General features: G+C 58.5%; 43 protein-coding genes and 1 pseudogene (2 of these 44 only partly in view). 17 read left to right on the top strand and 27 right to left on the bottom strand.

Annotated elements, in window-relative coordinates; all coding sequences use genetic code 11:
* From tssM to tssA, 18 genes and pseudogenes are all read right to left on the bottom strand, one after another.
* Positions 1-2174, bottom strand: the 5' portion of a protein-coding gene (gene tssM, locus FGE21_RS11730) for a type VI secretion system membrane subunit TssM (RefSeq protein ID WP_139663478.1). 1402 nt of this gene lie to the left of the window's left edge; the window shows 2174 of its 3576 coding nt (coding positions 1-2174); its start codon is at positions 2172-2174; its stop codon lies beyond the left edge, outside the window.
* On the bottom strand, positions 2171-3568 hold the full coding sequence (gene tssL / locus FGE21_RS11725; protein ID WP_139663477.1) for a type VI secretion system protein TssL, long form: 1398 nt from the start codon (positions 3566-3568) through the stop codon (positions 2171-2173). The genes tssM and tssL overlap by 4 nt, the downstream gene beginning before the upstream one ends.
* Positions 3569-3590: 22 nt before the next feature.
* Complete coding sequence (gene tssK, locus FGE21_RS11720) at positions 3591-4931, bottom strand: type VI secretion system baseplate subunit TssK (protein ID WP_139663476.1); 1341 nt, start codon at positions 4929-4931, stop codon at positions 3591-3593.
* 28 nt (positions 4932-4959) lie between these two features.
* The gene (gene tagH, locus FGE21_RS11715; protein ID WP_370285657.1) at positions 4960-6498 is read right to left on the bottom strand and encodes a type VI secretion system-associated FHA domain protein TagH; all 1539 of its coding nucleotides are present in this window, start codon (positions 6496-6498) and stop codon (positions 4960-4962) included.
* 135 nt (positions 6499-6633) lie between these two features.
* On the bottom strand, positions 6634-7266 hold the full coding sequence (locus FGE21_RS11710; RefSeq protein ID WP_139663474.1) for a hypothetical protein: 633 nt from the start codon (positions 7264-7266) through the stop codon (positions 6634-6636).
* A gap of 11 nt (positions 7267-7277) precedes the next feature.
* Entirely contained in the window at positions 7278-9443 is a 2166-nt protein-coding gene (locus FGE21_RS11705) for a type VI secretion system Vgr family protein (RefSeq protein ID WP_139663473.1), read from the bottom strand.
* 72 nt (positions 9444-9515) lie between these two features.
* Positions 9516-12437 (bottom strand): type VI secretion system contractile sheath domain-containing protein, encoded by a 2922-nt coding sequence (locus FGE21_RS11700; RefSeq protein ID WP_255731536.1) that lies wholly within the window; start codon positions 12435-12437, stop codon positions 9516-9518.
* A gap of 459 nt (positions 12438-12896) precedes the next feature.
* Positions 12897-13382 (bottom strand): annotated as a pseudogene (tssB, locus tag FGE21_RS20415) (type VI secretion system contractile sheath small subunit); the annotation flags it as partial.
* Positions 13375-14235 (bottom strand): ion transporter, encoded by an 861-nt coding sequence (locus FGE21_RS11695; protein ID WP_255731532.1) that lies wholly within the window; start codon positions 14233-14235, stop codon positions 13375-13377. The gene FGE21_RS11695 and the pseudogene tssB (FGE21_RS20415), both read right to left, overlap by 8 nt.
* A 180-nt stretch (positions 14236-14415) precedes the next feature.
* Positions 14416-17121, bottom strand: a complete 2706-nt coding sequence (gene tssH / locus FGE21_RS11690; protein WP_139663470.1) for a type VI secretion system ATPase TssH — start codon at positions 17119-17121, stop codon at positions 14416-14418.
* A 1-nt stretch (position 17122) separates the two neighbouring features.
* A complete protein-coding gene (gene tssG, locus FGE21_RS11685; protein WP_139663469.1) occupies positions 17123-18196 on the bottom strand; it encodes a type VI secretion system baseplate subunit TssG in 1074 nt (357 codons plus the stop codon).
* Positions 18160-20037 carry a type VI secretion system baseplate subunit TssF gene (gene tssF, locus FGE21_RS11680; RefSeq protein WP_139663468.1) on the bottom strand — a complete coding sequence of 626 codons (1878 nt, stop codon included), beginning with the start codon at positions 20035-20037 and terminating at the stop codon, positions 18160-18162. Before tssF ends, tssG begins: the two co-directional genes overlap by 37 nt.
* Position 20038: 1 nt before the next feature.
* Positions 20039-20536: a type VI secretion system baseplate subunit TssE gene (gene tssE, locus FGE21_RS11675; protein ID WP_139663467.1), complete on the bottom strand. Its 498-nt coding sequence runs from the start codon at positions 20534-20536 to the stop codon at positions 20039-20041.
* Complete coding sequence (locus tag FGE21_RS11670; protein WP_139663466.1) at positions 20529-21332, bottom strand: type VI secretion system accessory protein TagJ; 804 nt, start codon at positions 21330-21332, stop codon at positions 20529-20531. The genes tssE and FGE21_RS11670 overlap by 8 nt, the downstream gene beginning before the upstream one ends.
* Before the next feature lie 98 nt (positions 21333-21430).
* Positions 21431-21931 carry a type VI secretion system tube protein Hcp gene (locus FGE21_RS11665; RefSeq protein ID WP_139663465.1) on the bottom strand — a complete coding sequence of 167 codons (501 nt, stop codon included), beginning with the start codon at positions 21929-21931 and terminating at the stop codon, positions 21431-21433.
* Positions 21932-22006: 75 nt separating this feature from the next.
* Positions 22007-23503: a type VI secretion system contractile sheath large subunit gene (tssC, locus tag FGE21_RS11660; protein WP_139663464.1), complete on the bottom strand. Its 1497-nt coding sequence runs from the start codon at positions 23501-23503 to the stop codon at positions 22007-22009.
* Between the two features lie 19 nt (positions 23504-23522).
* The gene (tssB, locus tag FGE21_RS11655) at positions 23523-24038 is read right to left on the bottom strand and encodes a type VI secretion system contractile sheath small subunit (protein ID WP_139663463.1); all 516 of its coding nucleotides are present in this window, start codon (positions 24036-24038) and stop codon (positions 23523-23525) included.
* Positions 24039-24116: 78 nt separating this feature from the next.
* Entirely contained in the window at positions 24117-25175 is a 1059-nt protein-coding gene (tssA, locus tag FGE21_RS11650; RefSeq protein WP_139663462.1) for a type VI secretion system protein TssA, read from the bottom strand.
* Between the two features lie 171 nt (positions 25176-25346).
* Here tssA and FGE21_RS11645 point away from each other — a divergent pair, with 171 nt between their 5' ends.
* The 6 genes from FGE21_RS11645 (at position 25347) to FGE21_RS11620 (ending at position 29719) form a co-directional block, all read left to right on the top strand.
* Entirely contained in the window at positions 25347-26192 is an 846-nt protein-coding gene (locus FGE21_RS11645; RefSeq protein WP_139663461.1) for a hypothetical protein, read from the top strand.
* A 62-nt stretch (positions 26193-26254) separates the two neighbouring features.
* Complete coding sequence (locus FGE21_RS11640) at positions 26255-26677, top strand: hypothetical protein (RefSeq protein WP_255731531.1); 423 nt, start codon at positions 26255-26257, stop codon at positions 26675-26677.
* 3 nt (positions 26678-26680) lie between these two features.
* Positions 26681-27331 carry a MotA/TolQ/ExbB proton channel family protein gene (locus FGE21_RS11635; protein ID WP_139663460.1) on the top strand — a complete coding sequence of 217 codons (651 nt, stop codon included), beginning with the start codon at positions 26681-26683 and terminating at the stop codon, positions 27329-27331.
* Positions 27328-27744 (top strand): biopolymer transporter ExbD, encoded by a 417-nt coding sequence (locus FGE21_RS11630; RefSeq protein ID WP_139663459.1) that lies wholly within the window; start codon positions 27328-27330, stop codon positions 27742-27744. Before FGE21_RS11635 ends, FGE21_RS11630 begins: the two co-directional genes overlap by 4 nt.
* Positions 27741-28154, top strand: a complete 414-nt coding sequence (locus tag FGE21_RS11625) for a biopolymer transporter ExbD (protein WP_139663458.1) — start codon at positions 27741-27743, stop codon at positions 28152-28154. Before FGE21_RS11630 ends, FGE21_RS11625 begins: the two co-directional genes overlap by 4 nt.
* On the top strand, positions 28151-29719 hold the full coding sequence (locus FGE21_RS11620; protein WP_139663457.1) for a DUF4384 domain-containing protein: 1569 nt from the start codon (positions 28151-28153) through the stop codon (positions 29717-29719). Before FGE21_RS11625 ends, FGE21_RS11620 begins: the two co-directional genes overlap by 4 nt.
* Before the next feature lie 19 nt (positions 29720-29738).
* On the opposite strand, the gene FGE21_RS11615 is transcribed toward FGE21_RS11620, so the two are convergent.
* On the bottom strand, positions 29739-31238 hold the full coding sequence (locus FGE21_RS11615) for a caspase family protein (protein ID WP_139663456.1): 1500 nt from the start codon (positions 31236-31238) through the stop codon (positions 29739-29741).
* A gap of 261 nt (positions 31239-31499) precedes the next feature.
* Between FGE21_RS11615 and FGE21_RS11610 the strand changes: the two genes are divergently transcribed.
* Positions 31500-32540 (top strand): OmpA family protein, encoded by a 1041-nt coding sequence (locus FGE21_RS11610; protein ID WP_139663455.1) that lies wholly within the window; start codon positions 31500-31502, stop codon positions 32538-32540.
* Between the two features lie 249 nt (positions 32541-32789).
* Positions 32790-33986: a pyridoxal phosphate-dependent aminotransferase gene (locus FGE21_RS11605; RefSeq protein WP_139663454.1), complete on the top strand. Its 1197-nt coding sequence runs from the start codon at positions 32790-32792 to the stop codon at positions 33984-33986.
* A gap of 76 nt (positions 33987-34062) precedes the next feature.
* On the opposite strand, the gene FGE21_RS11600 is transcribed toward FGE21_RS11605, so the two are convergent.
* Together FGE21_RS11600 and FGE21_RS11595 are read right to left on the bottom strand one after the other, a co-directional pair.
* Positions 34063-34278 (bottom strand): hypothetical protein, encoded by a 216-nt coding sequence (locus FGE21_RS11600; RefSeq protein WP_139663453.1) that lies wholly within the window; start codon positions 34276-34278, stop codon positions 34063-34065.
* Positions 34279-34570: 292 nt separating this feature from the next.
* Entirely contained in the window at positions 34571-35911 is a 1341-nt protein-coding gene (locus FGE21_RS11595) for an aspartate aminotransferase family protein (RefSeq protein WP_218062780.1), read from the bottom strand.
* Between the two features lie 316 nt (positions 35912-36227).
* Here FGE21_RS11595 and FGE21_RS11590 point away from each other — a divergent pair, with 316 nt between their 5' ends.
* Genes FGE21_RS11590 through FGE21_RS11580 form a run of 3 tightly spaced genes read left to right on the top strand, consistent with a single transcriptional unit; the run spans position 36228 to position 40303 of the window.
* Positions 36228-37328: an acyl-protein synthetase gene (locus FGE21_RS11590; protein WP_139663452.1), complete on the top strand. Its 1101-nt coding sequence runs from the start codon at positions 36228-36230 to the stop codon at positions 37326-37328.
* Positions 37300-38499 carry an acyl-CoA reductase gene (locus FGE21_RS11585; RefSeq protein WP_176695428.1) on the top strand — a complete coding sequence of 400 codons (1200 nt, stop codon included), beginning with the start codon at positions 37300-37302 and terminating at the stop codon, positions 38497-38499. The genes FGE21_RS11590 and FGE21_RS11585 overlap by 29 nt, the downstream gene beginning before the upstream one ends.
* Positions 38500-38521: 22 nt before the next feature.
* Positions 38522-40303 carry an amino acid adenylation domain-containing protein gene (locus tag FGE21_RS11580; protein WP_176695427.1) on the top strand — a complete coding sequence of 594 codons (1782 nt, stop codon included), beginning with the start codon at positions 38522-38524 and terminating at the stop codon, positions 40301-40303.
* 292 nt (positions 40304-40595) lie between these two features.
* Here FGE21_RS11580 and FGE21_RS11575 read toward each other — a convergent pair whose 3' ends face one another.
* The 6 genes from FGE21_RS11575 to FGE21_RS11550 all read right to left on the bottom strand — a co-directional run bounded on the left by FGE21_RS11575 (position 40596) and on the right by FGE21_RS11550 (position 45909).
* Positions 40596-41804, bottom strand: coding sequence for an LLM class flavin-dependent oxidoreductase (locus FGE21_RS11575; RefSeq protein WP_139663449.1), 1209 nt, complete (start codon positions 41802-41804; stop codon positions 40596-40598).
* Entirely contained in the window at positions 41761-42516 is a 756-nt protein-coding gene (locus FGE21_RS11570) for a spermidine synthase (RefSeq protein WP_139663448.1), read from the bottom strand. The genes FGE21_RS11575 and FGE21_RS11570 overlap by 44 nt, the downstream gene beginning before the upstream one ends.
* Positions 42513-42776, bottom strand: coding sequence for an acyl carrier protein (locus tag FGE21_RS11565; RefSeq protein WP_139663447.1), 264 nt, complete (start codon positions 42774-42776; stop codon positions 42513-42515). Before FGE21_RS11565 ends, FGE21_RS11570 begins: the two co-directional genes overlap by 4 nt.
* A 49-nt stretch (positions 42777-42825) precedes the next feature.
* On the bottom strand, positions 42826-43596 hold the full coding sequence (locus tag FGE21_RS11560; protein ID WP_139663446.1) for a class I SAM-dependent methyltransferase: 771 nt from the start codon (positions 43594-43596) through the stop codon (positions 42826-42828).
* A gap of 19 nt (positions 43597-43615) precedes the next feature.
* Entirely contained in the window at positions 43616-45067 is a 1452-nt protein-coding gene (locus FGE21_RS11555; RefSeq protein ID WP_139663445.1) for an MATE family efflux transporter, read from the bottom strand.
* Positions 45068-45201: 134 nt separating this feature from the next.
* The gene (locus tag FGE21_RS11550) at positions 45202-45909 is read right to left on the bottom strand and encodes a 4'-phosphopantetheinyl transferase superfamily protein (RefSeq protein WP_139663444.1); all 708 of its coding nucleotides are present in this window, start codon (positions 45907-45909) and stop codon (positions 45202-45204) included.
* A 162-nt stretch (positions 45910-46071) separates the two neighbouring features.
* On the opposite strand from FGE21_RS11550, the gene FGE21_RS11545 reads away from it, so the two are divergent.
* From FGE21_RS11545 to FGE21_RS11520, 6 genes are all read left to right on the top strand, one after another.
* Positions 46072-47340, top strand: coding sequence for a coproporphyrinogen-III oxidase family protein (locus tag FGE21_RS11545; protein ID WP_139663443.1), 1269 nt, complete (start codon positions 46072-46074; stop codon positions 47338-47340).
* Positions 47337-48137 (top strand): cupin domain-containing protein, encoded by an 801-nt coding sequence (locus tag FGE21_RS11540; protein WP_139663442.1) that lies wholly within the window; start codon positions 47337-47339, stop codon positions 48135-48137. Before FGE21_RS11545 ends, FGE21_RS11540 begins: the two co-directional genes overlap by 4 nt.
* A gap of 61 nt (positions 48138-48198) precedes the next feature.
* Entirely contained in the window at positions 48199-49452 is a 1254-nt protein-coding gene (locus tag FGE21_RS11535; protein WP_176695426.1) for an aminotransferase class I/II-fold pyridoxal phosphate-dependent enzyme, read from the top strand.
* Entirely contained in the window at positions 49442-50836 is a 1395-nt protein-coding gene (locus FGE21_RS11530; RefSeq protein WP_139663440.1) for a condensation domain-containing protein, read from the top strand. The genes FGE21_RS11535 and FGE21_RS11530 overlap by 11 nt, the downstream gene beginning before the upstream one ends.
* A 13-nt stretch (positions 50837-50849) precedes the next feature.
* Positions 50850-52466, top strand: coding sequence for a radical SAM protein (locus FGE21_RS11525; RefSeq protein ID WP_139663439.1), 1617 nt, complete (start codon positions 50850-50852; stop codon positions 52464-52466).
* Positions 52467-52511: 45 nt separating this feature from the next.
* Positions 52512-57671, top strand: partial view of a non-ribosomal peptide synthetase gene (locus FGE21_RS11520; protein WP_139663438.1) — the 5' portion only. It continues 1923 nt past the right edge of the window; only the first 5160 of its 7083 coding nucleotides appear in the window; it begins with the start codon at positions 52512-52514; its stop codon lies beyond the right edge, outside the window.

The raw sequence follows: 57671 nt of genomic DNA, 5'->3' as shown, positions 1-57671 counted from the left end.
GACACGCTCACCGCTTCGGACAAGAAGACATCATTAAACCCGTTGTAGGTGAAGATGCCTTCGATGCCTTCGGCCATGGGCTTGCCGGAACTGCGCACCATCACGCGGGTAATTTCCGGCCCGCCAATATCTGTGAGACGCCATTGCGGCAGCTCGGTGGCCGTGCGCGAATTGATGATCCCGGAATACACCCGCTGTGACATCGGCATTTCCGCGAGAACACCCCGCGCCTGAGCGATCAGATCGCCATTCAGCGCGACTTCTTCCATCGGCTGCGACAGAAGCGCCGTCAGGTGATCATTCATATCGGCACGCAGCTGTTGGCGCACGACTCCCGAATAGGTGACATTCGCCCAGTCGCGGTTGAGAAACTCGCGCACGAGGTCCGGGTTCATCGGCCCTTGCAAACCAAGCATGAGATAGATTTTCAGAGTTTCATACAACGCATCCACGTTGTTCATGTTCTCCGAAATCTGCTCTTCGAGACGCACCAAAAGGCGCGGCAGGAACCGACGGTTCAGCGCCGATCGGTATGTCTGCGCGCCCTGGGTGCCGATGACTTCGCCCTGATACAGGCCATATGTCTGGGACAGCTCCGGATCTGGCGTCGCCAAGACCGGGTTGCCGGGCAGATCGCGCAGTAAATTCAATGCCTCCACGACCGGAACGAGATCAGTATCCCCGACAGGGCTCGCAGGCAGGGCAGCCGCCGCAGCCTGATACTGATCCACCTTCTCGCTTGCTTCGGCGATCATCTGCTTGTTCCCGAGGAAGGAATTCACCCAGATACCGCCCATGGCAAGGGTCAGGATCACGGTCGCCGCCACCGCAATGCGCCGCGCCCAGCGATACCGGCGCTCGACCTTGTCGTCTGATGAAACCAGCCCTGCCTCAAGGAACATGACCCCCTCAAACAAGCGCGTCAGAAAATACGAGCGACCCGTTCCCTTGCCCGAGCCGATGGCCTGTCGCCCGATGCCAAAGGTTTGCGCCATCCCCAACATGAGCCGGTCAATCGGCGTGCCTTCCTGGGTTCCGGACGCAAGATAGACCCCTCTCAGCATCTGCCGTTTCTGAAAAGCGTTGTCCTGAAACACTTCCTTCAGGAACTCGCGCGCAACCCCGCGCACTGAGGCCACCTGCGACGGGAAGCCTGCCACCAATGCGCGCCGCTGGGGATCAGTTTCCGTCTGCATTTTTTCAAGCAGCTGCGCATTCAGTTGCCCCAACAGCCCGGCAAATTCCTCGTCAAACCGGGTGATCGGATCCGCATCGGTTTTCGACTTCACCAGAGGCAGCGTAAAGCCCCAGACCTGCTCCCGCTCTTCCTTTCCCAGCGCGTCATAAAATTCCTGGAACCCGGCAATCAGATCCGCCTTGGTAAAGACAACATAGACCGGGAACCGCACGCCCAACCGTTCGCGAAGTTCCGCCAGACGGTTCCGAATGGCGGTGGCGTGCGCCTTCTGGGTCATCTCGTCCTGCAGGGACAGATCCGACAGCGATATTGCGATGATCGCCCCATTGATGGGCTGCCGTTTGCGGTAGCGTTTCAGCAACCCGAGAAAGCCGAGCCAGGCGGCATTGTCGGATTCCGCATCACTCTCCTGCGTGGTGTACCGCCCGGCAGTATCGATCAGGACCGCCTGATTGGTAAACCACCAATCGCAGTTGCGCGTCCCCCCCACGCCACCGATGGCTGCTTTTCCCAGCTTGTCCGCAAGCGGAAACTGCAGGCCGGAGTTGACGATAGCCGTGGTTTTGCCCGCCCCAGGCGGGCCGATCATGATGTACCAAGGCATCTGATTGAGATGCTTGCGGCCGTTCTTTGACTTTCGCAGTTCGCTCAGCGCGGTTTTGAACTTGCCCTTCAGCTCCAGCAGTTCTTCGCCAATGACATCGTCTTCGACCATATCGACGGCTTCTGCCATTTCATCGGTCATCTTGCGGTCGCGGCGCGCGCGCAACAAGGCGATCAACAAGAGCGTCAGCAGCGTCAGCACCCAGAGGATGGCAATGAAGACGATCCGGGACAGGATACTGTCAAAGGGCCGCCAGCTATCGGACCCTATGAAGGGCGCAAAGAACCAGATGCACGCCGAAAGGGCCAGCGACAGCAAAATAAGAGCTGTGTAAATAGAGCGGAACAACGGCAAGATGTAACGACGGATCATTCTTGTACCTCCTGCACAAGCAGGACTTCGATTCTGCGGTTTTTCGCGCGGCCTTCGCGCGTCGCGTTGTCTGCAATGGGTTCCTTGTCTGCCCGCCCTTCGGCAGCCAGTCGGCTTGGGTCGCTCATTGCGTCGGCCATGCGCGCCATCACTGATTTTGCCCGCGCCAGCGAGAGTGCCATGTTCGACGGGAAGCGGGATGAACGGATCGGGACATTGTCCGAATGGCCCACCACGATCACCTTGCCGGCCTCGTCGTCCAGCGCCTGTGACAGCCGGTCAATCGGGTCATCAAAGCTGGCCTGCAGCTGATCGGACCCTGACCCGAACATGCCGGAGCCGGCAAGCCGAATTGTCAATGTGTTGCCCTGCGGAAAGACCTCTACGATGCCGTCCTTGATTTCTTGCTCCAGAAAGCCCGAAACCTTTGCGATCTGCTGTTCAATGGTCGGAACCGGCGGCGGCGGCGGCGGCGGCGGAGCACGACGTTCCAGCGTGGCAACCGGCCCGGCTTCGACCGATTGCATCTTGCCGATCACCCGCTCGGTATCGCTGGAAAGCGCCCAGCTCAGGCCAACAAACTGGATTGCGAGCAGAACACTCGCGACGGCGATTGAGATCCACACGAGACGCCAGGCCGACCGCACCAGGAAGGGGCGCACAACGCCCTTCCACCGGGGAGACAGCTCCCACTCGACCTGACCGCGTTGGCCCCGGATTATCCGCGCCAGAGCAGCCCGGATCTGCATGTGTTTTTCCGGCCCGCCCTGCTCCACCCGCAAGCGACCTTCGAAGCCCAGCGACATGCACATATAGAGGAATTCGAGCATATCGATATTGGCTGCGGGCTCCTTTTCAAGCCGCGCGAGAAGGTCATAAAACCGATCGCCGCCCACGGTCTCGCGGTGGAACGTGCCAACCATCGACTGCAGGCCCCATGCGGACTGCCCGCCCCAGGGAGTGTTCAGAACCACATCATCCAGTGTCGCACAGAGCGCATAGCGCGCGATTTTGACCGTCTGCGCCGAGATCCCCGCCTGCAGCGCCCGGTTTTCAAAGGCGCGCACCTCGCCGACCACACTTTGGCGCAGCTTGTCCGGATCCATATGCTGGGCCCGGTTCCGAATGCGGCTGATCAGGGCAAAAAGTGCTGTGGCACAGGCCGTGAGCTGGTTCATCCCGGTCAGCGCGACCGCGGGGGCCTTGGCGCTGCCTGACGCAGTGGCCGGGGAGGCCGAGGACGGGACGCCAAATGCCGCACCGGCGGGCGCCGCCTGCGGCGATGGTGCGCCCGGGGCCGGGGCCTGACCGGACCGCCGCCCGCCCGGATTGGGACGGATCACGGTTTTATCGGTATCGCCCGGCTCGGCGAAAGGATCGTCAAAATCGCCCATTGGCATACTCCTTCAGCCGCGTTCAAGCATTTCGAATGGCCCACAGCTCCATGTTGAGCCCGGGATATTGGCCGGATACGTGAACGGCAATTCCGCCAGATGTTGTCATCTTGCCCCAATAGGGGCTGTCGGCGTCCATCTCAAAATAAACCACACCGGAATGATACGGGATCTGCCGGGGTGCAACGGGCAGCGGCCGCAGCGTGATGCCCGGAAGCGCCGAGTTCACAAGCTGGCGAATTTCCTCGACCGGACCGATCTTGGCCTGTCCGGCAAAGTGGCGTCGCACGTCTTCGGCGGGAATATCGGCCTTTACCGCCAGCACAAATCCCGAGTTTCCTATCAGCTTGCGATCGGCGATCACCCCGACCGAGATCCCGTATTTGCGGGGTTCCAGCTTGATCGGGATCGCGGTCTGTTCCAGCACAGAGCTGAGATACTGGCGCAAGACCCGGATCACTGGCCCGAAACACGCGCTCAGGTTATCATGCGTATATGCGGGAAACTCTGGCACGACCTTGTCCATGCTCATGAAAGCGGACAGCTCTCCGGCGAGGCTCGAGAGCATGCCAAAGAGCCGCTCTGGATGCAGGTTTTCGATTTCGCGCAAGTGCCGCACCAGTGGCAGGCTTCGGTTTACGACGGCCAACAACATGAAATCTGAAACATCCGCGACACCGCGCGCGCCGCCTGCTTCGGACAACCGTCCCGACAGCGCCTCCATGCGATGGGCCAGCAAACCCTCCAGTTCCCGCAGAAAGTCACGCAAAGCAGGAGCAGCCCGGATATCCAGCGCCGACGGCATGAAGGCCTGATCCAGCACGATTTCCTTGTCCGCGCGCACCTCGATAATGCGGGCGACCGGAATGGCCAGCAAATCCGCCATATCATCGACGGCCAGCGCAAATTGCAGCCGCAACGTACCGACATCCAACTGTACCGGTTTGCGGTCCACCGACGTCACATCGGTCACTTCCTGTTTTGCCGGGCGTAGACGGCTTGCAGATCTCTCGGCACCGGTCAGATCGACCTCTGTTCCCCCCTGCCGACGCTGCGGCACGGTGAGGTAGACGATACAGTCCTTCACCGTCTGCGGCACTTCGAGCGCCGGAGGATGGCTGTCGGCCATTGGCACACGGTACACCGCCCCATCCTGCGTCAGACCCTCGCAGGACTTCAGCGCGAACTGCCCTATTTTCAGGGCCTCGAAATCAATCTCGACACGAGTGAAACCCCAGGCATAGGGCACCAGGCGCCGCGCAAGGCCCGCAATCTGCGCCTCCATATAGCGGTCGGACTGCTGAAAATGATGCGGCTGCAAAAACAGCCCCTCGGTCCAAAGCACCTTGCTGTCCCAGGACACCTGGCTCTCCTCTCTATTCGGCCCACACCTACGTGTCAGCGTCTTCTTTCAATCGGTCCATCTGCGCCTTGTATGCGCGTGCGAATTCCCGGCTGAACAGATCATGAAATTCGTTTTCCGCCTGATCGGAGATCTCAGCGTAGTGGTTTTCGTATACGTCCCAATACTGGGCCTTCTTGTTCCGCAAAATGCCACCAAGTCCACCACGTTTTTCAATCTGCGCTTCCAGCAGTTTTGGATCCAGCTTGGCAAGCACCCCTTTCAGAGCGGCCTCCATCCCGGTGACCATGGCTATTTCATGGGCTTTTATGTCTCTCAATGCCTCTTCGGCGGCGGTTTCGGCGTCCAGATAGCCACGGGCCCGGGGCTTTATCATGGACTCGATGGCCTGCTCCGGGGAAATGGAAAACTTCAGCGGGTTATTTCCCCCGGCAGAGATCATCGTCTGCTCGATCCGGAACTCCGATTTGATCGAGGTGCGCGTCATCAGGATTTCACGCAATCCAATGATGAAGATACGCATCACGCGGCCCATGCGTTCCATCACCGGCGTCTGATCTTCTGCGGATATTTCCAGATCCTCAACAGCCAGAGCATCCACGAATGCCCGCACATCGCTGCCATCCGATGGCAAGGTTGCGGGCTTTGGCGACGGCTCGGCGGGGGCTGTCACCGCAGGCTCAGGATCAACCGCAACAGGGGGCGCCGCTTGCGGTTCAGGCGCGGCTGTTCTGTCCTCGACGCCGGCAATCGGCGCGGCAAAGGGATCATCTGACGCGACCGGAACAGTGGGTGCAACCGGCGGAGAGGCCTCGAACGGAGCGGGCGTCGGTACAGGACGCTCAACCTCAGCCGGCCGGGCAAAGGGTTGGATCTCTGGCCTGGGCGCGTCTTCGGCGGAGCCGATCCCCGACAGGAACTCGTCATCCCAATCGTCGGGGATCACAGATGACTGCGGTGCAAGCTGAGGGCTGAACCCGTCCTGAACTGCGGGATTATGGGACGGCAAACTGGCACCCTGTCCCTGGCGCCCGTCGTCCGGCGTCTGAAAGAAGGGATCCTCTTCCTCTCCGAGAGGCGGCAACAGATCGTCGATGGGATCCACCGGGTTCATCTGAGACGGCCCTTTGGGGGTGGTGTTTTCCCCCAACAGATCATCGAGGAAATCTCCGCCCGGGCCTGCATCATCCAGCAAGGCAAACGGATCAGGGGCGTTTTCCGCATGCCCCGGCGACAACGGATCCGCCGCCAGCGGATCGACCGCAAGCGGGTCCGGCACACCGCTGTCCTGGCTGATGTCCACTGCCAGTTCATAGGCGCCGACGGTCAGAACATCGCCATCATGAAGCGGCGTCGGCGTCGGCCCGAGCGGCATTTTGCTATAGTTCAAAAACGTGCCGTTGGAACTCAGATCCACGACAGAGACATGGCTGCCGTGATCTTCAATGACGCAATGATTGCGAGAGAGCAACTGATCCGGATCTGGCAGAACCACGTCATTTGTGGCCCCTCGCCCAATGGTCAGACTTGGCCCGCGCAATTCCAGCGGGGTCGCATCCGAAGGCATTGTGCCAGACGACTGGAATCGCAACCTCACTCCCATAGCATCACCTCTCCCCTACCTGCGCAGCAAGAGAGACGGCCAGGACATTGATCACCCGCAAGAGCGCGTCTGCGCATGTTGTCGCCTCTCCTGACAGCCTTAATTTGCTTCCGAAACGATTTTCGGCATACCCGCCGCATCTGCAGCCGCAGTCCCAATATGGCCATTTCCGCCACGGGCAATATCCAGCGCCCTCTCGATCAGTATATAGCCATGTTCTTCAAACTTATCAGATAATTGCCCCAAGGCCACCATATTCATGGCGAATGCCGCAGCTTCTGCGGCACCGGCCGGCGCCGGGTATTGGCGCAAATCTCCCGGCCCGAGGGTTCCGTCATGGTAGGTCACCGCCCATGCGCAGTTCACGGTATCATCATCCACATAGGCATGGTCAATCGTGATCCGAGCGGCCTGTCTGTTGTCTTCTGTCGGATCGACGACCCAGGCTTCTGACGTGGAAAGGGACGGGGGGTCCTTCGGGCTGCGCGGGCCGATATAATCACGGGCCGCAAGACAGGCCCACCAGACCCTTTCGCGCGGCGGCAACAGGATCCCCATGAGCCGCAGCAGATCGATCATCGCCTTTTTCTCGTAAAGTTCGGAAATCACCTGAGGCGCGGTCGCACTGACCTCACTCTCCAGACGCGTTTTCAACAACACCTGTTGTCGCGACAAGATTTTCGCCACCGGCTCCTTCGGCAGTTTCACCAAATTTTCAAACATCTCAGCCATGTCATATACGCCTAGTTGATCATGGTGACGCCGCCCTTGAGGGTCAGCATTCCATCGCCCTTGACAGTCGTCAGCGGAGATTTCGCTTCCAGCATCCCATCAGCCTGAACCTTTATGATCGGTCCACTGATAGTAACACCTGAGTTATCGATTTTAATCGATGACCCACCCACGGTCAGTGTAATTTCCATGCCCGCCTTGATCGCGATCTTGCCAGCGGATGCTTCTGTCGTGATGTTGCCGAGGCTGATCTTCTCGGTCAGGTTCCCCGTGGCAATGGTGAGATCCATATCGCCAGTATCGATATTTTCGGTGAGGCTCCCCTTTTCGATCGTCATCGTCTTGTCGCCGGTTTCGATCGTTTCTGTGAAGTTTCCTTTCTTCACGGTCTCGATCTTATCGCCGGTCTCGACGATTTCGGTGCGGTTGCCGGTGACAACCGTCTCATTCATATGCTGCTTGATGGTCAGATCATATGATTTCTCATCCACCGAAGCGACAGCTTTATCGATCGCATCCAGACCCACGGTCATCGACATTCGGTCCTTGACCAGCGTCTGCTGATATTTCTGCGCCTGAATGCGCATCAACTCAGCGTCCTTCTTGTCATCAAACATCAATTCGTTGTAGCCGCCCCCGCCCTTGGACGAATTCGTCTTGATGCCAAGCTGCGTCTGATCGTCGGGGTATGTGTAGGGCGGTTTGGTCTCCGAGTTATAGAGCATCCCGGTCACAATCGGACGGTCCGGATTTCCATCTTCGAACTGCACCACGACTTCCTGTCCGATCCGTGGCACGGCGACCATGCCCCAATCCTTGCCGGACCAGGGCGTCATCACCCGGACAAAGCAGGATGAGGTCTCGTTCTTCTTGCCTTCGCGATCCCAATGGAACTGGATTTTCACCCGACCATGTTCGTCCGTCAGGATTTCCTCGCCCGAGTTGCCGACCACGGTCGCGGTCTGGATACCCGGAACCTCTGGCCAGGGCGTGACCCTCGGAGCGCGGAACTGGACCGATTTCTCGATCACCCGGAATGTGTTGGCGTAGCTGTCCTTTTCCATCTCCTTGGGAAAGTCGAGGTTCTGCGCCACCAGATCCCGGCGCATACCCTCCTGTTTCTGCGCAGTCCGCACGCCCCGTTCCCGTTCCCCGAATTCGCTGTCGACCTTCAGGTAATGCGTAGCCTCGATCACCAGAAAATCGTTGTTGGAGTCCGTGTCAGCGTGTTTGGTGAGCTTGAACGTATAGCCCGCGCCCAGAGTTCGTAACGACGATGCGCCACGCCATTGCTGATAGGTCAGAGCCTCCGCATCCATACGCGCGCGCGCCAGTCCGGTGCCCCGCGCACTGTCTTTTCGATAGTGCGCCTGATAGTCGTAAACTTCGAAATTCTTGTATTTATGCTTGCCCTTGGCCTGCGCGTCGCTGACTTTCAGATCCGCCTGCGGGGTGGTGAAGTCGAAATCGTTCAGCGTGACCTTGCCGCGGGTGACCTGCTCGATCTTGCTCAGCTCTGCAACATGTTCACCGCGCCTGCGATCCGCATCATCGCGGATGTGGAATTCCGCAGAGGGGTTTTCACTGATCGGTTTGTGCGCGCTCAGCCCGTCCGCAAAGACGAGCTTTTCCGCAGTTGATTGGCTGCTGTTGCTGTCGAAGAAGAAATAGATCCCCTCCTCCTCCATCAGGCGACAGAGGAAGGCATAATCGCTTTCGCGGTACTGAAGGCAATAGTCCCTCTGGGCGTAGGATCCGGACATGCTGTCCTTGTAATCTGAAAACCCGTGATCGCTCAGCACCTGCTTGATGATGTCCGGTGCCGTCATATTCTGAAAGACCCGGCAATCCTCGGTGCGCGTCAGAAGCCAGAACCACGGCCGGACTTCTGCAACGAACTGAGTGTATCCGTCGCGAAATCCAAAATTCTCAACTGAAATGCATAGACCTGAGTATTTTTGCTCCTTCCCGTTTTCCGTTATCACATGCAGATTCATGGTCTGGCCGACCAGATCATCTAGTGACACAGCGGAGTTTCTGGACTGGAATTCGATTGTCGTTTCGGTGAGCTTGCTCAATCCTTCGCGTACGATGGCGCGGCGCATCATAAGCCCTTTTACCGAATAAGACCCGGACATCCAAACGACGTCATTTTCATGGGCTTTGCTTTCGGTCATGGCTTCTCCTTTCTGTCCCGGGCACCGGCGAGGCACGCCTCAGCCCTGGGTAAAGAGTTTCGGAATACAAAATCATAGGTCATTCAAAAGTGCCTCAAGGTCGGCATCCAAATCGCCGTCCAAATCAGTATCGTCGTCTCCAAATCCAGAAAGCAGCGCGTCCAAATCGTCGTCGTCACCACTGGCATCGTCCAAATCAAAATCGAAGTCTAAATCGTCGCTGTCGCCGGTATCGCCACCTTCCGCCGCCGCAGGTTTCGACGGTCGCGGGTCCGGTGGTGACGGTTCAGGCGCTGGTTCTCCTGTCCAGGGTCCCAGCAAGGTGTCGCCACGCAAAGAGTTGAAGGAGGTCAGGCGGATCTCATCCCTGCCGCGGACAGACGCAATCGGCATGAAACCACGTTCTTTGGCAATTGCAATCTTTTCCAGGTCCACATTGCGTTCCGTACAAGGCAGAGCAACCTGATCCCCGAAGCGGTCGTTCACATAGTGAAACGGCATATCCCCCAAAGACATGATAGATCCCAGTTGCAGGGACGGGCCGTTCTCCCTGAAGGACTTCGCCATCAGAATAGCGGCGAGAACCACCGGGTTCCCCCACAGCATGCCACGCAGCCCTTCCGCCTGGGTGAACTCCTCAAAGTCGAAGGGATCAATCGGCTCCGACCGGGCGCCATAGGGTCGCCGCAACAGAAACCGGGGCGTCAAAAGCCCGAGATGGCCCGCTTCTGCCATGCCGCTCAGCGTATCCCATGCCTCCGCCACGACCTTTGGCCGCTCTGCCTTCTCCGTGCCCCAGAAACCGGGCGTAATGGCAGCCAGGAAAGGCGCATCGACATGCGCTGCAACGCGTGCAAATCGCGCCAGCAATTCGGCATGCGGGGGCGTTTCCTCAAAGGTATAGAGACCAACAAGCGCAGAATAGGCGCCACGGCCAGTTTCCTCGTCCATCGGGTCTTCGGTCAGCAGGCGCACAAATCCGGTTTGGGACAGGTCCTCCTGCGCCGCGAGATCTGCCGCCAGCTCCTCGGCCGAGACATCATAGACCATCACGTCCAGAGTATCGTCGACTTCGACTGATCGCGCGATCAGATCCAACGAGCGCCACTGCGCCTCTACCGATTGGAACTCCGGGTGATGCAGGACCAACCGCATCGCATCTGAGAGCGCAAGGTCGACCGCCTCCTGCATTGCGCCGAGATTGGGATCCGGCAAGGCACGGATATGGGGCCCCACGATCCGCGCCATCATATCTTCGACCGGGGAAACCGTGCGCAGACTGTTGGTTGTGTCGCCAATCAGGCTTTGGAAGTCGCTCAGCCTTTTGTCGGCGGGCACCGCATTGCCGCCAGACCGCGATTTCGGCGCACGCGCCGGGGTGCCATGTGCCTCGGCCCAGCCAGACAGGGTCTTCATGGCATGATCTTTGGTGACCCCGCTCTGAAGCTGCTTGCGCAGACTGACCAGTTCGGAGAACAGCGCAACGTTGTCATAAAGCTCATCCGGGTGCAGATCGTCGATCTCGCCCAGCTTTACGGAAATGCCCGCACCCTCTTTTCCAATCGGAAGCACAAGCTCGGTCGCAAAGCTCTCGATGACGTCGTCAATCGTGTCCGGATCCAGCACGATCGGTTTGCGCTCCGCCAGGGCCTCCCCGGTGTCGAGCTGCCCCTTTGCCGCGCGGCCGGTGAAATCGCCGAAAATAGCGATGCGGAAGCGCTTGCGTGTCAGCTTTTGCGGCTCCGGCCTGTCTGCTGAAATCGTGCCATATGCAAGCTCGGGTTTGCGTTGGCTGCTCTCGTCGTCTGTCGGCGCATCGCCATCGTCCAAATCGCCCAGCAACGCATCAAGTCCTGCATCATCCGAACCGTCATCATCGCCGAGATCGGCAAGAAGCGCATCCAGATCATCGAGATCATCAGCCTCTTCCGTATCGACCTCCGCATCAAGGTCCCCAAACAGCGCATCCAGATCATCGAGGTCATCCGTGTCAGCTTCCCCCAGATCAAGGCCACCCAACAGGTCATCAAGATCATCGTCGCCCGTGTCATTTGCCACTGTGTTTGCGGTATCTTCGGCAAGGCTTGCTTCCTGTTCGTCGGCCTCAGGCTCGCCGCCAAGCAGCGCATCAGGATCGAGGGCGCTTTCCGCATCCTGCTGTTCTGTTTCGGCCAGCAGGCTGTCGAGATCGAAATCTCCGTCGTCAGGCTGCGCATCGAAACCGCTCTCTCCTCCGTCCGCGTCAACGTCACCAAGCAAAGCGTCCAAATCGAGATCATCCTCCGGCGCAGACGCGGCGCCTTCCGTCACATCAGCGGCTGCATCAGCGATAGCCGGTTCTGAAACATCTTCCGGCGCATCCAAGCTGCCAAGCAGAGCATCCAGGTCGAGCTCTTCCTCATCTGCGGCGTCGTCCACCGCACCGAGGCTCCCCAGCACATCGTCAGCACTTGTCTCAACCACATCGTCAGGCGCGTCGAGATCACCAAGCAGCGCATCCAGGTCGAGCTCTTCCTCATCCGCGGCCTCCTCCACCGCACCGAGGCTCCCCAGCACATCGTCGGCGCTTGTCTCAACCGCATCGTCAGGCGTGTCGAGATCTCCAAGCAGAGCATCAAGGTCGATGTCTTCCTCGGCTGTGCTGTCGTCCGGAGTTTCCAAACCGGACAGAACGTCATCGACACTCACCGTTTCAGCGTCTTGCGGCGTGTCGAGGTCTGCGAGCAGGCTGGTCAGATCTTCATCCTCCGGCTCTGCCGTCTCTTCGACCGCTTCAACGCCGGAGAGTACGCTCGCGATATCCACTTGATCCGAGGGGGTATCTTCGACGCCTGTATCAAGGCTCGCCAGAACATCCTGAACCTCTTGTTCTGCTCCCTCTGCCTGATTGTCGCGCCGGGTGATATTGGCCAGAATATCGCCCTGTATATCCTGCTCTTCGGACGGGTGATCAGGTGCAGAGGCCGCCAAGCCGCTGAGAATACCGGATGTCATGTCTTCGGCGTCTGGCTCTTCGGCCGAAATTTGCCCTGCCAGATCCGCAAGCGCATCGTCAACCGCGCGATCCGGCTCCGCGACCACAGGCTCCTGACGGCCGAGCTCCGACAACACGGCGCCTGTCTCGTCCTCTTCGATCTCTGCCACCGGAGCGGATGCCGCAAGGTGCGCCAGCGTTTCGGCCGTGCCACTGTTCTGGTCCGCAACCACATCCGGCTCGACGGCGGCGAGTGCGGAGAGAACATCCGCGGCATCGTCATCGGCGGTGGGTGATTGAGGCGCAGCCGCGCTCAGCGCACCCAGAATTCCGGCGGTTGGGTCAGCCTCCTGCGCGGTCTCAGGCGCGTGTGACGCAAGCTGCCCCAGAATATCCGCCGTGTCGGGACCCCTGTCCTCGGCTGGTACTTCAACCTCCCGCAGGCTCTGCAGGGCCGCGGTCGTTTCTGCACCCGCCGATGCGCTAGACGCCGCGAGCGATGACAGAAGTGCCGGCGACCCCAGAATTTTCTCGATCAGTTCCTCAGCGCCCGCTTTGCCATCCATATAGGTCATCAACTGTTCAAGCTGTTGACGCGCGTCCAGCAGGGGGCGCAGGGCATCCACTTTGGAGGCAATCGCTCCGGGCGAGAAATCCGACATGCTTTCAAATGTCAGATCAACCGACAGGTTTCCTTCGCCCGTCAGCGTATTCGGAACCGAAAACGCCGCGCGCGGAGCGAGAGACCGCATACGCTCATCAAAATTATCGACGTCGATGTCCAGAAATTTCCGATCCGCAATCGCAGGCTGGGCCGTTTTTGATTGCCCCACCAGATCCGCCATCACCCCCATTACGAACGGCAACTGCACCTTTTTTTCGGCGCCATAAAGCTCGACATCATATTCGATCTGCACCCGAGGCGCCCGATTGCGTGCAATGAACTTTTGAGAGCTGTCAGCCATTGTCTTTCTCCCGCAACGCAGCAATTTCGGTTCTCAGGGACCGGATTTCATCGCGTAGCTCCACCACATGGGCGTCCACGACATCGGTTTCAGATTTCACCAGATCTCTGAGCTTGGAAATCTCGGCCTCGGTTTCCGCCTCCACTGCAGATTGCATGGTGTTCACCAAAAGACCGATAAAGAGGTTCAGAACCGAAAATGCCGTGACCACGATGAAGGGGACGAAAAACGCCCAGGCGAAGGGATGCACCTCCATGACGGGGCGTACGATCCCCATGGACCAACTCTCCAGCGTCATGATCTGGAACAGCGAATAGAAGGACCTGCCCAATGTGCCGAACCATTGCGGAAAGCCGTCACCATACATGAGCGTCGACATCACGGCGAAGACATAGAACACGATCGAAATCATCACGATCACAGCGCCCATGCCCGGCAGCGCGTCCAGCAACGCCTGAACAACCGCTCGCATTTGCGGAATCACAGACAAAAGCCGCAGCGCGCGGATCACGCGCAATCCGCGCAGAGCCGACAGCCCCTGCCGGTCTGGCAGCAGGCCAAGTGTCACCACAATCAGGTCGAACACGTTCCAGGCAGAGGAAAAGAACCGCAGGCCATAGGCATATAGCTTGAGGCTGAGTTCAACTATGAAGATCGCAATTACGGCCCGGTCTATGATGTCGAGCAATCCGCCGATGTGCGCCTGTGCGACATCCGATGTACTCAGGCCGAGTGTCACCGCGTTGAAAATGATCACCACAAGGATAGCATTTGTCACGCTTGGCCGCTCGATCAAGGCCTGCGCCCAGGCCCTGGACCCAAATGCCGGTGTATTGGTGGTCACTTCTGACACGTTCACGTCTCCATGGTTCGTTTCCACGTCTGGCCGGGAATGCGGCCGCATAAATCGCCGTATCTCATCACAGGGTGGGGCGGGATTTCCGCCACCGGTGATGCTTCGCAATGTCTGCCTCTGCTCCGCGAGCATCCCTTGGCAGCGGAAAATTCATAGCCTTCACCGCCCTGGACGGTGTCAGTCAAAGGCATATGTGAATTCGCCTCCATCCACATCGATTGAGACGGTCTTGACCTCCTGCCCCTCCATCAAGCGGCGCAGGAACTCATTTGAAATATCCGGCAGCATCGAATTGGTGACAATCGCATCGATCATCCTGCCGCCGCTCTCCAGCTCCTGGCAGCGATCGACAATCGTATCGACCACCGCATCGGTATAGACGAAAGGAACACCATGGGAGCTTTCGACCCGTTTCTGGATCCGGCCCAGTTGCAGCTTCGTGATCTCTGCGATCATCCCCGGCGACAATGGGTAGTATGGTATCGTGACCATGCGTCCGAGCAAGGCCGGCGGGAACACCTTCAGGAGGGGATCGCGCAGCGCCTTGGCCAGCCCCTCGGGGTCCGGTAGCAGGTCCGGGTCAGAACACATGTCCATCACCATGTCCGACCCGGCATTGGTCGTCAGCAGGATCAGCGTGTTCTTGAAATCGATCACCCGGCCTTCGCCGTCCTCCATGACGCCTTTGTCAAACACCTGAAAAAAGATCTCATGCACATCGGGGTGGGCTTTCTCAACTTCATCGAGCAGCACGACCGCATAGGGTTTGCGCCGAACCGCCTCGGTCAGAACACCACCCTCACCATAGCCAACATACCCCGGAGGCGCGCCTTTCAGCGAGCTGACCGTATGCGCCTCCTGATACTCGGACATATTGATGGTGATCACATTCTGCTCACCACCGTAGAGGACTTCGGCCAAGGCCAGTGCGGTTTCGGTTTTCCCGACCCCCGAGGTCCCGGCGAGCATGAAGACACCGATGGGCTTGTTCGGGTTATCAAGACCCGCCCGGCTGGTCTGAATGCGCTTGGCGATCATCTTCATCGCATGATCCTGACCAATCACGCGTTTTGCCAGGTGTTCCTCCAGATTGAGAATGGTCTGGATCTCATCCTTGACCATGCGTCCGACCGGAATGCCGGTCCAATCCCCCACCACAGACGCGACCGCCTGGTGATCGACAATCGGCAGAATAAGCGGCCGGTCTCCCTGCAGCGTTTCCAGTTCTGCGTTCTTGGCTTTCAGCTCCGTCATGAGCTGCGCCCGCTCTTCCTCGGACAGCGGGCTTTCCGGCGCATTTTCATCCGCCATCGGCACATCGACGGGGGCCGCCCCTTCCCGGAGCTTCGCCCTCAGGTCAAGGATCGCGTCGACACAGGATTTTTCTTTGTCCCATTGGGCGGTCAATTCAGCCAGCCGCGCGGTTTCGGCATCTTTGGCCACCGTGACGGCCTCGCGGCGGTCCGCGACGTCGTATCCTGCGGTTTCATCGCGGCCTATGATTTCCAATTCGGTGGTCAACGCTTCGATCCGGCGTTGGCTGTCATCCACCTCGGCGGGCACCGCGTGCTGGCTCACCGCGACGCGGGCGCAGGCGGTATCAAGGAGGCTCACACATTTGTCCGGCAACTGACGGGCAGGAATATAACGGGCGGACAGGCTGACTGCGGCCTCGATCCCCTCGTCCAGAACCTGAACCCGGTGGTGTTTTTCCAGCATCGATGCAATCCCACGCATCATCAGGATCGCCTTGGGCACCGAGGGCTCTTCGACCTTGACGACCTGGAAACGCCGGGTCAGGGCCGGGTCCTTCTCGATGTATTTCTTGTATTCCGCCCAGGTGGTTGCCCCGATGGTCCGCAATGTTCCCCGCGCTAGGGCCGGTTTCAGCAGGTTCGCGGCATCGCCGGTGCCGGCTGCGCCGCCTGCCCCGACGAGGGTATGGGTTTCATCGACAAACATGACAATCGGCGTCGGGCTGGCCTGAACTTCGTCGATCACCTGACGCAGCCGGTTTTCGAACTCACCTTTCATGCTGGCTCCGGCCTGCAGAAGACCCACATCCAGGACCAGAAGACGCACATCCTGCAAAGCGGGCGGAACATCACCCCGGGCGATCCGAAGGGCAAACCCCTCGACCACTGCGGTTTTTCCGACGCCCGCCTCACCGGTGAGGATCGGGTTGTTCTGGCGCCGCCGCATCAGGATATCCACTATCTGGCGGATCTCTTCGTCGCGTCCCACGATCGGGTCGATTTCCCCGGCCTTGGCCTGCGCTGTCAGATCCGTACAGAACTGCTCCAGCGCTTCTCCTTGCCCCATCTGGCCCGGGCTCATCGCGCCGGAGGCCTCGCCCGGAGTGGCGCCGCCCCCCACGTTGGATCCATCCTGCGCCGTCAAACGCTCTTCCGGCGAGCCATCGGTCGCCTCGGCGAAATGGTCGGCCAGATCGTCCGGACCAATGCGCGCCAGTTCAGGGGACATGCTGTTCAGAATATTGCGCAGCGCCGGTGTCTTCAGCATCCCCAGCAGAAGATGCCCCGACCGAACCTGATTTGCCGAGTAGAGCAGAGAGCCCCAGACCCAACCGCGCTCCATGGCGTCCATCAGATGATCGGACAGATCCGAAATCGTCGACGCCCCGCGTGGCAGCATATCCAGCGCCCGCGTCAGCTCGGTTGCGATTTTCCCCTGATCCAGATCGTAATGCGCAATGATGCGGTGAATGTCGCTGTCCTGCTGCGCCAGAAGCTGATGCAGCCAATGCACCAACTCGACATATGGGTTGCCCCGCATCTTGCAAAAGACGGTCGCACTTTCGACGGCCTGATATCCCAGTTTGTTGAGTTTTCCAAACAAGGCCACACGGCTGATCTCAGTCATATCAGGTCCTTCCCTCTGTCGAATTATTTTGTCCTGACGCCGTATGCGCCGGATATAGAAATAGATCCTCGGCGTCGGCACGCTCCGCATCCGGGTCGCGACGCGTGCCAATCCAACTGGTATGTCCCAGCCGCGTTGTCCCCCCCAGGCTTGCGCGTGGCACCTCGTCCCCGTCCAGAACCAGGTTCACATCCCAATCGAGGCAGTCGCCGACATATGTCCGGACAATGGAGCGCAACCGGTTGAGGCTGTCCCCGCCGGGCAGGAGCCGCTCGTAGTCTTTCAATGACAATGGGCCGATGCGCAGGCGGAATTTTGCGGATCGGGTCCAGACTTTATCGCCAATTGAAGTGGTCCGGCCCAAAGACCCCATCCCGAGTTGCCAGCGATCATCCGGCTCCAGTTCCAGCCATGAGCCCACAAACTCCTGCAGGGTCACTTTGACCCCCAGAAAGGAGGAGATGATCGAGACCAGACCTTCGGGATTTCTCGCCTGCTGCCCGAGGTGACCGGCGTAGTGCAGCCGTGCGAGGTCGGGCATCTCATCGCGATCCTGCAGATGATCCCCATGGTAGCCGACCAGAGCGGCCACCTTGCGGGCCATTTGGTCATTGCCGCGATCAAAATTCACCGCCGGAGACCCCTGCGACCAGGCGCGATACAACAGGCTGAGCATCCGGTGCGTCAGCATGTCGGCGAAGGCGACCATGGTCGGGTCGCGGTGGTTCCGCCGCCGGTCACGGGCATATTCTGTCATATGCAGCGGCAGCGGTCCCGATGGACCGAAGAGGCCGAAAAACCGGTTGGTCAGACGGGCGGGAGAATCCGCCGTTGCGGATTTGAAATCCGCAATAGTGGATGGCGGAAACGCAAGCTCCGCCTCTTGTCCCAGGCGCAGCGCGTCCTGCCGGGGGCGGCGGCTTTCCCCCAAACGGGGGTGGTCGGAGAAATGTGCTTCAAGCACGCGCAGCGCCTGAAACAGATGATGTTGTTCCGGCGCATCGACGAGCTTGTCGAATAGAGATTTTTCAGATCCGGTCACAGAACGCGACCCAGACCTTTCACTGGTCGCCATCGGGCAATTTCCCCGCGTTTTTCCGTTTTCAGGACAGTTTCCGTAAATGAGTTTATGCTGGCGTAGCCCCGGAAGAAACGTTCCAGAACGGCTCCCAGCGCATAGATATTCGTGCCTTCAAAATAGCTCTCATCAAAGCCGAGCGAGACCTCGATGCCGCGGACAGCGGTGGACAGGACCTCGTCGCTCATCCGCCTGACAATGGGGCGGGTGGAGACCGACAGGATGCCCTCCAGCTGCTTGTCAGTCACTCTGTTTCCAAGTGGTGCATAGAGGCCGATCAACTCTCTCAGGGCCGCGGCGGACTGGCCTCTCTCACTTTCTGCAATGGACATGTAGTTGAGGCTCAGATGTGAAATCAGCCGCCAGGCCGTATCCCCTTGCGCGAGCGTCGGATGGGGGCGCGTCGGCGAAACGGGTAGCGAAATCGCCTTGACCGGACCGCCGTCGGGCAGGTGGAATACATCGTCATTCCCGGTGGCCAGCAGCATCGGCAGGTCGCGGTTGGTGCACAGGGCGGTCACCGCCAACTGTTCCAGCCCCGCACTGTAGGGGGCCTGGGCGCGATCGACGAGCGTCAGGTAGACTTCTGAACCAAGATAGGACGACCGGACCCCCCGCAGGCGCTCCTTCTCGGAGCGCTGACGCATCTGGCGCTTCAGCGTGTAATAGGCGGAATGGCCCTCTCCGGCGGCTGTCAGGTCGGTTGCCGAATAAAACGGGCGAAAGATTACGTCATCCTCACCATCGCCACTGATCCCGGTCACCGATTGGAGCGCATAAATCTCGAAATCCAGACCAGCGGTTCGGTTGGGAATAACGTGATGCTGCGTGTCCTTGGACAACACGCGCACCCGGTCACAGCGCTTTTCAAACAGGTTGACCGCCGGCACCGCGTAGGGTTCGAACACCTCCGGAGCAACGACCGTGTCAATCCCCTTCATCCCGTCACGCAGCAGAATGTAGAGGTCGACATCGGCGCCCTTGGCCTTACGAATGGCGGCTTTTAGTCCGTCCAGTTCCACAAACCGAAAGCGCTCGGGCATCGCGAAGTATTCCTGGAGCAACCGATACCCATCGAACACCCGGCGCGGCACCGGCAGCAGGGCTTCGTCCGGCGAAAACCCTTTCTGTTTCACCGTCGCGTCCTGCAAGGGCAGCTGCCAATCATCCCGCCGGTCCGTGCTGCGGCCAACGATACCGGTGACCTGCGTACAGAGCAGTTCGAGCAGCGGCCAACTGTTTCCGGCGGCATTCGTCAAGAACAGGCTGAGGCTGTCCATGTCGAGTTCTCGGATCGGCTCACCATCTTTGCGACGCAACCGCAGCCGGATACCCGCCCGGGCATCGTATCCCTGCGCCACACCGGCCGCGACAAGGTCCCCGCGTCCGTCAATATACTGCGCCTCGGCGATTTCCACCGGCCACAATGTCAGATCGGACGCGGTGTGAAACTCGACCGCGGTTTGCAGGCCATCGGTCAGCCCTGACCGCATGACGGTCCCTCGGGGCAGTTTGTATCCTGCTTTTACGGCGGAATTCGATATATCCGGCTCCATCCGCGCAATCATCATCGAGGGCGTCGGGGCAAGATAATGCGGATAGATGATCTCGAGCAGGTTTGAGGTGAAATTCGGGTATTGGAGCTGCAGCTCCAATTGAACCCGGGCCGACAGGAAGGCCACGCCCTCCAGCAGGCGTTCGACGTATGGGTCGAGGACCTCGACCCCCTCCATACCCAGACGGGACGCAATTTTCGGATAGGCCGCCGCAAATTCCGCGCCCATGTCGCGGAGGTAATTGAGCTCGGTTTCATAGTGTTCAAGGAGCCTGGTGTCCATGTCAGCCCCTCCGATCCATATGAATTTCACCGGTCGTCAGATCCACCTTCGACCGCAAATACAGCTCCAGGGGCATGGGCTGCGCCCACATGTCAGCCCGAATTTCCAATGCAATGGTCATTTGCGCAGTGTCATCGCCGTCGACCAGCATCACATCGACGGAACCGTCAATGATCCGGGGTTCATAGGTCTGAATCGCCACGCGGATCGCATCCCGAATTTCGCGGATCTTCTCCTTGGCGGTGAATTCACCGGTCACTTCCCGCAACCCGAAATTCAGCACCGACTTTGACACGGCCGGGTATCGCTCTTCATCGATGTAATGCGTGGCGTTCTGCGTGTTCAGCAGCCAGGACAAATCGCGCTGGATGATTTCCCGAAGCCGGACGAGATCAATGACGCGGGTATCACGCGTCTCCTTTCGCTCGTTGGGCGCATCATCTGTGAGCCGATCCAAAAGCGACGGCTGCAAGCGCTCGGCGATGGTCTTGTCAGCCATCGCCAGACGTGCTCCCGTCCATCTTCAGCAAACGCAGATCCATCAACGCGACGTCTTCGACGTTGGTGGCCAGAACACGCTGCCCCAGACCTGAAAACGTATCGGCGCCCAAATCGGTCCAATTGGTTTCCCGGCCCAGCGCGGCCTTGCCACCGGCCTCGGCTGATCCCGGGTAACGGGCAGGCACCAGAACGGCGAGCGCACCGCCCTCTTTCGGTGTCAGCGTACCCGCCATCCACACCGAATCCCGCAGGTCCGCAGGCTCTTCCAGTTCCAGCGTCTCGATCTGAGCAAAGGGCATCCAGAAATAACGCCCGTTTACAATGACTTCCAGTACCGGGCCCAGGCGCGAGTCCGCGTCCGCGATCCAGTCGAACCGCGTTCCATTGATCTCTCCGCTCACCGCCGGAGCGGCATCGAACGCACGCGCACGGATGTCGGCGGCCTGCTGGATGTTGCCGGTTGCCTGCGCTTTTTGTGCCTGAATCAGCAGCGCGAGCCACTCTTGCGGCTCACCGAAGATCAGGGGATCCTTTTCGCCCTTGAAGACCTTGTCGCGATAGACCTCGCAGATGATGGCTTCGCGGTAGGCCTGAGCCATCGTCGTCGCCGCGCTGTCCATGTCGGCGGATAGTTTCAACTGGGTGACCGCGCGCTTCCAGTCCCCAAGAACACACAGGAGCTGGAACAGAAAGATCCGCAATTTGGCATTGGACGGATCTTTCCGAACTTCGTCCTGCAACGCGGTCAAAGCCGCAGCCGGATCGCTCTCTTTCAGATGCTCTTGTGCTGTCATGGACACGAAGCGCTCCCCCCTGAAATGTCAGAATGAATATATTTTTGGCCCCGGGCGCCACAACGCCCGGGACTTTGATAACACGGCAAAGCGTTGGATTATTCGACCTGACCGGTCTGAACGTTCCACTTGAAGGTGTTTTCGGTCTTCAATTTCGCCGTTTTCTGGTCGGTGGACTTATATTCGTGCTCAATTGCAGCATAAGCCATGGTCCAGGTTTCTTCCGGAATGCCGTCTTCAGACCCGGAAATCGAGTAGCTGTCGATCACGACATCCTTCAGTTTCCAGATGGAATAGGCTTCCAGACCGGCAGAGGCGCTTTCGCCGGACCGGCACATATGCAGTTTGATTTCGGGGCGCACAGTGCCGTTTGCAACCGATGTTGCCAGTTTATTGGAGGCAATGCCCATCTGGGACGTGACTTCGACCTTGCCGAAGTTGGAGTTCGCGTGACCGCGTTGCGTGGACCCCAGATCGGTCATCTCGACGGCGCGCTCGACGTTCCAGCTCAGAGATTGGATCACGATCCATTTGTCGTGGCCTTTTTCGGTCGCATCGCCAGGGATGTCAGAGATATTAACGAACATGTTCGCAGCCATTGTTCATTCCTTTCAGATCAGATGATTTGGGTTTCGAAGTGAGTTTGGGTGATAGGTAAAATGCGCGACCTTAAATCAGCCCCCCTTCTCGGAGGGCAGTTTGGAAACCAGTCTCAAAGATACTGACAGGCCTTCCAGTTGGTAATGCGGACGCAGGAAAAACTTCGAGCTGTAATAGCCCGGGTTTCCTTCGACCTCTTCGACAACCACCTCGGCCGACGCAAGCGGCTTGCGCGCTTTCTCGGACTCGGATGAGATGTCGGCATTGAAATCAACGTAATTGTTGATCCAATCCTGGAGCCAGGACTCCATGTCCTGACGGCTCTTGAAAGAGCCAACTTTGTCGCGAACCATACACTTCAGGTAATGAGCGAAGCGGCAGGTCGCAAAGAGATAGGGCAGACGCGCACCAAGGTTGGCATTGGCAGAGGCATCCGGGTCGTCGTATTCCGCAGGCTTGTGCAGCGACTGCGCGCCGATGAATGTCGCCACATCCGTGTTCTTGCGGTGGATCAGCGGCATCATGCCGTTCTTGGCCAGCTCCGCTTCGCGACGGTCATCGATTGCGATCTCGGTCGGGCATTTCTGATCCACACCACCGTCCGTTGTCGGGAAAGTATGCGAAGGCAGCCCCTCCAGCGTTCCGCCGCTTTCGACACCACGGATCCGCGAGCACCACCCATAGGTCTTGAAGGAACGGGTGATGTTGGTTGCCATGCCATAGGCGGCATTGACCCAGGCGTATTTGTTGCTGTCCGCGCCCTCGGTGTCTTCTTCAAAGGCGAATTCTTCAACCGGATCCGTCTGTGATCCGTATGGCAACCGGCCCAGGAAGCGCGGCATGGCAAGCCCGACATACTTGGCATCTTCGCTGTCACGCAAAGAGCGCCACGCTGCGTATTCCGGCGTCTGGAAAATCTTGGTCAGGTCACGCGGGTTCGACAGTTCCGACCAGCTATCCATCTGGAACAGGGTCGGTTTCGCACCGGTGATCAGCGGAGCATGCGCCGCAGCGGCGATCTTGGACATTTCACCCAGAAGCTCAATGTCCGGCGGAGAATGATCAAAGTGGAAGTCGGCGACGAGACTGCCGTAGGGTTCGCCGCCAAGCTGGCTGAATTCCTCGGAATAGATCTTTTTGAAGATCGGGGATTGATCCCAGGAGGTGCCCTTGAACTTCTTGAGCGTCTTGGACAGCTCTTTCTTGGAGACCGGCAGAACCCGAATTTTGAGCTGCTCGTCGGTTTCAGTGTTGTTCACCAGGTAATGCAGCCCGCGCCAGGCGCTTTCCAATTGCTGGAAATCTTCATTGTGAAGGATCAGGTTGACCTGTTCCGTCAGCTTCTTGTCAATCTCGGCAACGATGCTTTCGATCGATCGCAATGCATCGTCCGAAACCAGGCTGGTATTCGCCAGCGCCTGTTCCGCCAAAGTTTTGACGGCAGATTCCACTGCGGTCTTCGCCTGGTCGGATTTCGGGCGAAACTCCTTTTGCAGCAGGTTTGCGAATTCACTGGAGCCAAACGCGGAGGCGCCTGCGGCGGCTTCTGTCTGAAGGTCTTGTTCAGCCATTTTTATCCCTCCCTAAAATCTATTCGCCAGCATCGTCAGCACCACCGGGGGCGGGCTGCGCGGCCAAAGTCTTGAGCAGGCTCGGGTCTTGAATGATCTTTGAAATAAGATCCTCGGCGCCTGTCTTGCCGTCCATATAGGTCATTAGATTGGAAAGCTGTGTCCGCGCTTCAAGTAGCTCGCGCAAAGGTTCTACTTTTGCAGCGATGGCAGCGGGCTTGAAATCGTCCATGCTCTCAAACGTAATATCGACCGCCAGGTTGCCTTCACCGGTCAGCGTATTTGGAACCGTGAAGGCCGCCCGAGGCGCCATCGACTTCATCCGGTCATCAAAGTTATCGACATCAATTTCGAGAAATTTACGGTCCGCAATCGCTGGCTGTTCCACTTCGGATTTGCCGACGAGGTCACTCATGACACCCATAACGAACGGTAATTGAACCTTTTTCTCGGCACCGTAAAGTTCCACATCATATTCGATCTGAACTCGCGGCGCGCGATTACGCGCAATGAACTTCTGTGAACTGTCTGCCATCTAGGCCTCCTCGCTCGTCACTTTTTGTACAGCACTGGATAGATATTCCGTCGCGCCAACCCGGAAATTAAGTTTCAATCAATCTTCTTCTTCGATGCCACCGACGAGGTTCACATTTTCCAAACCGCGTGGTGCCATATCGTTTATTATGGTCAGGAAATCCGCTCCAACCAATCGCTTTGCGCGCTCCAGCAACAGAGGGACCGGGCTCGAAGGCTCCTCCCGTTTGTAATACGCAATGATGCGGTCAATCGTATTTGCCACATCTGTTGGCGAGTTAATGCTGCCAACACCGCCCGGAGCGACGCCGCGCGCGCCAGAAACTGATGGTTCAGGACTTCCCCCATCCCCATCATCCCCAGACTCAGCATCACCCTCTGGTTCCTCCATACTACCATAAGAGCGCATTTTTTGCGTCATTTGCCGCAGCAGCTTCAGCAGCGCATCCAGATCCGGGCCTTGGCCGGGGATTTTCTCGTCGAAAACACCGGCAATAGCGCGAATATTCTCCTGAAGTGTCTCTAACGCTGCCAAACGACTTGCCAGGATTTCATCATCAGTGTCTTGGAAGGCTGCCCCAATCGTGGAGGTATCCGGAATATGATCCATGCCCTCCGGCGCCGACAGAATGCCCTCTGCGATTTCAATATCGCGCATGGAAAATCGGCCAAACCCACGACTGTCGGTCAGCGCGACACGACGCAACGACCGAAACGTGGGAGAGGCCCCCCCCATCCCGTCAGCTTGGCCACAGAGGTCCTGAACCGCATTCACCCGCATCGTGGGGTCACCATCATCTTCGTCCAACATCGGATGACAGGTGTCCCAAAAATCCTCCAGCATGCCACGAATCAGAGTGGTGACCTCGGCAAAGCCGGTCACACCTTCGGAATGAAGGATGGCATCCGCGAGAAAGACAGAGGCACGCAGGTCATGCGCCCGTTCAAGGACAGAAAGGGCCCTGGCCTGCACCTCGCGGTAGTCGGGATCTGTCGCAGGAGTGACCTGATCTCCGATCACTGTTTCCTCGCCGGGCTGTGAAGCAAGCGCCATCGCAATGAACTCGGGATCATACTCAGGATCCGACCCGCTTGGCGAACCTTCACCTTTTGCTTGCAAGAGGATTGTCACATCCATTTTGCCCTAACCCCCCTCGACACAGCGTTTTTTGTTCTTTCGGAATAGTGACGGATTCACGCGCATGCCGCAACGAATAATACCGAGCAACAAAACAATAACTTGACCTAAAGTCAGCCTTATCGAATTCTCAATGTCAATTGTTTTGCTCTATTGGGGGGAGGGTCACCCGTGAAACCGACGCGCATTGAAGGCAGCGACGTCCGCACCCTGGTGCGCGAAGGAGCCAAGCGAAGAACCAGCTTTGCCTTCTGTATGGACGCCAAGAATGATCCATTGCTGATGATTCAGCCCGGCAACAAACCTGAACAGTTGCGTCCCCACCTCAAGTCCGGTGGCGGGCGTCCTCCGATGGCCTGGGGCACCTTTGTGGTCCGTTCGGACGAGATGGAAATGACCTGCGAGCAAGCGCCCGCAAAAGCGATAGCCAGCCTCAAACGGTTTTTACGGGCGAACAAACCCAAGGTAAATGTCTTGTTCCGCGATGACGGCGGCAACCTTCTGGACAGTCTGAAGCCGGAAAAAGCAAGTAATGATGATGGCGTCACGACGCTCGACGAAGTGAACTCGACCGGCATCGATCCGAAACTTGTTCAGCCTCTGCTGGCGCGCGCCAAGCGCATCAAACCCAGGATCGCCCGGGCGCCCGGACCTCTGGAACGCAAGTTGAAACGCGGCCTGTCAAAATCGCTCGCTCAGATCAATGAGGGGCGATTGGAAGAGGCTCAGACATTGCTCACGGTGATCGAACAGGCCGTTGCCCGCATAGGGGCAGACCGGGAGAGCGCTGACGCCAGCATGAAGCGGTCTGACCGGTCGCGGAAAACGCGGACCCTTGGCGCCGACGTCAATCGCGCCAAGAAACTGCGCGCGTCTATCGTCCGTGCGCCTGGCAGCAAACGCAGCAAACTCGACCGTGCCGTGCATGTCGCTGCACGGCTATTGAAACACAAGGACTACGACAAAGCACGGTTGGTTATGGATCGTATCGAAAAGGCTCTTGGGGCCATCGTCTGAGGCGCAAGACGGGGTCCGGCCACGGCATGAGATCCGGTCGCTGTCACAATCGGAGAACACGAATGAGATTGATCAAGAATTCCCTGGCGATTGTCGCTGCCATTTTTTTTGCCCTCCCCGTTCTGGCCGCAGAAGGACGGCTGGGGGTCGAACTGAACAAGACAGAAGAAATAGAAGGGGGCGGTTGCCGGGCATTTTTCCTGTTCCGAAACGAGTCCGGCAAAAGCTTCTCGGGTTTTGAAATGTCGCTGGCGGTTCTCGACGGACAAGGGGTCATCGACCGGCTTTTATCCATTGATGCCGCGCCTTTGCCGATTTCGCGCACGACCCTCAAGCTGTTCGAAATCCCCGAACTCTCCTGCGCAAATATTTCTGAAATCCTGCTTCATGACATGACATCCTGCCAGCCGCAGAATGAAGATGAGATCGATTGTTACGCGATTTTGGATCTCTCCTCGCGGGCAGCGGCTCGGCTGGTGAAATAGGCAATGGGCCAACTCATCGAAACCGTTGGAACCGGCGGGCCGATCCTGGTTGCGCTTGCTGTTCTGTCCCTGATTTCGCTCACCGTTATCATCGTAAAATGGATTGAGCTTTGGCCTGTTTTGTCCGGTGCCGAGGATCGAGCCAAGGCGATCCGGATGTGGCAACAGGCAAACCGCAAGGATGCGATCGGTCTGGTCTCCGGTCAATCACCCGCTGATCGCGTTCTGGGCTTCGCGATGAATGGCCTGTCGGATGGTCTGCGCCCGGCTTTGCTGGACTCTGAGATAGAGCGCCGCGGCAGTGCCGAGCTGTCTGCAATGCACCACCGCATCCGACTGCTGGAGATCACCGCGATGGTCTCTCCGCTTCTTGGCCTCCTTGGTACCGTGCTGGGCATGATCCAGAGCTTTCAGGAGCTGGAACTCGCTGAGGGGGCTGCCAATGCGTCGATCCTCGCCGGCGGTATCTGGCAAGCGCTCCTGACGACGGCCGCCGGGCTGCTGGTCGCAATCCCGGCGGCGATCGCGGCCGGGTTGTTTTCTGCCCGCATCGAACGCGCAGCCCAGAGCATCGAAACCGCGGTGGGCCAGCTGATGCTGGCGGAGGAAGCCGCCCGGGAAACTGAAGGGGCAGGGCACGCCAGGACATCATGAAACTTACGCGCCCCGCCCCAGCCCCCGGTCTCATTTCGCTGGTTCCAATGATCGATGTGCTTCTGATTTTGCTCGTGTTCTTCATGGTAACATCGAGCTATCTCAATCTCGACATGATCCCCGCCAGGAGCCCGCAAACCCCGGACGCCGTCAGATCAGCAGACGCCCCCGCCGGCAGCACGATCATGATCCGTCTTGGCAGCAACGGGCAAATTGGACTTCGTGGGCGTGACCTGTCGCCGGATGAGCTGCGGCAGGAAGTGTCACAGGCCCTTGCCGATGACCCCCTGACCCAGATCCTGATCCTGCCCGCCGGGACAGCGCGCACGCAGGCTTTGATGACTGTGTTGGATGTGTCGGCGCAAGCGAATGTCCAGAGGTTGCGAGTGTTGCGGCTCGAGGGCAGGCCATGAAGATCCGGCGACCCGCGCGAGGCACCATCGGCGAGCCGATTACCGCGCTGATTGACGTTGTCTTTTTCCTTTTGGTGTTTTTCATGCTGATTGGACGGATGGATGCAACGGCCCCGTTCGAGGTGTCCCCGCCCGAGGCTCAGACCGGCCAGGATCTGCCGGCTGGCGGCGTGACCCTGTCTGTCTCCGACGAGGGCGATTTGGCGCTGGATGGCACTCTTCTGGCTCTCAACGTGCTAGAGACCGCGCTCCGTCACCGGCATGAGGGGAACAGTGATATCCGCCTGCGGATCAACGCCCATCAAGACGCAGAATTGCGGACCGTTTTGCCGTTGGTATCCCTGGCCGAAGAGATCGGGTTTGACGATATTGTTTTCATCGTGACCCCGGGCGAGAGGGCCTCGCCGTGACCTTTGCCGAAGAGCGCATCGGATCCCGTGTCGGCGCCGCATCATGGGGGCTCGGCGCAACTGGCTCCCTATTGGTGAATATCGGCCTTGTGGCATGTGTGATTGTCAGCCTGCGGCCGCAGGAAATTCAGGATCACGATCGGCCGCAAAGCGAATTTCAAGTGTCCTCGCAATCTGTTCCGACCAGTGACGCCGCTGAGGCAAATGCCGACGCCACGGATTTGCCTCCGGCTGAAGGAACATCAGAACCGGTAGCGAGCAGCGCAGTCCGGCAATCCTCGGCCAAGTCCGTTCCGGCTGAAAATGAGCGCATCGCGACCGCATCCGGCAGCGCCGCGCCCATTGACGCTACCGATGTGGTGCCCGCTGTCGCCCGGCGCCTCTCTCCGGAACGCGCGCCAGTCGCCTTGGTGGAGGGCCCGGCTGCAAAGGCAAATGAGGTTCAGGCGCCGGCAACTGAGCAATTGCAGACCGCTGTACCCGTCGGTGTCGCCGTGGCTCCGGTTGCTGCCAGCGTCTCGCGACCCCTCGCAGAGGTTGCGGCGCGCAACACACCACTGACATCCCCATTGCGGCTGCCGTCCACCAGCATCCTATCGGTTCAGGCGTCTGATCCGCGCAATATCCCCCCGCAAGAGACCACCGCCCGGCCGCTAGCGGAAACAGACCCGCCAGCAGTCCCGTTGACTACGTCCTCCACAGAAGACGTCACCAGCAGTATGACCGCAGCTCCCCCCGCGGCACCGTCAATTCGTGCCAGTCTTGCCTTTCCGGCGACGAATGCCTCAGACGTGGACCCGCAGTCCCTTGCCGTGTTTCAGCAATTTCAAGATCCCGGGTCCGCAGGTGCAGCGCTTCGGGACGGGCTGGCGGAGCTGCTGTCCGCCATTCCCTGCGCACGTGTCCAGCTTTCTTTTGATCCCGAAACCGCCAGCCTGGAGCTGCGTGGTCACCTTCCCGAGGACAGCATGCGCGCGCCGGTGCTTGCCGCGCTGCAAACGGAAATGGGTCAGGATATTGTTCTGCAGGATGAAATGCGACTGCTGCCGCAACCTCAATGTGGTGCGCTGGCCGGTATCTCGGATGTGGGTCTGCCGCAGAGCACCGACCAGATCACCAACCCGCTTCTGGTCGGCGACGATACGCATGCCAGGGTGCTGAACTACGCGGGCGGGGATCAGCTGTTCTTTGACCTGACCGCGCCCGACTACCCGGCCTACGTTTATGTCGATTATTTCGACGCAGGCGGATCGGTTCTGCATCTGTTGCCAAATGCGCATGTAGACCTTGCAAAAGTGCCGCCGATGTCCGGGTTTCGGGTGGGCGCAAAAGACGCCAGCGACCGCGGCTTGATGATAACGGTCGGGCCGCCCTACGGGCAGGAGATCGCCGTCGCCTTTGCGGCATCTCACCCCCTGTTTCCCGATCGCGACACACGCCCGCTTCAGGAAGGTGCTGCGCCCTATCTCCTGGAATTGAAGAACGCCGTCCATGAGGCGCGCAGCAAACATCCTGATTTCAAGGGAGAATGGGTCTACTTCCTCGTCACAACACACGCACCCTGACGGCCACCTGCGCTGCGAACTAGCTGCAGCCCCCGGCGGCCCAGCTTCTCAATGCCTGCTTCATCACGCCGCCAAACGGGTGCTGTTTCGACAGCGAACGCTGCAAGTCGGCGGTCAGATACGTGCGCGCCTGCGTACACAACGCCTCCCGCGTCCAGTTGTGACAATTGCTGCAGCTTTGTTCTTTCCAGTATTCCTCCGGCAGACCCGCGACAGGGGGAAACATCGGAGATTGATGCACCAATTCGCCGAGGGTGAGACCGTTGACCTGGCTCAAATCGGACTCCAGCCTGCTTGCGAATGTGATCGGGCCGACCTCGATTTGTTCACTGAGCGGAGCATCCAGCAAACTGGCTACGATATTCGGGGCTGAGGACAGGTCCGGATCATCTCCGCCATCGGTCTGTCTGGCCGCGAGCTCTACCTGAGCGAGTTCGACATAGCGCCCGTTCGGAAAGGCCTGCAGATACGCCGTGAGTGCGGCCGCGCCGTCCTCGTTCAGAGCGGCCTCGAACATTGCGGTTTCATCAGTCACAGACAGCGTGGAATTTGCCGAATCGCCGGACTGTGCACTCTGCGAGATTTCCTCCAGAAGGGCCCGGGCATCAGCGGCATAGGGGCTGTCGCCATAGGACCGCAGGAACAGCATGACTTGCACAGCGTCACGGCTTTGTTGCGCCATATTCCACAACTCGCGTTCCGCAATTGCCGCATCGGATCCCGCCCCAAGATTGCTTTCAACCTTGTTGAAAACAAAGTCATTCACCAATGAAGAGCTGTCCCATGGGGTTTGGCGTCCATCCGTTTCCTCAAGAACAGAGCGCCGGACTTGTTTCAGCACCTGCTCAATCGGTTCATTGACCTTGGTGATCTCCCGCGCGAGGGCGTTTGTGAATGGGCTGTTGCCTTCAGCCCCATCCAGCGCAACATCACCCGGCGCTGTCGCATAGGCGAGAAAGGTTCCGGTCGGAGCCTGCATTTCCGCAAGCCCGTTGTCGTTCAGCTCTGACACGCTCACAAAGGGATTGTTTCGGCACGCATCGAGAATAACGATGTTCGTCGCATTGCGCGCCGACGCCATTTGCCGCAGGACAGATTGCGCTTCGACGGCGACCAGATCGAGGTCAGCGGCATCGCTCAGGGTCACATCGACCGGCAAGAGGTAGTTGTTGCCAAAGCTCTGGACGCCGTGACCTGCGTAATAAAACAGGCCGACCGCCGCCTCGTCCTTGGCCCGCAGGGTCCGCCCGAACTGGGCAATCGCGCGTTTGAGTTCGACCTGGGTTGCATCGGTCAGCAACGTCACTTCAAACCCGACCTGTTCCAGGGTTCGCGCCATAAGCTGCGCATCGTGGACCGGATTGTCCAATGACGTCACGGCCCCGTATGTGGAGTTCCCGACGACCAGGGCCATACGGTCCTCCGCCCAGGCGGCGCTGGCAAAAACAGTCAGGCCAATGGCCATGATCACGCCGAGCCAATTGGTCAGATCATTTACAACACGTTGCACAAATTTCATCCCAGTTCATTCAGAACGCCACGCCGAAGCCGGTTCGGCCAGCCCAAGTCACGCTGGCCCAGTTCACGTCAACCCAAGTCACGGCAGACCAAGTCAGGCATCGCACAGGCAATATAGCATGGATCTCTCAACGTGTAATTTACATGTCTTTGCAAATCGATACTACAGCCAAGCCAATCAACCCAAGCTTGGTGGCGATGAAAATGCTACACTTGCCCGACACCTATTTGCATTCAGCAAGATTCAAAGGGAAGCCGAAGGATGTTGAAACGGATTTACTACCTGATATTATTGACATTTCTGTCATTCAGCCACGGCGCATCCGCCAACCCGTTCGAGGGCGGATGGCAACTGGACACAGCTCAGTCAACCATTGGTTTTCTCTCGGTCAAGAAAGGGACGATTGCCGAATATAGCGGTTTTGCGTCCTTTGCAGGAGAAATTGACGGCGCCGGGAATGCAAATATCACGATCGCTCTGGATTCTGTCGACACCAAGATTGACCTGCGCAACGTCCGTATGCGGTTCCTGTTCTTTGAGACATTCAAGCACGCAGAGGCGGTTATCAAGGCCTCCATTCCGCAGGACCAGATTGCGGATTTATCCCAGACCAAGCGGAAGATAATCGATCTCTCCGTGACGCTCAGCCTTCACGGCGTTGTTGCTGATCTGACGGCTCCGGTCGCGGTCACCCTTCTGGACGAGAATTCTATCAATGTGTCCACTGTCCAGCCGATCATTCTGTCGCTGTCTGATTTCGACCTTCTGAACGGCTTGTCGAAACTGGAAGATGCGGCCAGCGTGACGATCACACCAGTCGGGATCGTCAGTCTTGATCTGAATTTCCGGCGGAGCGGCTCGGAAAACCTCCAGAGCGTTGCCACGTCGCAGATATCGGGCAGTCAGGCCGCGCTTGAGACCACTGGCACATTCAACCGCGATGAATGCGTAGGGCGGTTCGAAATCCTGTCTCAGAGCCGCAGCCTGAATTTCCCGCCGAATACGGCCGCAATCACGGCCGAGGCGCGCTCGTTTCTTGATGTGCTTGCGGACGTGGTGAACCGCTGCCCGGATATGAAGGTAGAAGTAGCAGGCCACACCGATGCCTGGGGCAAAGCGCAATGGAACCTGGAGCTCAGTCGGCAACGCGCAGTGGCTGTCGCCAAGTACTTGATGGAAAAAGGAGCATCCCAATCCAGGTTGGTGCCGGTCGGCTATGGCGAAACAAGGCCTCTGGTCGGCAATGACACCGTGGAAAACCGGGCGAAGAACCGTCGCATCGAGTTCAAGGTTCTCAACTAGAGCGCTGCTGCCCCGTTTTTCCCGCCGCAACTCCGCATCGACAGGAGCTGACACGGGTCAGCACCGTCGGCCCGGGCGGCTGTCAAACAGAGATACAGAAAAAGGTTCCGATCAATCCGTGAGCGGAAAGAGATGCCTGATCGCATTGCTGCGGAAAGCCATCTATATTTTTATCGCACAGATGTATAACAAGGTTCTGCAAAGCGCTCACTCGCCTTGCAGAACCTGCGACTTCAGAGAGTTTCACGGATGAGAACCACTTCTATCACACAGCGGCTGGCGGGCTTGGGCGGCGCGAAATGGGACCTGCATCTGGCTGCGCGGGAGCGTCGGGAGCGCGGCGCGGATATCATCGAGATGACAATCGGTGAGCCCGACGTTCCTTTGCCAGACCAACTGGCCGACCATGCGATCTCTGCACTTCGGGCAGGCAGAACACAATACTCCAACGGTCGCGGCGAAGATGATCTGCGGGACGCGCTGGCAGAAGCCTATGCCCAGCGCCGCGGCAGGACGTTTGACCGCGACAATGTGCTTTGTTTTCCTGGGACGCAGACCGCGCTCTATGCTGTCATGCAGGGGGTGGCCGAGACAGGCGACAACGTTCTCGTCGGCGATCCGCTATATGCCACCTACGAAGGTGTGATCCGATCGACTGGCGCCGACATGGTGCCTGTACCGCTGCGCGCGGAACATGGGTTTCGCATGCAGGCCGAGGATGTCGCTGAACGCATCACGGAAAAGACACGCGCCATTTTGCTCAACACGCCCCACAACCCGACCGGGGCAATCCTGCAAAAGCAGGAAGTGGAGGCAATCGCGGCGCTGGCGGTGAAACATGATCTCTGGCTGATCTCGGACGAAGTATACGAGGATCTGGTCTTTGAGGGGACCGAATTCATATCACCTTTGTCGTTGCCGGACGTCGCGGACCGGGTGATTGCTGTCGCCTCAATTTCGAAATCCCATGCGGCGCCGGGCCTGCGGAGCGGCTGGGCAATCGGCCCAAAGGCGTTCATGGATGCGCTGCTTCCCGTGTCCGAAACCATGTTGTTTGGAAATCAGCCCTTCATTGCGGACATGACGGCAGCTGCGATCAGGGAGGGGTCCCCGGTTGCTGCGGGAATGGCCAAACGCTACGCGGCACGGGCTGCCTATCTCGCCGACCGGTTGCAGGCAGAAACCGATCTGCGGGTCCATCGTCCTGACGCGGGTATGTTTGCATTGGTCGATGTCAGCCCGCTCGGGATGGATTGCGATAGCTTCGCCTGGACATTGCTGGAGCAGACCGGCGTTGCGGTCATGCCGGGGTCCTCCTTCGGAGAACACATGATCGATTGGGTCCGCATCGCGCTGACCATACCGGATGACGCCATGGCGCAGGCTGTTGACAGAATATCAACCTTTGCCCAATCGGTGGTGCTCGACCCGGAGCCTGACGCATAATGTGGGGTTTAGCAATGATGAGCGGCGCTCTTCATTTCACAAAAAGTGAATTGGCAATGCCCCGGGTCGCGATCCCCTAGGTTTCGTAACCAAGCCGGTTTGCCGCGCGTGCAGCGGCCTCAAGAAACGCAGCGGCATCGTCGTGGGAAAACAGTATCCCCACGTCGTTGAAGTTCAGAAAGAGCCTGTTCCCGTCGCCTGAAAATCCGGTCGTTCCGATACTGATCGTCGCACCGTTCTCGAGCTTTGCAAAGTCATCGACGTATCGCTTGAAGTCCACCACGGTCGCCATGTCTGTCCTTTCTTTGGGTCTAGCGTTCTGGAACGATCTCGCACTGTTTCCACGGTCAGACCCATCCTTCGACAGGAACGATAGGAGGGCGGCGAAGTCGGCTGGCAAGATGAGTAGCTGCCATTGAACTGGCCGAAATGTACCATCCTGAACATGTCTTGCAAGTCCCACGCCCCATCGTTGCCCGTGATTCAGCCCGACGTTGACACGGTTTTCACCCGTCCAATCCGAGGCACCTGTCCCAGGTGCAATTGAACGAATTCCGGCACTGTCGGGGCTCTATCTGGATCCCTTAAGCCTTGAACCGTGCGGCGAAGGCTGCGACTTTCTCAAACGCTTGCGTCGTACGCTCTCGGAACAGATCAACGTCCTCGCTTTCAAGTGAGACATTGCCATAGAGCCGGTTCAGGTTGGACAGGAGGACCCCTTTCTCTGCCATGGCTTCACCGATCAGCTTGACGGCGTTGGCGCGAAAGAACTGTGCTTTCGGGTCTGGCGCTTCATCGGCCTGGGTCGGCGCGTATGAAAACACCGAACAGGCCGGTTCGCCCGTAATTGACAGTGGAATTCCATAGGCTTGGCCCTCTGAGCGAAGATGGTCCTGACACAACCGCATATGGTCGATCATGTTGCCATAGAGCGATTGGGGATTTGAACGCAGGTAGGATAGGGTCGCGATCACCGCTGCCAGACCGAGCTGATAGCCGTTGAATGTCCCCCCATGAGAGACTTTTCGGCTTTCAATTAGCGACATGATCTTTCGCCGGCCAGCAACGGCTGATACCGGCACGGCGCCCCCGGACATAGCCTTGCCCAATGTGGTTAGATCAGGCGTCACTCCCAGCATGTCTTGCGCACCGCCGAGACCAAGGCGAAAGCCGGTTATCACTTCGTCAAAGATCAAGACGATGCCATGTCTATCACAGAGCGCACGCACGGCTTTCAGATAGCCAGGGGCAGGGTGGCGCCCGCCACCATTGATGTTGATCGGCTCCATCAGGATCGCAGCGATTTCATGGCCTTTGGTCTCGACCAGATGCTGCAGCCGCTCGATGTCGTTCCACGGGATAAGGAAGGACTGATGCTGCGCGATGTCTGTGGCTTTGCCGCCGGTACCGTAGAAGTCGCCCTCAAACTCCTCGGGCGCAGGGTTTGCCTTTGGTCCCGCGCGCCCGCCCATCAGGTTATCCGCATTGCCGTGGTAATGGCCTTCGAAACGCACAAACTTGTTTCTTCCTGTGTATGCGCGCGCCAGGCGCAGTGCATTGAGAACGGCCTCGGTTCCCGAGAGCGAGAACCTGACCATTTCCGCGCAGGGAACGCAGTCGCAAATCAGCTCGACAGCAGTGCGATCAATGACGCCGAGGTTCGCCGCGCTCACTTGGCCCAGCGCGTCTATGAGCGCTTCGTTGTACTGTGGCAAGTTGTGGCCCAGGATATTGGCTCCGAATTTCCCGAAAAGGTCGAGATGTTCGTTCCCGTCCACGTCCCAGATCCGTGATTTTCGGGCGTGGGTGAAATAGACCTGACGCGCTTCCCAAGGGATACGAAAGCTGTAGTGCGTGCCGAGAGGCAGCTTGGACTTCAGGAGTTTTTTTTCCTCCGAGGACTTCTTGAACATCAGGGTTTGCATCGTTTGGAAATCTCCCACAACTCAACCTAAAGGACATCTTTTTCCGGAACCTGTCTAGCCAGTTTACGATTTTACCCAGACGTGAAAATCCCGACGGATGGGCCAGAATTCACACAAAACTGCAACAAAAAAGGCCATATGTCAGTTTCTTCGCCTCTGCTTTCTCAATCGCGCGCCGCATGTCGACACATGAGGGGGCGCTTGCGGATCTGAAGAGGAATTAAATTGTGGGTTGCGCTGCGACGCGTCATGCTGCAGGCTCTACATCTTAAAGGATTAATTTTTACTGCCCCTTGCAGAAGCCCTTACCGTTGGAATGATCACGTTGGACAGAAACGACGTTTTTAGCCTGGCGCCTTTCGGTCAGGGCAAATCCTGGAAACGGACGCAGTTCCTCGAACTCATGCAAGAACTGACGGAGCATCACGCCCGGAGTTGCCCGGAATACGCCCGAATGCTCGTAGCGGCCAACTGTCGGGCCCCATCGTTTCAAGCGCTGGAAGATGTGCCCTTTGTGCCTGCGAATATCTTCAAGTTGCTCAGCCTGGCTTCTGTGCCGCCAGAGGAAGTGTCTCGGACACTCGTGTCGTCCGGGACCACCGGCGGGCCGAGAAGCCGGGTGATGCTGGACCAGTCAACTGCGATGGACCAACTCCGCGCTCTTTTGTGCACGCTCGGCGTCCTGGCTGGGCGAAAATCCGTTCCGGTCCTTATTCTGGACTCCCCCAACACGCTTGCCGATCCGACCGATTCTCGGGTGTCGGGGCGCGCTGGCGGCGTACAGGGGTTTTCGATGCTCGGAAAGTTTCGCAGCTTCGCCCTGGATCATGACTTGAAGCTCGATCCCGGCGCTATCCACGCCTTTCTGGAGCGTACAGACGGCGACCGTTACCTCGTCTATGGGTTCACAAGTATTATCTATGGCCATGTCATCGAACCCCTGCTCCGCAGCAGCCAGCGTTTCGATCTTGCTCAGGGCATTCTTGTGCATGGGGGAGGATGGAAGACGCTCGCCGCGCGGAACATTGGCGATGCGCAGTTTCGGGCCGATGTGGCGGCCGTCAGCGGGCTGACGCGCATCCACAACTACTATGGCATGGTCGAGCAAATGGGCTCGATTTTTCTGGAATGCGAGCAGGGGCATCTACACACGAGTTGCTTTTCGGACATCCTGTTTCGGCGGCCGCGGGACTTTTCGGTCTGTGGCCCCGGCGAAACTGGCATCGCGCAGGTCATGTCAGTGTTGCCCCGATCGTATCCGGGCCACAGTCTGTTGACCGAGGATGAGGGCATGCTCTTGGGAGAAGATGACTGCCCTTGCGGCTGGAGCGGGAAATATTTCCGAATATTTGGCCGTCTGGAAGCGGCAGACGCGAAGGGATGCGGTGATGTTGACGGCTACGCCAGAGCAAGCTGACGTTCAAATCCTTGTCGGGCCAGCGCGGCTGGAGTCCATCAAAGCGGTGCCGCCGCGTCCCTCGGTGGATCCGGAAGTTCTGGCTCTGTTGTCGCGCTGGGCACGCCAGCTTTTGTCGGAGCCCGAGGTCATGACCTATCCCGACGTGATGGCGTTCGCCTCCTGGTGCCGGACGGTGCCGGGGCTTGCTGCGGCGCCCGAAGGCACCTGCCGGATGGGGCGCGGATTGGTATTCCACATCGCTCCGTCCAACGTGCCGACCATGTTTGCCTTTTCCCTCGTGGCCGGGCTTCTCGCCGGCAATGCCAATGTCGTCCGCCTGCCGTCGGGTGGTGACAGGCGGGTGGACCTGCTCTGTGAAACGCTGAGCCAGGTTCTGTCGGAGCCGGAGTTCGAAGCGTTCAGAGATGCCATATGTCTTCTGCGCTACGCCCGTGAGGTCTCAGACGTGACATCCAGGCTCAGTCGGCTCTGCGACGTTCGGGTGATCTGGGGCGGAGACACGACGATCAATGCGATCCGCACCCATGCTATCCCGGCCCATGCCTCTGATCTGGTGTTTGCCGATCGCAGTTCGGCGGCGCTCATCCATGCCGATGCCTGGCTGTCGGCGGACAGCAAGGACCAAACGCTGCGCGGCTTCTACAATGACACCTACCTCTATGACCAGAATGCCTGTTCCGCCCCGCGCGCGGTGATCTGGTGCGGCGAGGCGGTCGAAGAGGCGCAGGCGGATTTCTGGTCGCGGCTGGAAAATCTGCTGGCAGAGCAGTTTGTCCTGAAGCCGATTGCGGCGGTCAACAAGCTGGAATTCGCGATGCAGATCGCGGCCACGGTGCCCAACACCCGGATGCATTCAACGAGCAATCTGGCCGTGCGCACATGGGTTCCGGAGATTTCTGAACATGTGTTCCAGGGCAATCCTGGCCATGGATGTTTCGTCGAAACTCAGGTGACCGAGATCGATCAGCTCTTTGCTAGCCTGCCGCGCCGGATTCAAACCCTTTCCTATTTCGGCCTGGATCCGCAGCAAATTCGGCAATGCCTGATCAAGGCACGAGCGCGCGGAGTTGACCGGGTGGTGCCGATTGGAAAGACCCTGGATTTTTCGCTGATTTGGGATGGGCACGACATTATCGGCACCTTGTCGCGCACCATCCGTATTGATTAGGACACCCGGGAGGTTGATGGACATGAGCCGCCAATCCATTCAGCGTTTTGTAGACCGCGCGTTTCTGAAGGCAGAGCCGACCAATGCTGCCATTGTCCAGTCGAACATATCCATGTCGTGGGCCGAGTTGGAGGCCAGAACGCGCGTACTTGCGGCGTCGCTTGCCGGGGCGTCGCTAGGCAAGGGGAAGCGCATTGCCGTCCTCACAAATGACCGGGTTGCCATGATTGTGAGCATGTTGGCTATCTTTCGCGCCGGTGCCGTCTTTGTTCCCTTCGATGCAGCCCATCCACGCGAACAGCTTTTGAAGATGTGCCAGGTGGCCGAACCGTCGGCCCTGATCTCAGACGACAGCTGCTCTGACGAAGAGAAATCCGCCATCGGAGCCAGTATCGCCACGCAACTCTCTTTGGCGGATATTCCGCTGAACGCGGAGCTTCCGCCTGACATCGAGAAAACCTCGCCTGACGATCCCGCATATATCTACTTCACCAGTGGCACGACCGGCACGCCGAAGGCCATTTTGGGCCGAAGTGGCGGATTGGTTCACTTCATCGAGTGGGAGGTCTCCAGTCTTGACCTGCCCAAAGGGATCCGCGTGGCGCAGACCACAACACCTGGACACGACCCGTTTCTCCGAGATATCCTTGTGCCGCTTTCGCGTGGTGGCAGCATCATGATACCGCCGGAGCGGAACACCATCCTCGTGCCAAGAGACCTTGTGGATTGGGTGTCCACGAGCGACGCGAACCTTCTGCATATGACGCCCACGATTTTCCGCAACCTGTGTGGTGGACGCCTGCGTGCCGAGGATGCCCCCAACCTGAACTGGTTGTTGATCGCAGGGGAAAAGCTGAACACCGTGGACGTGCAGGGCTGGTATCAGCAATTCGGACATCAGGCCGCGCTCTACAATCTCTATGGTCCAACCGAAACGACGCTGGCAAAGTTCTGTCACAAAATCTCGGCGAATGATCTCAACACCCCCATCGTTCCGATTGGTCGGCCGATCTCAGAGACAGAGTTCGCTGTTCTCGACGAAAACGGTGCGCCCTGTGCCCGGGGAACTGTTGGGGAGCTTGAGATTCGGACCCGGCATGCAAGTCTTGGCTACTTCAATAGCGCAGCGCAGGGCGGGTTTCAGTTCTGCGACGGCGACGCCGTGGTGCGCTACCGGACCGGCGATTTTGTCTCTCAACAGGCGGACGACACGCTGAGTTTCGTTGGCCGACGAGACCGTCAGGTCAAGCTGCTTGGAGAACGGATCGAACTGGCGGAGGTCGAGAGTGCCATCCTATCCGCAACGCCGCTTCGCAGCTGTCACGTTCTCGTTGCGCCGGGTGCGTCAAACGCGGATGAACTGGTGGCCTTCTACATTGACGACGGATCGGAGGCGCAAGAGGCCTTTGATCGGTCCGCTTTGACCCATATCCTGTCTCCAGCCCGCATCCCTCGCCGTTTCATTCCAGTGGCGGCCTTTCCGTTGACAGCGAATGGAAAGATGGATGAGGCGGTTTTGCTGCGCATGGCAGATGCGGCCGGAACCGGCGTCGCGCCTGTCGATGAAGCCGAAACCCAGGCGAATGGGCTGACGGAACAACTGTTCGAGATTTGGCGTTCGGTTCTATCGCATGACGACTTCGGCACAGACGACGCGTTTATGACCGTGGGGGGCGACTCGATGACGATCATGCAGCTTGTGATGCAGGTCGAAGAGAATTTCGGCTATGAGTTGAGCCTGTGGGACGTCTTCGAGGACCTTACAGTCAACAAGTTGACCACCCTGATTGAGGAAGCCGCTTAGTTGGTGATTGCCCCTATGGAGCGGTCCGGAGACGCGTCCCGGTGTTGTTCCGGAGAATTGACCCGACCCAAATTTGGCGTCGCTGTCTCTGATCAGCTGCCATCGAAGGCGACATCACAAGGATCGCGGTCAGACCGGACGCCTACGTCTGCTGGCCCCTTTCGGGGGATCAGGCTTCCCCAGGCCTCGTCCGGGAAACGTAAATGGCCTGATGAGCCGCGCTCAGTGGCAGTGCAGAAAATCTTGGCAGGCGGGTTCGGTGAGGCTGCCGAGGAGAACCGGTTTGCGTCATTTACACGAGGATCGGGGCCGTCGCCCGTTTTCTCAGGGTCTGACGGAGTTTCGGCATGACCTCTTCCTGCATGAGACGCATCGAGTTCCTGAAGCGCTCAGGGTGCGGATGCGTGTCGAAATGTACCATCAGCAATGTGCCAAACCCGCCGACGTCTTCGTAGAACCGTTCCAAGCGCTCACACACCGTGTCCGGGCTGCCAACCATCCAAACGTTGTCGAGCATGTAGTCGGCGGTAACATCCTCATCTGCGACTGACTCGTCATGCTTGAGCGAGAAGAGCCCGCCAAAAATCTGGATGACCCGCTTGAAGTGCTCATTGAACGCGCGCGGCATGCTGCTTTCGCGCAAATGAGCACGAGCGATATCATCTGTTTCTGCCGCATAGACGACCCGAGCGATGCGCCAGTCCTTTCGGTCGGGCTTTCGTCCCCCCTTTTCGGCGCCCTCTGCGTAGGCCTCCCATTGGCTGCGTACGATGCTTGCGTTGATGTCGAAGAAGCTGAGCGGCAGGAAACCTTGCTCGCCGCCCCAGCGCAAAGTCCGTGAATTCGGTGACGTGCCCGCGACGGCAATCGGAGGGTGCGGAGCCTGTTTGGGCTTGATGTGGTATTCCCAGCCGAACTTGCGATTGGCGAGCGGGATCTTCAGACGCCAGAACTTGCCCTCACGATCAATCGCGCCTTGCGAGCTCCACATTTCTCGCATCATGTCGATGGATTCTCGCATCCGTTCGCTTGCATCATGATCGCGCGGCGAGATGCCCATCATCTCGAAGTCCGTCGGCGCGCCGCCCGGACCGATGCCGAACATGAAACGCCCATGAGAAAGGTGATCCAGCGCCGCGATCTTATGCGCAAGTTCCGCGGGATGGTGATATCCGATCACCTTTATTCCGGTGCCAAGCCGAATGCGCTTTGTAAGGGCGAAGGCCTGAGACAAGAGCAACTCGGGTGACGCCTGGTTCTCCCATCGGTTGCAGTAATGCTCGCCGACCCATCCCTCGGCGAAGTCGAGCGCCTCTGCGTGGACAATCGTGTCACGGTCTTCTTCCCAACAAGCAACCAGTTCACGCTCGGGGAAATGAAGTGGCACCACAAAGAGCCCGAGAGTCGGAATATCTGATCTGTCGGCCGCGTTCAGCTCAAACGAGGTATGCTGACTTTCAGTTGGCATTGATGATCTCCTCTGCCAGAGCAGGTCGACCATCGGCCGATTTCTGAGGTGAGATGTAATAGACGAAATGAAAGGGTTCTTGACCTGGCGTGCCGAGGTAGACCGGCTCTGCGGTCCAGGACAGTCCAAGCGCCGCCAGCCGCGCCGCGAATGCCTCTGACCGGGTTGCCGACCAGTAACCGACAACACCCTGGGGTTTGAGCCGGAGAAGGATCTCTCTGAGCCCTTCCTGCTGGTATATGGCTGCGTTTTCCTCGCGAACCATCCAATCTGGACCGTTGTCGGTGTCAAGAAATATGACGTCAAAAAGCCGGTCTGTTCGGGCCAGATATGTCCGGATGCATTCTGTTTCGAGATGCACGCGCGGATCCCGGAGAGGCCAGCCTGCGAGGTGCCCGATCTCGTTCTGGTTCCATTGAGCAACCGCCGGCACCAGTTCGCAGACGTGTACGGCGCATGCCTCGGGCAAATGATCCAGGGCCGCACGCAGAGTGAAGCCCATGCCAAGTCCGCCGATCAAGACGCGCGACGGCGCGGCTTGTGATGGGTTTGTTCTGTCCCGCCCACCCGCCACCGCGCGGCCGAATGCCAGCTCCGACGTCGGATCGGCATTCGACATCAGCTCTATGCCGTTGAAACGTATGTCGAACATCGCGCCACGGCGCCGAAGAACGACTGTATCGCCGGTCCCGAGCACGGAGGTATCAAGCACTTCCCAGCGCACTGGTTCACATGGCACGGTCATTCGGCCGGTCTCTGCGCTATTGCATCGGATACGAGGCTCTCGGTGAAGGAAAGGAAGTCACCCAAGGTCGCATATCGGTTGAGATCGAGGCTGGCGTCGTCGAACTCCATGCCAAATGCCTGCTCGATATGGACGGTCATTTCGATGAACGAGTAGGAGTCAAAACCGTTGTCAGAAAGCGGGCGGGTTTCCTCGAACACGAGGCCATCCACATTGTGACGCTGCAAGACGCCGAGAATTCGGCTTCGGATCTTTGTCATGTTGGTTTGCCTTTCCAAACTGGGCACCCTGGCAGGAATGGAGGGTGGTTCAGAGCCGTTCGGCGACCAAAGAAAAGCCGCGGCCTTCGGCGTAATCGGTGTTGAACTGCAGTACTTTGAACCCGGTCAGCTCTAGCAACAGCTCCATTTCGGCCTTGAGCACATAGCAGAAGTGTACGGTGGCAGAAATCGGCGCGGCGTTTTCTGTGTCTTCGGCCATGTTGCGGTAGGTGCACTGCCAACTCTGCCGCTGTTCGTGCGGTTCGTTCTCGAAGCTGACCGTCAGCATGTAAGCTGTGCCGTCAGCGGTGCGAAACCGCGTGTATTCGGTTAGGCCCTCTTCGCAGATCGCCTTGTAGTAGGGTTGGAAGAAGTCCGTAATCAGCAACCCGCCTGGACGCAGATTGCGGCGACAATTTTCAAAGAGCGCACGTTGCATTGCCTTGTTTGGCAGGGCAATCACCAACCCTTCGGACATGACAATGGCGTCATATGGCTCGGGCCCTTGAAACGTGGTCGCATCGTCCAACAGCAGGGTGACATTGCCGCGCGTTTCCTGGCTTTCTTGCGCGAGCTTTCGTTCGAGCACCCGATGCATTGACGGGGCAATGTCGATGCTGGTCAGCGTGTAGCCGGATCGCGCCAGATCCACCGTCAGAAGGCCAGTGGCGCTGCCCAGTTCGAGTATTTTGTCACTCAGGGCCAGATTGTCGAAATAGATGCGGTTGAAATCCTGTAAACTCTGGACCCGGCGCCTCCCGAAGAAGGGGGAGTCGTCGTATATGTCTGAAAGGAAATCATCATAGTCTATATCCTGCATCTATTGTCCTCCGAGTATCTTACATTTGGAACTCCACGGACTCCGCCTGGTCCGGATCAGATTTGGCGTCAGGGTTCTCCATCGCTGCCGCTGGAATGACTTTGGAAAAGCGGAAAAGCATCAGGACCGCCGCGGCTGAAAGTGCAATCACGAACGCGGCCCAAACCCCATAGGACCCCAACTTCAGCCCAAACCCGAGAATCAGGGCAGCCGGACACCCGATAATCCAGAAACTGATCGCGGCCAGCTGCATCGGAACCGTCGTATCCTTCACCCCGCGCAATGCACCGCTGGCCGTGGCCTGTACCGCGTCAAAGACCTGATACGCGGCAGCGAACAGCAAGAGCGTCATACCCATCTGCATCACAGCCGCGTTCTCGGGGCGGCTCTCATCAATGAAAAGCCCGATGATCGGCTCTCGCAACAGCACAAAGATCACGGCCACGGATGCCATGATGCAAGCGCCAAGACCGATCGACGTGACCCCCGCAGTCCAAACACCCCCGGGTGAAGCCGCACCTTTGGCAAGCCCAACCCGTATCCCCGCGGCTGTTGCAATGCTTGCCGGGACGATGAAGGTTGTGGCGGCAATCGTCATGACAATGTGATGGCCCGCAAGCGCGGTCGCCCCAAAGTATCCCATAAGTAGGGTGCCCCCTGTAAAGAAGGCCACTTCCAGCACGATCATCAGGCTGATCGGGATGCCGATGGCAAGAATTTCGAGCAGTCTCGCACCGTCTGGCTTCAGCACGCCGGCCAGCACCCTGAACCGTTTGAGCGGTGCATAGTTTGTCACGACCAGCAACATGACAGTGAAGGCCAAGGTCTGCGTCACAAGGCTGGCGATGGCTGCGCCCTTCAGTCCCAGCTCCGGAAACCCAAAGTTGCCGAAGATCAGCGTGTAGTTGCCGAACACATTGGCAAGCGCTGCGATCGCGATGACAAAGAGAGGGATCCGAGGGCGTCCGACGGCAATCGCATATTGGGTGAGGACGCCATAGCAGATCGCGACTGGCAAGATCGGTGTGAAGATCCGCGCATAGGCCCCTGCCGCTGCCGAAAGGTCGCGGTCCTGCCCGATTGCGAGCATCAATGGCTCGGTAAACTGCAATGCAATCGCGAAAGGCAGGCCAACGCCAAAGCCGACCCAAAGGCCCATGCTGGTGGAAAGGGCAATATCGTGCTCATCAACGGCATCGGCCCCCAGGCTCTGAGCCACAAACACGCCGACCGCCGAAGAAATCCCGGCGCCGAAGAAAAGCACCGTCAAATAAGGGCTTTGGGACAATGAGACCGCGGCCAAAGCGTCGGTGTCGTAGCTCGCCAGCATCAGGGTATCGGTTGTCGAGATCAGTCGCTGGACGACCTGCGTCAGCATGATCGGGATCGCCAGCAAGAAAAGCTGCCGCACTTCGAGTGAAATCGCAGCTAGCGAAAGTGTAGCCAGCTTGGCACGACCAAAGTAACCCATTCCAACAAGCTCTTTCTATTGGCGTTGCCGTTAAATCTATCGTCTGCAATCAAAATTCGACTTCTTTGACGCCACGGCGCAGCCAAGAAGACCTCCCGGCTGGCTGCATACCGCTTGGCGGGTCGACGCACAGCCTAGGATAGTAAAAGAGATTCATCACGCAACCCTTCATTGAAATTCATCGGTGGGACCTGTGATTTTCTGCCTATTCGCACGGCACAGCAGATAGAGCCATTCCCGAGGTGGCGCAGAGTCACGCACCACTGCAGGTCAACCGGCAGAGGCGATCCGGGTTCTGGCCGAATGCTCAGGGTTTTGACGCAAACTGAAAAGCTATCCAATGGGGTTGAGAGGCCAGTACCGAATGCCTTGAGGACCGCCTCTTTCATGGTCCAAATCTGGAAGAACGCTGCCTTTCGGTCCTCTGGCGCCACGCTGTTGAGGTATTGCCTTTCCGGACCGGACAGCACCCTGGACACGCTCAGATCAAGCTCTCGGTCGATGTGCTCTATGTCGACGCCCACTAAATAGCGCGAGAAGGCGCAGGCAACGTAGCGCCTGGAGTGGCTAATGCTGAAATGCAACGGCGCGCCATTGGGGACGCGCACTCTTGGCTTACCCAAAGGATCATAAACGATCTCAACCTGCTCCGGCGCTTGGCCCAACCTGCGTCCAAGTTCCAATCGAAGCAATCCATGAGCTGCCACATACGCCGCCTCGTCGCGGGCAAAGCGAAAGCGGTCAGCACGCGCTTGTTCGACGGGCGTGAGAGCTGTGTACAATTGCGACGTGATAGGCGCGCGTGCATCCGGGACCGCCATCCAACATACCAGCTCAGACATAGCGCGCTCATCCCTTCGCAGCTCCTCACGCGGCCACTCTTTAGGGCACTATGCTTATGAGGGTATTTGCCCCAAATAAACGCTCAATGGTTGCAATGCGCAAGTGTGAAGATAACCTTAACGAGAGTGAGATTCGTTTCATCCACTGGTTAGGAATTTTCCATGTCACATAGTTTTGGAAAGAATACTGGCGTTCACTACTATCCGTCACACAACTTTGACACGCAATCCAAACTAGAGCGACGTGTCTCTCCTGGCGAGAAGATCGCTCTTTATGTCCATATACCTTTCTGTGAAACGCGTTGCTTTTTTTGCACTTTCTCTATCGTAGCCGGGTCCAAATTCACTGGAGACCTGGTCGTTCAGTATATGAGCGCGCTCAAGGCCGAGATGGCGTATTTTGGTCGGATACTGCGTGAGCAAGATGTCTCCGTTGCGCGGATTCAAATTGGCGGTGGAACGCCCACCGCAATCAGCGCCGACCAAATCAAGGCAATGTTTGATGACATCTTCGAACTCTTCGATTGCTCCGAACTGGAAGAAATCGTCTTCGAAGGCTTTCCAAGTTCGATCACGCGCGAGAAGATCCGCGCGCTGAAATCCCTAGGCGCCGTCAAACTGAATGTTGGAGCCCAAACCTTCGATCAAACCCTGCTGGACGAAGCAGGACGGCGCCATGATGCCACGGAAGCAATTGAAACCTTCCATATGTGCAAGGAGGAGGGGATTGCCTCGCTTGGCATCGACTTGATCTATGGATTGCCGGGTAGCTCTCCCGCGATCGTGGAGCGGGACATCGGCATCCTCGCCGAACTGCCCGTCGATCACCTCGCATTTTACCCGCTGTGGATTTACGAGAAAACCACATTCGACAAACAGATCCGCAACGGCAAGTTCGACGTTCCCAAGTTCGAGCAACTCTGCGAACAGCTTTCCGTCGGTTCGCCTCTGCTCGCGCAAGCCGGTTTCCATCGCTACACGTCCTTCCACTACGCTCGCGGCCCGCAACATCACCACGGCTATGGGCTTTGGCAGATGGACACCAGGGATTGGCTGGGCCTTGGCATGTCCTCGATGAGTTGCCTTCAAGGCACTGTGTTCTTCAACGAAAAAAACATCGAGAAGTACATGAAAGGGATCAACAACGGCCAGTATGAGACCGGCTATGGACGCCGCATGGATCGCGATCAGCAGATGCGATTCTGTCTGCTCTATGGGATTAGACGAAAAGAATATCTGACGGCTGACTTCGCGGCACGGTATGGCGTGCAGCCGCAGGTGTATTTTGCGGACCTCCTGGACCACCTAGCGCATCTTGGGTTCATCGAGGTCACCACTACGTCGATTTCGTTGACGACTGAGGGAATTGTCAGCCTGGGGATCGTCGAGAGCATCATAAACAACGGGCTCGACGAGTTGGTAGCGCAATGAGTGAAGCCCCTTCGCAATCGGCGTTTCCCGCCAGAGCTCCGCACCCTTCGCCAACAGGTCAAGTCCTGACCTGCACCGAAAGCAAGAACCTGTTGATTGAACAGTGGACACTGAACGAGGCCAGCGAAAGCGCAGGCTTGCTCAACGGGAACGGTTTGAATGCGCTTCTTCTCGTTCAGGAGGGCAGTCTGGAGTGCAGACACAATCGCTGTGGATCACCTGTCCGTATGGCCTCGGGCGACTATATCGTCGTCACCGGCGCAGACCAGCTGCACGAGGTCACCGGCGCTGCAACAGTGGTTCGCTGTCTCTTTCATGGAGATGTCGAACACGAGCGGTTCCCTGAGACACGTCGTAACGTGGGGGCTCTGTCTGTCTCGAACGTGTTTGCCGATCGCCCCCGGATCGTAACGGTTTGCGAGACCCGTTTCGTCAGGTTCGATGTCGTAACCTCGCTCGGCCACGCGTCACCGGGGGGGCGTGAATGCGACAGCAGCTCTCACGAATGGCTGCTCATGTTGAAGGGCGACACGGTCTTTACCATCGAAGGGACAGAGTATCCCCTGACTGCGGGAGACACCATCTATCTGCCGCCCGGGGTTCCCAACGGGGTGCGCGATACAAATGTCGAAAGTGGAACCGTTTGGATGGCGGTGTTTTATCGCGGTGCGATCGGCGACTTTGACTGGCAGCCGCGCGCCGCAGAAGCGTCCGCATCAACGGATCCTTTGGCCGATGGCAGGAAAATGTCTGCCGCGGCCCGACGGCTCAAAGCGTTCCGGGAACTCCAAGGGTAGATCGATGTTTGTATCCAAAGAAGGAGCTGCGCTCGCCAGTCCCAATGGGTTGCGAACCATAATGGAGGACATCGCGCAAACGCTCCACACCGCTGATCAAGGCAACGGGAACTTCGTCAATCTTGGTATCGGCAATCCGGCACCGATCCCTGAGGTCACAACCTATTGGCGCTCCCTGACCCAAGAGGTGATCGACGAGAATGCGACTTGCAAAATGGGTTCTTACGGCGCTTCGCGCGGCGAGGAGGCGCTGCTACTGGAGATCGCCCGTTTCTTTCGGACGCATCTCGACTGGGACATCGGTCCGGAGAACATTGTGGTGGGTCCCGGAAGTCAGTTTCTGTGTTTTGCTGCGGGCGTGCTTTTTGCCGATTGTGATCACCCGATCATACTTCCCCGTTTGCCAGATTACACTGGTTATGATGCGCTGCGCGCTGGACGAAACGCGCTGCGGGGCATTGAACCGCAAGTGGAAATCCTCGATCAACGTTCGTTCCGCTACCGATTGGACGAGAGCGCGCTTGCGAAGATTGATCGGGCAGGCCTTTTTGTGGCCTCGACTCCGAGCAACCCTGTATCGGACGTCTTGGACCAGCGGGCGCTATTGCTGATCCTGGATGCCGCAAAGCGGACGAACGCTACGGTTCTGCTCGATCACGCCTACGGTTTGCCCTTTCCGGCCATCGCGCACGGCACCACCTGGATGACGCTGGACCCGCGTGTGCTGCATTGCTTCAGCCTGTCCAAGGCAGGCCTGCCTGGCGCACGCTTGGGGTTTGCGATCGGGGACCCCGACCGGATTGACGCAATGACCGCGTTTGTGTCGAACACCGTATTGCATGCCTCGCGCCTGTCGCAGGACATTGCGACGGCTGCGCTGCGCGATCAGAGCATTCTGGCATTGGTCCGCAACAATATCTCCCCTCATTACCGCAGGGCAGCCGTGCATGCGCAGCGCGCGGCTCGTGACTGTCTTCCCGCGTCGATAAACTGGAAAACCCACGCGCAAGACGGTGGGATGTTCCTTTGGCTATGGTGTGACGAGCCATGGAGCGACGACCTGGAACTCTACCGCATGGGCAAGGAACGCGGTGTTTTCTTTACGCCCGGGCGCTATTTTTTCCTGGGTTCTGAGCAAGAGCATGCCTGGATGAAGCAATGCCTGAGGATCAGCCTGAATCAGCCCGCCGAGACATTGGAACACGGCTTGACGATCCTGGCTGACTGCATGCGCGCACTCAGAGACAGCGCCCCCAGACCCGCATGGGATCGCCCGTTGTCTCGCACTGCTGACCGGGGGGTGCATGATGCCTAGGGGCGCGTGTCCGGAGAGCCTCCCAAAGCCCGATGTGGTCGACGCCACTTCGCGCTTGCAAGGGCATGTCCGCCCTCTCTCTCCGCTGCAAGAGGGGATGTATTTCCACCATCTGCAGGTGCGCAACACCGTCTACCTTGAGCAGATGACCTGCGAGATTCGCGGACCATTGGACGTCGATATCGCAACGCGTGTCGCAGAAACCTTGGTGCGCGAGCATGAAATTCTGCGCACGGTCTTCACAATTCGCCCGCCGAAGGGCCTGCGCCAGGTGATATTGCCCTATGTCCGACTGGATATTGAGTGTCTCGACCTGCGTGCGGCAGCAGAACCGGATGTGGCGATTGAAGCGATCTTGGACCGCGAAGCGGCATGCAATCTCGATCTGGCGAGTGCCGCGTCTCGGTGCAAACTTCTGCAGCTGGCCGACGAGACCTTTGTTTTTTTGTGGACCTACCACCACATTATCATGGATTCTTGGACACTCTTGATGCTGCAGGAGCAGTTCACACAGCTTTATGCGGCGGCGCTTCGGGGCGAGCCTCTGCGGCTGGAGAAGCAACCGCGGCAATACCGGGACTACGTCGACTGGACCCTCGGTGAGACCAAGGTCAAGGCAGTGGCGTTCTGGCGTGGCTATCTTGGACGAGGCAGGTCACGTGTGCCTTTTGAACTGCCGTTGGAAACGATCGACCAGTGTATCGAGACGACCAAGGCCGACTTGAAACTGTCCGTTCTCGATCGTCTTGATCAGCTGGCCAGCCTGCACAAGGTCACACCGAACAGTGTCTTTCTCGCTGCCTGGTGCGCCTACTCCTTGACCCGTCACGGCCGAGAAGAAGACGTCATCGGCTGTGTCTATGCCAACCGCCTGCTACCATTCCGGGGAGCCGGCTCGGTGGCGGGTCTCTTCGTCAATTCGCTTCCGATACGCTGCGCGCGTCACAGTAGTGCCGCCGAACAGATCAAGGCGGTGCATCGCCACATGATGCAATGGCCCGGCAATGGCTGGTTGTCGCTCAGCGAAATCATGGCCACCGGCGGGCTGACCGCCAACGATCTGTCGAGCCTCGTCAACATCTCGATAGATCAGCCGAGGATCAGCAATACCCATACCAGCACCCTTCCGATTGAGATCGACAAGATCCGCTATCGGGAACAGGCGCATTTTGCAGTCTGTTTGGACGTCTTCCTCAACCGCGACAACCCGAGCCTGGCGGTCCGACACGATACCCGCAAAGGCCGTTGGGACGCGTCCGAAGTGTGCGACGTGTTAGAGGATATTCTCGCATGGTTCGAAAGGACCCCAGACACCAGCCTTCGGGAGCTGGTGATATCGCGTGCGGCTCAGGATCTAGTGGCCCACACGGATTTCGACTTTTAGGGAGCCGGAACGCATGACCCAAGACTTCGATATCGATTGCCTTATCGTCGGCAACAACCAAATGAATTTCTCGGAATACGTTCGCACCCTTCGCCAAATGGGCGAAAAAGCCGGGGCGTTTCGTGATGTCGGACTTAGCTTTTACGAGGCCAACGGCGAAATCCTGTCCTGCACCGATCATTTCAATCGGCACTATCGGTCCGACGGCGCAGAGTTCAGCTATGATAACGTCCTCAGCGCTACTGTGACGGTCATGGGGAGTTTCCTTGACCAGGCTGGCTTCTCGTTCGACTTCATCAACAGCTTTCAGGAAGGACGCGAAAAACTGGTGTCCCTCCTGAAAGAAAAACGTATTCGCGCCGTCGCCATCACCACGACCTACTATGTCTTCGCCCTTCCCATCATGGAGATCATGGACCTCATCCGCACTCATGCGCCACAGGTCAAAGTCATCGTCGGCGGCCCCTACATCAATACGCAGTTCAAGATCAACGGGCAGGAAGAGTTCGCCTTTCTGATGTCGCAAATCGGAGCGGACTACTATGTCGTCAATTCGCAGGGCGAACAGGCGCTGGTCGATGTGCTGTCGGCTCTGCGTGACAACAAAGAACCCACCGACGTGCCAAACTGTATCGCCGCAGCAGCTGCACCGACCCCGGGTTTCCGGCAGACAGCCGAGGTCCACCAACTCGCCGATCACATGACGACCTGGTCGCTGTTCCGGGATGCTGTCGGCGAGGACAATCGCAGGATGGTGATGACGCGCACAGCTGTTTCCTGCCCCTTTTCCTGTTCGTTCTGCAGTTTCCCCGCACATGCCGGGACCTACCGCTATCTGCCTCCGGACCTTGTGATCAAGGAGCTGGACCATATCGAGGCGCTCGGTTCTGTGAACAGTGTGACCTTCATCGATGATACGTTCAACGTACCGATCCACCGCTTTGAAGACATTCTTGAGCGCCTGCTGAGGCGCAATTACAGCTTTCGCTGGAACTGCAACCTCCGGCTGCAGCACGTCAACGAGAACATTATTTCAAAGCTCAGGCAGGCGGGGTGCGAAGGTGTGTTCCTCGGGCTTGAGTCCGGCAGCGACACCATCTTGCGCAACATGAACAAGAAGTCGCGTGCACGGAGCTACCTCCAGGGTCTGAAGTGGCTGCGGCAACACGAAATCATGAGTTACGCGTCTTTCATAATCGGCTTCCCCGGTGAGACGGACGAAACCGTAGGCGAGACGATCGCGATGATTGAGGAGGGGCAGCCTGACTTTTTCCGAGCGCAGCTTTGGTACTATGATACGATGACGCCAGTCCACGATAGCGCTGAAAAATACGGGCTCCGGAACTCGCAATTCGAATGGACCCACAACACCATGACGTCCCGGCAGGCTGCCGACTGGATCGAACATATTCATGGCAATATCACCAAATCTGTGTGGCTGCCGCAGAACGATTTCGATTATCCCAGCCTGTTCAACCTCTTGAGCCGTGGGTGGAGCATAGAGCAGATCAAGGCATTCTTGCGCGATTTCAACAGCCGTGTGCGCCGGAGACTGGGCAACGAGGGGCAGGCACCGCCTATTGCGCTGGTGCAAAACGACGCAGTCGCCAACGTGACCTTTGCATTTTGAATTCGAAACGAAGGGGCCTCTTCCCGCTTATTTCAAGGCAATCCAATGACCAATCCTAAACCATTTCAGACTGTTACAGCGAGCGTCGCATTGTTGCGGCCACTCTCCGCGGGGCGCCGCGGGCTGGCGGGCGATGGATCTGTTTCGGTTGACATCGATCCGTCCGCCACCCGGCGCCTTATTGATGCAGCGAAAGGGTCCGATCTCGGCCTCTTCATCCTTTTCACCACTTTCTTCAAATTGGCTGTCAGCCGGTACACCGGCGAAACCCGGTTCGATTATCTCGCCCCCAATTACAGCGATGGGAACGCCTGTGGGCTGGTCATGATCGAGGACGAGATGCACGCGACCAGGAGTCTCGCCGAAAACGCGAAAGAAAGCCGGGCGAATATCCTGCAGGCGTTGAGCCGAGCGCAATCGGAGCCGAACCTGACATTGCCATCGGATCTGCCATATCTCAGCATCTCAAATCTCGGCGGGGTGAGCGCTTCGGATCAGTCGCCGCTCAGAAGCTTGGCCGTGACCTTGCACCGAAGAGACACCGGTCTGCGGGTTAACTTTCAATTCGACCAAGGCAAGGTCTCGGACGCCCGGGTACAACAGTTTGCTGCGCATTTGGCCAACCTGATCAGGAACGGAGCTGCGGATTTCAGCGCGAGTGCCGCTGATATCGAGATGCTTGATCCCGAAGAGGTCCGAGAATTGAATGGCTTCGCTGAGGGTCCCAGGCAGACCTTTTCCCATTCCGACCTGTGGGCCGCGATGGATGCCCGCGCCCGGGACACTCCGGATGCGGTCGCGCTCAGTGACGCAGAGGCCAGCTTCAGCTATATGGAGCTGTGCGCGGAAGCTGACAGGATCGCGGCCGCGCTGTTGGCCAGAGGCATTGGCAAGGGCGACCGGGTTGCCGTGGCTCTGCCCCGAGGCGCATCTCTTGTCCTTGCGATGCTTGGCATCCTGCGCAGCGGCGCTGCCTTTCTACCGCTCAATTTGCAAGACCCGGACTCTCGCCTGAAACGCGTATTGGATATTGCGAAGCCCGCGCTTGTAATTGGTGATTCCGATCGCTTTGACGGGCTAGGTGCGAAAGCGACCCTTCCGCCTGCATCCCTGCGACAATCCTCCAGCGCCCCGCTTGGCAGGGGCGACCTGCCGCTGATCGCGCCAGAAGACCCGGCCTATGTGATCTTCACATCTGGCTCCACCGGCACTCCGAAGGGTGTTGAGATCTCTCACAGGGGCATCGCAAATGCCGTGCAGTGGCGCGCAACGACCTATGCCGAGCCCACGAAGCAGACAGTGTTGTTGGTCTTCCCACCCAGCTTCGACGCCTTCATTCTCAATCTTTTCTCGCCGCTGGTGTCGGGTGAGCATGTCATCTTGCCGACGGATGACGCCGCCCGCGACCCCTCTGCTCTGCGTGGTCTTGTGACGCAATACGCGGTAACGTTTATGACCATCGGGCCTGCGTTGCTGCAAGCGATGCTTGCCGATGGCGATCCCACGAGAGAGCTGGAAAGCCTGCGGCGCATCACCCTGGCCGGAGACACGATTGACCCGAGCCTGATACACGCAATCACGCGGTTCTGCCCGAAGGCCGCCATCTCGAACGAATATGGCCCGACCGAAAACGCTGTGGTGTCGACCTATGCGGAAACCGTCGACCGGGACGCCCCCAACATCATCGGACGACCAATCGCGAATACCTGTGTCCGGATTGTCGACGATCAGGGGCGACCGCAGCCGATTGGTGTCTCCGGCGAGATACTTCTGGCGGGCCATGGGCTCGTCAGGGGCGGGTATCTGAACGCAACTCCGAAAGAGGGTGCGCCCTTTTCCCAGGTCGATGGAGTGGGCACCTATGCCACTGGCGATCGCGCACGTTGGTGCGAAGATGGGCAAATCGAGTTCCTGGGCCGAAAGGACAACCAGGTGTCGCTGCGCGGGATGCGGGTAGAGCTTGGTGAGGTGGAAGACCGTCTGAAATCGCTCGACAGCATCGAGACTGCCTGCGTTTTCGTGGTCGGCGATGCCAACGATGCCACCCTGGCGGCCTGTTTTTCGGCAAAATCGGAGGTTCAATACGACACCATTCGATCCAAGCTGTCGCAAGACCTGCCCAGCTACATGGTGCCGCATCAGATGCTGCAAATGGCTGCGCTGCCAATCAGGGAAAACGGCAAATACGACGTCGCCTTGATGCGAGAGCGTCTTGGATCCTCGGCTGATGGGCACCGCCCCGTGAAGTGGGAAACCGAAAACGAGGCAAGACTGGCTGAGATCTGGAAATCGCTGCTTGGCCTTGGATCGGTGCGCCCAGACGATAATTTCTTTGCTGCAGGTGGCCATTCCCTCAAAGCGACGCAGCTGTTGTCACGGATCGCGCAGACTTTTAACTGCAGCCTGTCTTTGCGAGAGATCTTCAACGCGAACACGCTGCGCGATATGGCGCATCTCATCGACGATACGTTGAGCAACGCGGCAGGCGCCTCGAATTCGGCTTCCAAGCCTCTGGACCCGGAGGCCTTGTTCCCGGTCTCACGGGCGCAGGCCCGGATGCTCGCGTTGAAGCAGTTTGGCGAGACCGACCGGAACTACGCCGCAAGCGTCGTGTTCGAAGCCTCCAGGCCGCTGGACCCCACGCGGCTGGAAGCGGCGATCAATTGCGTGGTTGCGCACCATGAGGTCCTCCGCAGTCAGTTCGTCTTTCTGGCCGAAACCACGATGGTCAGGTTCACCAACAAATGCCGTGTACCGTTTCGCAACTTCTCCATCTCTTCCGAAGCCGATCTGTCGACGGTGGTCCTGCCCGCGTTGTCGGATTTTGATTTGGAAGTTGCGCCCTTGGTGCGGGCGGGCTTGGTGCAAGGCCCTGGCGACAAGAGCTTCGTCGTGATTGCGTTTCATCATGTGATTATCGATGAACCTTCGCTGGATATGGTGCTGGAGGATGTGGCCCGTGCCTATACTGGCGCAGCGCTTCCTCTGCGAAGCGGCCAGCGGTTTGCAGACTATGTCGCAACGCAGCGCGCGGCACGACAATCACCCGCCCAGACAGGGCTGCTCGACTATTGGCGTGATCGGCTTGGGTCGCTGGACCTGGAGCCCGTCGACTTGCCCTACGACTATGCAATCGAAGGAAGCTCCGGATTTGGGGCACAGGTCGTCACGTCCCTCAAGCCCGAGGTCTCGCAGCAGCTGCGTCACTTCTGCGACACACATGGCTGCAGCGCGTTCGGCTTCTTTCTGACGGCGGTGTCCTGCCTTCTGGCGCGCATAGGGCGCCAGTCACAGGTAACCCTCGCCTGCCCTGTGTCTGAACGCCAAACGGTAGACACCCAAGAGACCGTCGGCCTGCTGCTGAACACTTTGCTACTGTCCAATAGCGTTGATAGCGATCTGTCCTTCGTAGAGATGGCGCAGCGAATCGGCGCGACCCTGCAAACCGACCAGGCCCACGCTGAAGGCCAGTTAAACGACGTGCTGCAGGCGATTGGCTGGCGCAGTGACCGAGATTTCTCAAGCGTCTTCAACGTAATGTTGTCCTTTGTAAAACAGGGTCAACGGCGGCTCGACATGGGCGATGCACAGCTGACCCAGCGCGATGTCCACAACGCCACATCAAAATATCCGCTCCTATTCGAGATCCGGGACAGGGGCGATCTATTCGAATGCGCGATAGAGTATGACACCAAGCGGTTCCGACCCGCGACAGCAGAACGCATCCTCAAATGCCTGTGCACAATGATTGGCGGCGTCCTGGACGCTCCGGACCGTCCGCTGTCCAGCGTCGCTATCATTGACGATGCCGACACCCGGAGGCTGCTCCGTCTCGGAGACGCTTTGGACGGCGCTGAATTCGGCGATGACACCGTGGTGTCCCTGTTCGAACGACAGGTTCAGTCGCAGCCAGATGCCATCGCCATCGTGGCCTTTAACGGCTCGGTCAGCTACGCGACGCTGAACGCCTGGGCGAATCAGCTGGCGCATCGGCTGCAAGACATGGTTGGGCGGGGCGATAGGGTGGCCGTTTTGTGCGACCGGACTTGGCAGAGTATCGGCTGCATGCTGGCCGCCCAAAAATTGGGTGCGGCCTATGTCCCCATCGACTTTACCTACCCCCGAGATCGGACGCGCCTGATCGCCGGACAAAGCGATGCGCGCGTCCTGTTGACGGATCGCGAGGACCCCAGCGCGTTTGGCGATTTCTCTTTGATCGTACGGATCGATCAGGAGGATCTGTCGGGATACCCGTCCGAGAACCCCGCCGCCCGCGCCCGACCGGACGACCTGTCCTATCTGCTTTTCACGTCGGGCACGACCGGTGTGCCGAAAGGCGCGGGCGTTCGACATCGAAATCTTGCAAGTCTGATCAACTACGTCGGTGCACATTTTGATATCCAGCCCAGCGACGTGCTCTCGCAGTTTCACAGTACCTGCTTTGATGTGTCCGTTTGGGAGATATTCGGCAGCCTGTTGAATGGCGCCAAGATGGTGATCTTGCCCAGTGAGGTCCAGAAGGACCCTGGCGAGGTGTTGCGCTGGATTGAGTGGCAGGGGGTCACCTTCCTCTGCCAGCCGCCGTCAGCGTTTTATCTGCTGTCCGAAGAGATGCTCAGCGCTGGCCGATGTGGCGCGCTGCGCTGTGTCGTGCTGGGGGGGGAGGCACTCAAACCCTATAGGCTGGCCAATTGGCACAAGACCTTTTCTGACATCCGCCTGGTAAATGGCTACGGCACCACCGAGACGACAATTTACACCACATTCAAGGATGTCAATGTCGCGGCGGATGCGCGCGCCTCAGCCAGCATAGGTCGCCCGTTGAAGTCCACCTATATCCGCTTGCTTGATCCCTATGGGGTTCCGGTGCCGGAGGGGATGACCGGAGAGATCTATATCGGCGGGCTCGGCATAGGTGCTGGCTACATCAACGATGCCGAGAAGACCGCCGCGAAATTCGTGCAGGATCCGTATGATCCGAACCGCATTCTGTATTGCACCAATGATTTGGCAAAGTGGCTGCTGGATGGCGATCTTGTCTACATCTCTCGCGCGGATCACCAGATCAAGATCCGCGGCTACCGGATCGAAACCGAAGAGATCGAGCGATGCATCGCCGAGTTCGGCGCGATTCGGGACGTGATCGTTGTGGGCTTTTCCGACGTGCGCGACGAGACGCGCTTGGCCGCCTATTTTGTGTCTCAT

Source organism: Phaeobacter sp. B1627 (assembly GCF_006265095.1).
In the GTDB taxonomy this organism is placed as follows: domain Bacteria; phylum Pseudomonadota; class Alphaproteobacteria; order Rhodobacterales; family Rhodobacteraceae; genus Epibacterium.
Note: the sequence above shows the minus strand (reverse complement) of the source record. Positions and strands in the feature narration are given on the sequence as shown.

Coding starts and splice junctions, on each gene's coding strand:
- tssL (WP_139663477.1), bottom strand. CDS start 3,568: ATGGGCGATTTTGACGATCCTTTCGCCGAGCCGGGCGATACCGATAAA.
- tagH (WP_370285657.1), bottom strand. CDS start 6,498: ATGCCTTCGGATGCGACCCCGCTGGAATTGCGCGGGCCAAGTCTGACC.
- FGE21_RS11710 (WP_139663474.1), bottom strand. CDS start 7,266: ATGGCTGAGATGTTTGAAAATTTGGTGAAACTGCCGAAGGAGCCGGTG.
- FGE21_RS11705 (WP_139663473.1), bottom strand. CDS start 9,443: ATGACCGAAAGCAAAGCCCATGAAAATGACGTCGTTTGGATGTCCGGG.
- FGE21_RS11700 (WP_255731536.1), bottom strand. CDS start 12,437: ATGACATCCGGTATTCTCAGCGGCTTGGCGGCCTCTGCACCTGATCAC.
- tssH (WP_139663470.1), bottom strand. CDS start 17,121: ATGACTGAGATCAGCCGTGTGGCCTTGTTTGGAAAACTCAACAAACTG.
- tssG (WP_139663469.1), bottom strand. CDS start 18,196: ATGGCGACCAGTGAAAGGTCTGGGTCGCGTTCTGTGACCGGATCTGAA.
- tssF (WP_139663468.1), bottom strand. CDS start 20,037: ATGGACACCAGGCTCCTTGAACACTATGAAACCGAGCTCAATTACCTC.
- tssE (WP_139663467.1), bottom strand. CDS start 20,536: ATGGCTGACAAGACCATCGCCGAGCGCTTGCAGCCGTCGCTTTTGGAT.
- FGE21_RS11670 (WP_139663466.1), bottom strand. CDS start 21,332: ATGACAGCACAAGAGCATCTGAAAGAGAGCGATCCGGCTGCGGCTTTG.
- FGE21_RS11665 (WP_139663465.1), bottom strand. CDS start 21,931: ATGGCTGCGAACATGTTCGTTAATATCTCTGACATCCCTGGCGATGCG.
- tssC (WP_139663464.1), bottom strand. CDS start 23,503: ATGGCTGAACAAGACCTTCAGACAGAAGCCGCCGCAGGCGCCTCCGCG.
- tssB (WP_139663463.1), bottom strand. CDS start 24,038: ATGGCAGACAGTTCACAGAAGTTCATTGCGCGTAATCGCGCGCCGCGA.
- tssA (WP_139663462.1), bottom strand. CDS start 25,175: ATGGATGTGACAATCCTCTTGCAAGCAAAAGGTGAAGGTTCGCCAAGC.
- FGE21_RS11640 (WP_255731531.1), top strand. CDS start 26,255: ATGAGATTGATCAAGAATTCCCTGGCGATTGTCGCTGCCATTTTTTTT.
- FGE21_RS11635 (WP_139663460.1), top strand. CDS start 26,681: ATGGGCCAACTCATCGAAACCGTTGGAACCGGCGGGCCGATCCTGGTT.
- FGE21_RS11630 (WP_139663459.1), top strand. CDS start 27,328: ATGAAACTTACGCGCCCCGCCCCAGCCCCCGGTCTCATTTCGCTGGTT.
- FGE21_RS11625 (WP_139663458.1), top strand. CDS start 27,741: ATGAAGATCCGGCGACCCGCGCGAGGCACCATCGGCGAGCCGATTACC.
- FGE21_RS11615 (WP_139663456.1), bottom strand. CDS start 31,238: ATGAAATTTGTGCAACGTGTTGTAAATGATCTGACCAATTGGCTCGGC.
- FGE21_RS11610 (WP_139663455.1), top strand. CDS start 31,500: ATGTTGAAACGGATTTACTACCTGATATTATTGACATTTCTGTCATTC.
- FGE21_RS11605 (WP_139663454.1), top strand. CDS start 32,790: ATGAGAACCACTTCTATCACACAGCGGCTGGCGGGCTTGGGCGGCGCG.
- FGE21_RS11600 (WP_139663453.1), bottom strand. CDS start 34,278: ATGGCGACCGTGGTGGACTTCAAGCGATACGTCGATGACTTTGCAAAG.
- FGE21_RS11595 (WP_218062780.1), bottom strand. CDS start 35,911: ATGCAAACCCTGATGTTCAAGAAGTCCTCGGAGGAAAAAAAACTCCTG.
- FGE21_RS11590 (WP_139663452.1), top strand. CDS start 36,228: ATGATCACGTTGGACAGAAACGACGTTTTTAGCCTGGCGCCTTTCGGT.
- FGE21_RS11585 (WP_176695428.1), top strand. CDS start 37,300: ATGTTGACGGCTACGCCAGAGCAAGCTGACGTTCAAATCCTTGTCGGG.
- FGE21_RS11580 (WP_176695427.1), top strand. CDS start 38,522: ATGAGCCGCCAATCCATTCAGCGTTTTGTAGACCGCGCGTTTCTGAAG.
- FGE21_RS11575 (WP_139663449.1), bottom strand. CDS start 41,804: ATGGTCGACCTGCTCTGGCAGAGGAGATCATCAATGCCAACTGAAAGT.
- FGE21_RS11570 (WP_139663448.1), bottom strand. CDS start 42,516: ATGACCGTGCCATGTGAACCAGTGCGCTGGGAAGTGCTTGATACCTCC.
- FGE21_RS11565 (WP_139663447.1), bottom strand. CDS start 42,776: ATGACAAAGATCCGAAGCCGAATTCTCGGCGTCTTGCAGCGTCACAAT.
- FGE21_RS11560 (WP_139663446.1), bottom strand. CDS start 43,596: ATGCAGGATATAGACTATGATGATTTCCTTTCAGACATATACGACGAC.
- FGE21_RS11555 (WP_139663445.1), bottom strand. CDS start 45,067: ATGGGTTACTTTGGTCGTGCCAAGCTGGCTACACTTTCGCTAGCTGCG.
- FGE21_RS11550 (WP_139663444.1), bottom strand. CDS start 45,909: ATGTCTGAGCTGGTATGTTGGATGGCGGTCCCGGATGCACGCGCGCCT.
- FGE21_RS11545 (WP_139663443.1), top strand. CDS start 46,072: ATGTCACATAGTTTTGGAAAGAATACTGGCGTTCACTACTATCCGTCA.
- FGE21_RS11540 (WP_139663442.1), top strand. CDS start 47,337: ATGAGTGAAGCCCCTTCGCAATCGGCGTTTCCCGCCAGAGCTCCGCAC.
- FGE21_RS11535 (WP_176695426.1), top strand. CDS start 48,199: ATGGAGGACATCGCGCAAACGCTCCACACCGCTGATCAAGGCAACGGG.
- FGE21_RS11530 (WP_139663440.1), top strand. CDS start 49,442: ATGATGCCTAGGGGCGCGTGTCCGGAGAGCCTCCCAAAGCCCGATGTG.
- FGE21_RS11525 (WP_139663439.1), top strand. CDS start 50,850: ATGACCCAAGACTTCGATATCGATTGCCTTATCGTCGGCAACAACCAA.